Source organism: Dolichospermum sp. FACHB-1091 (assembly GCF_014697585.1).
Lineage (GTDB): Bacteria > Cyanobacteriota > Cyanobacteriia > Cyanobacteriales > Nostocaceae > Dolichospermum.
Genome location: NZ_JACJSB010000015.1, coordinates 1 through 57,671, shown reverse-complemented (window position 1 = coordinate 57,671; position 57,671 = coordinate 1). Strand labels below are relative to the sequence as shown.

General features: G+C 36.3%; 50 protein-coding genes, 1 other RNA gene, 1 pseudogene and 1 riboswitch (1 of these 53 running past the window's edge). Of the genes and pseudogenes, 22 read left to right on the top strand and 30 right to left on the bottom strand.

Annotation, left to right across the window (positions count from 1 at the left end; translation table 11 throughout):
* Positions 1-913, top strand: the 3' portion of a protein-coding gene (locus H6G25_RS11355; protein WP_190392572.1) for a glutamate--cysteine ligase. The gene continues 194 nt to the left of window position 1, outside the view; 913 of the gene's 1,107 nt are visible here — the last part of the coding sequence; the start codon falls outside the window, past its left edge; it ends in the stop codon at positions 911-913.
* 11 nt (positions 914-924) lie between these two features.
* Here H6G25_RS11355 and H6G25_RS11350 read toward each other — a convergent pair whose 3' ends face one another.
* Together H6G25_RS11350 and H6G25_RS21515 are read right to left on the bottom strand one after the other, a co-directional pair.
* Entirely contained in the window at positions 925-2,760 is a 1,836-nt protein-coding gene (locus tag H6G25_RS11350; RefSeq protein WP_190392571.1) for a penicillin-binding protein 2, read from the bottom strand.
* Positions 2,761-2,769: 9 nt separating this feature from the next.
* Positions 2,770-2,898: a hypothetical protein gene (locus tag H6G25_RS21515; protein ID WP_277881749.1), complete on the bottom strand. Its 129-nt coding sequence runs from the start codon at positions 2,896-2,898 to the stop codon at positions 2,770-2,772.
* A gap of 386 nt (positions 2,899-3,284) precedes the next feature.
* On the opposite strand from H6G25_RS21515, the pseudogene H6G25_RS21175 reads away from it, so the two are divergent.
* Positions 3,285-3,456: pseudogene (locus H6G25_RS21175) on the top strand (element excision factor XisI family protein); the annotation flags it as partial.
* A gap of 47 nt (positions 3,457-3,503) precedes the next feature.
* Here the strand turns inward: H6G25_RS21175 and dcm are convergent.
* The 6 genes from dcm to H6G25_RS11320 all read right to left on the bottom strand — a co-directional run bounded on the left by dcm (position 3,504) and on the right by H6G25_RS11320 (position 7,124).
* Positions 3,504-4,631 carry a DNA (cytosine-5-)-methyltransferase gene (gene dcm, locus H6G25_RS11345; protein WP_190392570.1) on the bottom strand — a complete coding sequence of 376 codons (1,128 nt, stop codon included), beginning with the start codon at positions 4,629-4,631 and terminating at the stop codon, positions 3,504-3,506.
* Positions 4,600-5,574 (bottom strand): hypothetical protein, encoded by a 975-nt coding sequence (locus H6G25_RS11340; RefSeq protein ID WP_190392569.1) that lies wholly within the window; start codon positions 5,572-5,574, stop codon positions 4,600-4,602. Before H6G25_RS11340 ends, dcm begins: the two co-directional genes overlap by 32 nt.
* 358 nt (positions 5,575-5,932) lie before the next feature.
* Positions 5,933-6,124 carry a putative toxin-antitoxin system toxin component, PIN family gene (locus H6G25_RS11335; protein WP_190392568.1) on the bottom strand — a complete coding sequence of 64 codons (192 nt, stop codon included), beginning with the start codon at positions 6,122-6,124 and terminating at the stop codon, positions 5,933-5,935.
* On the bottom strand, positions 6,121-6,360 hold the full coding sequence (locus H6G25_RS11330) for a hypothetical protein (RefSeq protein WP_028088656.1): 240 nt from the start codon (positions 6,358-6,360) through the stop codon (positions 6,121-6,123). The genes H6G25_RS11335 and H6G25_RS11330 overlap by 4 nt, the downstream gene beginning before the upstream one ends.
* Before the next feature lie 252 nt (positions 6,361-6,612).
* Complete coding sequence (locus tag H6G25_RS11325; protein WP_168644001.1) at positions 6,613-6,837, bottom strand: type II toxin-antitoxin system MqsA family antitoxin; 225 nt, start codon at positions 6,835-6,837, stop codon at positions 6,613-6,615.
* Positions 6,837-7,124 (bottom strand): DUF4258 domain-containing protein, encoded by a 288-nt coding sequence (locus H6G25_RS11320; RefSeq protein ID WP_190392567.1) that lies wholly within the window; start codon positions 7,122-7,124, stop codon positions 6,837-6,839. The genes H6G25_RS11325 and H6G25_RS11320 overlap by 1 nt, the downstream gene beginning before the upstream one ends.
* 201 nt (positions 7,125-7,325) lie before the next feature.
* Between H6G25_RS11320 and H6G25_RS11315 the strand changes: the two genes are divergently transcribed.
* Together H6G25_RS11315 and H6G25_RS11310 are read left to right on the top strand one after the other, a co-directional pair.
* Complete coding sequence (locus H6G25_RS11315) at positions 7,326-7,556, top strand: hypothetical protein (RefSeq protein WP_190392566.1); 231 nt, start codon at positions 7,326-7,328, stop codon at positions 7,554-7,556.
* Between the two features lie 71 nt (positions 7,557-7,627).
* Positions 7,628-7,891 carry a hypothetical protein gene (locus H6G25_RS11310; RefSeq protein ID WP_168634010.1) on the top strand — a complete coding sequence of 88 codons (264 nt, stop codon included), beginning with the start codon at positions 7,628-7,630 and terminating at the stop codon, positions 7,889-7,891.
* A 129-nt stretch (positions 7,892-8,020) separates the two neighbouring features.
* Here H6G25_RS11310 and H6G25_RS11305 read toward each other — a convergent pair whose 3' ends face one another.
* The 4 genes from H6G25_RS11305 to H6G25_RS11290 all read right to left on the bottom strand — a co-directional run bounded on the left by H6G25_RS11305 (position 8,021) and on the right by H6G25_RS11290 (position 12,843).
* The gene (locus H6G25_RS11305; protein ID WP_190392565.1) at positions 8,021-8,710 is read right to left on the bottom strand and encodes a serine/threonine-protein kinase; all 690 of its coding nucleotides are present in this window, start codon (positions 8,708-8,710) and stop codon (positions 8,021-8,023) included.
* A 193-nt stretch (positions 8,711-8,903) separates the two neighbouring features.
* Complete coding sequence (locus tag H6G25_RS11300) at positions 8,904-10,988, bottom strand: NAD(P)H-quinone oxidoreductase subunit 5 (RefSeq protein WP_190392564.1); 2,085 nt, start codon at positions 10,986-10,988, stop codon at positions 8,904-8,906.
* A gap of 302 nt (positions 10,989-11,290) precedes the next feature.
* Positions 11,291-11,677, bottom strand: a complete 387-nt coding sequence (locus H6G25_RS11295; RefSeq protein ID WP_190392563.1) for a thioredoxin family protein — start codon at positions 11,675-11,677, stop codon at positions 11,291-11,293.
* A 449-nt stretch (positions 11,678-12,126) separates the two neighbouring features.
* Positions 12,127-12,843 (bottom strand): NnrU family protein, encoded by a 717-nt coding sequence (locus H6G25_RS11290; protein WP_190392615.1) that lies wholly within the window; start codon positions 12,841-12,843, stop codon positions 12,127-12,129.
* Between the two features lie 232 nt (positions 12,844-13,075).
* On the opposite strand from H6G25_RS11290, the gene H6G25_RS11285 reads away from it, so the two are divergent.
* The 4 genes from H6G25_RS11285 (at position 13,076) to H6G25_RS11270 (ending at position 18,433) form a co-directional block, all read left to right on the top strand.
* Entirely contained in the window at positions 13,076-14,089 is a 1,014-nt protein-coding gene (locus H6G25_RS11285) for a LysR family transcriptional regulator (protein WP_190392562.1), read from the top strand.
* 361 nt (positions 14,090-14,450) lie between these two features.
* On the top strand, positions 14,451-15,830 hold the full coding sequence (locus tag H6G25_RS11280) for a serine/threonine-protein kinase (protein WP_190392561.1): 1,380 nt from the start codon (positions 14,451-14,453) through the stop codon (positions 15,828-15,830).
* Between the two features lie 33 nt (positions 15,831-15,863).
* Positions 15,864-16,907 carry a PstS family phosphate ABC transporter substrate-binding protein gene (locus H6G25_RS11275; RefSeq protein WP_190392560.1) on the top strand — a complete coding sequence of 348 codons (1,044 nt, stop codon included), beginning with the start codon at positions 15,864-15,866 and terminating at the stop codon, positions 16,905-16,907.
* A 98-nt stretch (positions 16,908-17,005) separates the two neighbouring features.
* Positions 17,006-18,433 (top strand): ABC transporter substrate-binding protein, encoded by a 1,428-nt coding sequence (locus tag H6G25_RS11270; RefSeq protein WP_190392559.1) that lies wholly within the window; start codon positions 17,006-17,008, stop codon positions 18,431-18,433.
* Between the two features lie 245 nt (positions 18,434-18,678).
* Here H6G25_RS11270 and H6G25_RS11265 read toward each other — a convergent pair whose 3' ends face one another.
* Positions 18,679-19,407, bottom strand: a complete 729-nt coding sequence (locus tag H6G25_RS11265) for a Crp/Fnr family transcriptional regulator (RefSeq protein ID WP_028082691.1) — start codon at positions 19,405-19,407, stop codon at positions 18,679-18,681.
* 312 nt (positions 19,408-19,719) lie between these two features.
* Here H6G25_RS11265 and H6G25_RS11260 point away from each other — a divergent pair, with 312 nt between their 5' ends.
* Positions 19,720-20,598 carry a DALR anticodon-binding domain-containing protein gene (locus H6G25_RS11260; protein ID WP_190392558.1) on the top strand — a complete coding sequence of 293 codons (879 nt, stop codon included), beginning with the start codon at positions 19,720-19,722 and terminating at the stop codon, positions 20,596-20,598.
* 192 nt (positions 20,599-20,790) lie between these two features.
* Here H6G25_RS11260 and H6G25_RS11255 read toward each other — a convergent pair whose 3' ends face one another.
* The 4 genes from H6G25_RS11255 to H6G25_RS11240 all read right to left on the bottom strand — a co-directional run bounded on the left by H6G25_RS11255 (position 20,791) and on the right by H6G25_RS11240 (position 24,590).
* Entirely contained in the window at positions 20,791-21,651 is an 861-nt protein-coding gene (locus H6G25_RS11255; RefSeq protein ID WP_242034940.1) for an HAD family hydrolase, read from the bottom strand.
* A gap of 222 nt (positions 21,652-21,873) precedes the next feature.
* On the bottom strand, positions 21,874-22,536 hold the full coding sequence (gene nblB, locus H6G25_RS11250) for a phycobilisome degradation protein NblB (protein ID WP_190392556.1): 663 nt from the start codon (positions 22,534-22,536) through the stop codon (positions 21,874-21,876).
* A 77-nt stretch (positions 22,537-22,613) separates the two neighbouring features.
* Positions 22,614-23,072, bottom strand: coding sequence for a CBS domain-containing protein (locus tag H6G25_RS11245; protein WP_190392555.1), 459 nt, complete (start codon positions 23,070-23,072; stop codon positions 22,614-22,616).
* A gap of 387 nt (positions 23,073-23,459) precedes the next feature.
* Positions 23,460-24,590: an FAD-dependent oxidoreductase gene (locus H6G25_RS11240; protein ID WP_190392554.1), complete on the bottom strand. Its 1,131-nt coding sequence runs from the start codon at positions 24,588-24,590 to the stop codon at positions 23,460-23,462.
* A gap of 360 nt (positions 24,591-24,950) precedes the next feature.
* Here H6G25_RS11240 and H6G25_RS11235 point away from each other — a divergent pair, with 360 nt between their 5' ends.
* The 5 genes from H6G25_RS11235 (at position 24,951) to cobJ (ending at position 31,216) form a co-directional block, all read left to right on the top strand.
* Positions 24,951-25,673 (top strand): IS1634 family transposase, encoded by a 723-nt coding sequence (locus H6G25_RS11235; protein ID WP_347239171.1) that lies wholly within the window; start codon positions 24,951-24,953, stop codon positions 25,671-25,673.
* A gap of 712 nt (positions 25,674-26,385) precedes the next feature.
* A riboswitch (cobalamin riboswitch) is annotated at positions 26,386-26,544 on the top strand.
* Positions 26,545-26,585: 41 nt separating this feature from the next.
* Entirely contained in the window at positions 26,586-28,040 is a 1,455-nt protein-coding gene (gene cobG, locus H6G25_RS11230) for a precorrin-3B synthase (RefSeq protein WP_190392553.1), read from the top strand.
* On the top strand, positions 28,033-28,659 hold the full coding sequence (locus H6G25_RS11225) for a precorrin-8X methylmutase (RefSeq protein WP_028091528.1): 627 nt from the start codon (positions 28,033-28,035) through the stop codon (positions 28,657-28,659). Before cobG ends, H6G25_RS11225 begins: the two co-directional genes overlap by 8 nt.
* Entirely contained in the window at positions 28,659-29,366 is a 708-nt protein-coding gene (locus tag H6G25_RS11220) for a precorrin-2 C(20)-methyltransferase (protein ID WP_190392552.1), read from the top strand. Before H6G25_RS11225 ends, H6G25_RS11220 begins: the two co-directional genes overlap by 1 nt.
* 140 nt (positions 29,367-29,506) lie before the next feature.
* The gene (gene cobJ, locus H6G25_RS11215) at positions 29,507-31,216 is read left to right on the top strand and encodes a precorrin-3B C(17)-methyltransferase (RefSeq protein WP_190392551.1); all 1,710 of its coding nucleotides are present in this window, start codon (positions 29,507-29,509) and stop codon (positions 31,214-31,216) included.
* A gap of 327 nt (positions 31,217-31,543) precedes the next feature.
* Here cobJ and H6G25_RS11210 read toward each other — a convergent pair whose 3' ends face one another.
* Positions 31,544-31,807 carry a glutaredoxin family protein gene (locus tag H6G25_RS11210; protein WP_190392550.1) on the bottom strand — a complete coding sequence of 88 codons (264 nt, stop codon included), beginning with the start codon at positions 31,805-31,807 and terminating at the stop codon, positions 31,544-31,546.
* 141 nt (positions 31,808-31,948) lie between these two features.
* Here H6G25_RS11210 and H6G25_RS11205 point away from each other — a divergent pair, with 141 nt between their 5' ends.
* The 3 genes from H6G25_RS11205 (at position 31,949) to H6G25_RS11195 (ending at position 39,398) form a co-directional block, all read left to right on the top strand.
* Positions 31,949-33,229: an ATP-binding protein gene (locus tag H6G25_RS11205; RefSeq protein ID WP_190392549.1), complete on the top strand. Its 1,281-nt coding sequence runs from the start codon at positions 31,949-31,951 to the stop codon at positions 33,227-33,229.
* 334 nt (positions 33,230-33,563) lie between these two features.
* Positions 33,564-36,683 (top strand): ABC transporter substrate-binding protein, encoded by a 3,120-nt coding sequence (locus H6G25_RS11200; protein ID WP_190392548.1) that lies wholly within the window; start codon positions 33,564-33,566, stop codon positions 36,681-36,683.
* 33 nt (positions 36,684-36,716) lie between these two features.
* Positions 36,717-39,398 carry an ABC transporter substrate-binding protein gene (locus H6G25_RS11195; protein WP_190392547.1) on the top strand — a complete coding sequence of 894 codons (2,682 nt, stop codon included), beginning with the start codon at positions 36,717-36,719 and terminating at the stop codon, positions 39,396-39,398.
* A 247-nt stretch (positions 39,399-39,645) separates the two neighbouring features.
* On the opposite strand, the gene H6G25_RS11190 is transcribed toward H6G25_RS11195, so the two are convergent.
* The 5 genes from H6G25_RS11190 to H6G25_RS11170 form a co-directional block, all read right to left on the bottom strand.
* Positions 39,646-41,151: a TolC family protein gene (locus H6G25_RS11190; protein WP_199319733.1), complete on the bottom strand. Its 1,506-nt coding sequence runs from the start codon at positions 41,149-41,151 to the stop codon at positions 39,646-39,648.
* Positions 41,152-41,231: 80 nt separating this feature from the next.
* A complete protein-coding gene (locus H6G25_RS11185) occupies positions 41,232-42,413 on the bottom strand; it encodes an ABC transporter permease (protein ID WP_190392546.1) in 1,182 nt (393 codons plus the stop codon).
* Between the two features lie 73 nt (positions 42,414-42,486).
* Positions 42,487-44,007 (bottom strand): HlyD family efflux transporter periplasmic adaptor subunit, encoded by a 1,521-nt coding sequence (locus H6G25_RS11180; RefSeq protein ID WP_190392545.1) that lies wholly within the window; start codon positions 44,005-44,007, stop codon positions 42,487-42,489.
* Positions 44,008-44,199: 192 nt separating this feature from the next.
* A complete protein-coding gene (locus H6G25_RS11175) occupies positions 44,200-45,069 on the bottom strand; it encodes a hypothetical protein (protein WP_190392613.1) in 870 nt (289 codons plus the stop codon).
* A 139-nt stretch (positions 45,070-45,208) separates the two neighbouring features.
* Positions 45,209-45,799, bottom strand: coding sequence for a DUF1517 domain-containing protein (locus H6G25_RS11170; RefSeq protein WP_190392544.1), 591 nt, complete (start codon positions 45,797-45,799; stop codon positions 45,209-45,211).
* 263 nt (positions 45,800-46,062) lie between these two features.
* On the opposite strand from H6G25_RS11170, the gene H6G25_RS11165 reads away from it, so the two are divergent.
* The 3 genes from H6G25_RS11165 to H6G25_RS11155 all read left to right on the top strand — a co-directional run bounded on the left by H6G25_RS11165 (position 46,063) and on the right by H6G25_RS11155 (position 48,220).
* Positions 46,063-46,902, top strand: a complete 840-nt coding sequence (locus tag H6G25_RS11165) for a prephenate/arogenate dehydrogenase (RefSeq protein ID WP_190392543.1) — start codon at positions 46,063-46,065, stop codon at positions 46,900-46,902.
* An 85-nt stretch (positions 46,903-46,987) separates the two neighbouring features.
* The gene (locus tag H6G25_RS11160) at positions 46,988-47,785 is read left to right on the top strand and encodes a hypothetical protein (RefSeq protein ID WP_190392542.1); all 798 of its coding nucleotides are present in this window, start codon (positions 46,988-46,990) and stop codon (positions 47,783-47,785) included.
* 12 nt (positions 47,786-47,797) lie between these two features.
* On the top strand, positions 47,798-48,220 hold the full coding sequence (locus H6G25_RS11155; RefSeq protein WP_190392541.1) for a DUF488 domain-containing protein: 423 nt from the start codon (positions 47,798-47,800) through the stop codon (positions 48,218-48,220).
* A gap of 44 nt (positions 48,221-48,264) precedes the next feature.
* Here the strand turns inward: H6G25_RS11155 and ychF are convergent, their stop codons facing one another.
* From ychF to H6G25_RS11130, 5 genes are all read right to left on the bottom strand, one after another.
* Positions 48,265-49,356, bottom strand: coding sequence for a redox-regulated ATPase YchF (ychF, locus tag H6G25_RS11150; protein WP_190392540.1), 1,092 nt, complete (start codon positions 49,354-49,356; stop codon positions 48,265-48,267).
* An 85-nt stretch (positions 49,357-49,441) separates the two neighbouring features.
* Positions 49,442-49,750: a hypothetical protein gene (locus H6G25_RS11145; RefSeq protein WP_190392539.1), complete on the bottom strand. Its 309-nt coding sequence runs from the start codon at positions 49,748-49,750 to the stop codon at positions 49,442-49,444.
* A gap of 36 nt (positions 49,751-49,786) precedes the next feature.
* Entirely contained in the window at positions 49,787-50,425 is a 639-nt protein-coding gene (locus tag H6G25_RS11140; protein ID WP_190392538.1) for a HEPN domain-containing protein, read from the bottom strand.
* Between the two features lie 14 nt (positions 50,426-50,439).
* Positions 50,440-51,666 carry a DUF262 domain-containing protein gene (locus H6G25_RS11135; RefSeq protein WP_190392537.1) on the bottom strand — a complete coding sequence of 409 codons (1,227 nt, stop codon included), beginning with the start codon at positions 51,664-51,666 and terminating at the stop codon, positions 50,440-50,442.
* A 163-nt stretch (positions 51,667-51,829) separates the two neighbouring features.
* Entirely contained in the window at positions 51,830-52,624 is a 795-nt protein-coding gene (locus tag H6G25_RS11130; protein ID WP_190392536.1) for a hypothetical protein, read from the bottom strand.
* Positions 52,625-52,781: 157 nt separating this feature from the next.
* Here H6G25_RS11130 and cobU point away from each other — a divergent pair, with 157 nt between their 5' ends.
* Both cobU and ssrA read left to right on the top strand, forming a co-directional pair.
* Positions 52,782-53,330 (top strand): bifunctional adenosylcobinamide kinase/adenosylcobinamide-phosphate guanylyltransferase, encoded by a 549-nt coding sequence (gene cobU / locus H6G25_RS11125; protein ID WP_190392535.1) that lies wholly within the window; start codon positions 52,782-52,784, stop codon positions 53,328-53,330.
* A 104-nt stretch (positions 53,331-53,434) separates the two neighbouring features.
* Positions 53,435-53,826: a transfer-messenger RNA gene (gene ssrA, locus H6G25_RS11120) on the top strand.
* A 336-nt stretch (positions 53,827-54,162) separates the two neighbouring features.
* Here the strand turns inward: ssrA and H6G25_RS11115 are convergent.
* Both H6G25_RS11115 and H6G25_RS11110 read right to left on the bottom strand, forming a co-directional pair.
* Positions 54,163-54,876 carry a GDYXXLXY domain-containing protein gene (locus H6G25_RS11115; protein WP_190392534.1) on the bottom strand — a complete coding sequence of 238 codons (714 nt, stop codon included), beginning with the start codon at positions 54,874-54,876 and terminating at the stop codon, positions 54,163-54,165.
* A gap of 126 nt (positions 54,877-55,002) precedes the next feature.
* On the bottom strand, positions 55,003-56,439 hold the full coding sequence (locus tag H6G25_RS11110) for a DUF2157 domain-containing protein (RefSeq protein ID WP_190392533.1): 1,437 nt from the start codon (positions 56,437-56,439) through the stop codon (positions 55,003-55,005).
* Positions 56,440-57,671 lie beyond the last annotated feature (1,232 nt).

The window sequence follows — 57,671 nt, the reverse complement described above, 5'->3', positions numbered from 1 at the left end:
AAGATTTAGCGACTCTGAAGAAGTAATTGACTGTTTAGCCAAAGGTATCGAAATTAGAACAACTATCCATTCTACCATTCAAGGAGCAATTACTGAATTAACAGAAAGTTTTTGTCTATTGCGTGAAGTAGCTTCTACTTTTAATTTTACACCTGTTTTAGTCAGTTTTAACCCCTATACTTGTGTATTTAATCCCCAACCACCATTAAATGATTATGAAATTAGACAATTACAAGCTTATCCAGATGAACAAACTGCTCATATTTACATGGTTTCCTATGGACCAGATTTGAATATTTCCTGGGAAAATTTGTCTACTGAAAAGCTAATTGATATTGGTAAAAAGTTGACGTATTACAGTCCTTATATCATCCCTTTTACTTATAGTTCTCCTTTTTATAATGCTGATTTGTGGTCAGGTTTATCAGTCAGAACATTTATCAGAACAGGAAAAAGACCAGCAGTATTAGTTTTTGTGGAAAAGTCAGAGGACTTAATCAAAAGTGTTCCCTCATTAACAAAAATTGCCCGCATTCCTTCAGAAGTAGGACGGATAGAATTTAAAGCCTGTGATAGTTGTGATGATTTTACAATTTATGCAGGTTTATTAGCTTTATTAAAAGGTTTAGTATTAGATGAAACTTTATCAGGTAGAGCGATAATACCCGACGCTGAGTTGCACCAAATTTCAGCAAAATATGGTTTTGAAAATGAAGATATTTTTGCGAATACTAGCAAAATTTTACAAGTTGCAGAAATTGCCCTTAAAGATGATCCTGATGTTGAATTTTTAACACCGCTAAAAGTTATTTTATCAGAGCAAAAAACAAAATCTCATAAATTAATTAAGTTATTCCAAAATTTAGGTTCAATTGAATCTACTTTCAAAGAAGGTTATAGCAGTTTTAGATGATAAGTCCTATGTCAATTATCTTCCCTCTTTTCCTTATCTTCATGAGGGGGGATTTGTGCAATGGGAATTAATGTTTCCATGACAGTTTTAACAATTGGTGCGGCGACCGTAGAACCATAGGCATTTTCTCCCTTTGGTTCATCTACAACTGCAAAAACCACATAACGAGGAGATTCCACTGGTAAAATAGCAATAAAGCTGGTAATTCTCGCACCTTTAATATATCCACCATTAGGACTAGCTTTTTGGGCTGTTCCCGTTTTCCCACCAATACGATATCCCGAAATTTTCGCTGCTTTACCAGTACCTTCATTAATTACTGTTTCCATCATTTCTACAACACGATGGGTAATTGTTGGTGAGAAAATTTGTCTCTGTTCTGGGAGAGTAACTGAATAGTGTATGCGTCCTTTACTATCAATTAGTCCTCGAACTACATGAGGTGTAACTAATTTACCGCCATTAGCTAATGCTCCGTGCATTTGCACCAATTGTAATGGAGTTAGAGAAAAGCCTTGTCCAAAAGATGTAGTTGCAGGTTCAATGGCTGAAGAGGTAAATTTTTCTTGACTTTTTAATTGACCACTAACTTCAAAAGGTAAATCTGTTTTAAATTTTTGTCCTAATCCCAGACGTTCTAGCCAATTGTAGTATATGGATGGTTTTAATCGTTGCATCATTCTCACCATACCAATATTACTAGAAGTTTGTAAAATTTGAGGAATAGTCAGTTGGCGATAACCAGTTTTTTCGGCATTTTTGATAGTATGCGTACCGATCTGGATAGAACCAGGATCTTCAAATTTATCCTCTGGTTTAATGATACCATTTTCTAAAGCGATCGCCACATTTACAGGTTTAAATGTTGATCCCGGTTCATAAAGATCAGCTACAGTCCAGTTTTTAAATAAGGAAATATCAGACTTAGCATACTTATTGGGATTATAAGTGGGCTGAGAAACCAAAGCCAACAAAGAACCATCAACCGCATCCATGACAATCACTGCGCCTCGTTTAGCATTAAACTTGGTCATCTGTTCCTTTAAAGCCGTACGGGCTACCCGTTGTATACGACCATCAATAGTCAATTGCAGCTTCAAATCATCAAAATGCAGCAGCCCCTGGGTGGCGTAATCTGGCATTAATGACCCATTGCCAGTTTTACTCATTCGCACAGTTTGTCCAGAGCGTTCTAGTAGTTTTTCCTGACTGTATTCTACACCAGCTTGGCCACGACGGTCAAGATTTACATAGCCTACCACATCTGCCGCCAAATCATCTTGAGGATAAAATCGGGAGTATTTTTGAATAAACTCAAACCCATTCAAGCGTAATGATATCAATTTATCAGCAATATCTTCTGATACACCAGAAACTAATAAAATCCCACTACTTTTACTTTGGAATATTTTTACGAGTTCAGCCCTGTCTTTGCCCAGAATCAGACCAATTTTCTCAGCAATTTCCGACTGGGAATGATCAAATAATCTGGGATGGGCATATAAATTATATACAGGACGGTCAATAGCTAACACATTATTACCTCGATCTACCACCGGACGACGAGGGATATAAAGGCGTAAGTTCACCGTTTGCTGGTTTCGCGCCTTCTGAGTCAATTTTTTGCCCTGAACAATTTGTAGCTGATATAAGTTGAATGCTAACCCTAATATAGCCATCATTAACACACCCCATACAGCTAACAGTCGTAATTTAGTATTGGGGAATCTTTCTGATATTTTCGGAGTAATATTTCCCCGTTGCTCTTGTCTAGATAACTTTCCTTCGCGTCTGAATTGTAAATTACGTAAATTTCCGAATTTTGTTTTACTTGACAGCTTTCCCATGGTAATAAATTATCTTTGTCGTTTAATGATTTTTTTAGATTCTTTAACTTTATCTAGAATTCGTCCAGGTTGATGATTTAATTCAGTAGCTGTAACCAACTCATCTGAGAACGCATTGCTAAAAATTGTCATTGACATGATACCTGCGTTTTCCTCCAAACGCTGATTTAATCTAAATATGATATTACGTAATATTATACCTAACCAGTATCATTTGTCAAGAGGTAATATTGCCAAAGTCTTTATTCAGCTTCATTAATAACTTGTTGAGGAAAAGATTTAGAAATAGATGACACTATACATAATTTATTTTGTCATAATCAGGATGCTCAGGATTAGATGATTTACAGGATTTTTTATGAATATTTATCTGGGAATATTTCTGGTTTTAAAGATGAGTTTTTTTCTTCATCCTGTACATCCTTAAATCCTGGAAATCCTGATTCAGACAGTAAGGTGTGTAAGCGTTGCGTAACGCACCAAAATTGATTAAATTAATCTCATGAATTAATGTGAGTTAAGTTTATGGGACAATTATTCATGTGGATATTAGAGATGGAAAAATTTGGATTTAGAGAGATTTTACAGAGGAAGGGGTAGCTAGTGAGTTGGTAGAATTGGGAGTACCAAACGGATATTGTTTTAGGTTTTAAGCCACCTTATATGAGACAATTTACTGGTTTTGCATCGGTTTAGATTTTTTGAGTTCTTGCTTTAAAACCTTGGCGCAAAATCAAAAATATTCATCTACAACGAATAAATTCTGCTTCTGGTAAATTAGCAAATGCTTCTTGTACCGTTAAATAAGGTAATAATCCAAATAATTCAAATTTAGGACTATGAGTAGGTAACGGTAAATTAATACTACCCATATCTTTTTTACAACCAATAAAAAACAATCTCTTTCTTAATTGAGGAGTCCCAAAGTCAGCCGCTAAAAGTACACCATATGAAACATTATAACCTAAATTAATCATATTATTACAAATTTCTTGGTATAGCTTTCCACCTCCTAAACCCTTTAAATTAGAGACATTTTCCATTACGAAAAAAGCAGGTTGTAAACATTCAATAAACCTTAAAAACTCATAAATCATCCCACCACTTTTATCTTGCAAACCTCTTTGTTTACCAGCTTGACTAAACGCCTGACAAGGTGGTCCACCAAATATAATATCAGGTTTATTGATTTCACCAGAAATATTTTGCCAGAAACTTAACGGATCTGTGATATGAGAAATATCTTGTTCTATAACTTGAATGCAATTGCCAAAATAACCCCTTAAAGTTGCACAAGCATCACCCCAATTATCAACAGCTACTTTAGTTTTTATCCCTGCTATATCAGCACCAATATCCATACCTCCTGCACCACTAAATAAACTCAGTCCAGTCAAAGAACGATTTTCAAATCCTAATAAATTAGCTTGTTTAACTAATTGTTGAAATACAGCTTTAGCAAGTGGAACTGGAACAGCATTACCAACCTGAAGTTGACTACTGGTTAAAGTTCCCTGCAACTGTAAATCATCAGGTAATCCTTGTAAACGAGCCGCTTCACGTACAGTAATAAATCTGTCTTGATAGGGATGAACAAACTTGTTAAAAATATAACCTGTAACTGTTAATGAAGGTTTATCAGGATCAAGACGAATCATTCTTAAATTTGGTCCACCTTGTCGGTTAGGATCATGTTTTACATAGAATTTAAAACTTTCGTGCCAAAGTTCTTCAGGTAAATCTTGCATTTTTTGCCCTATTTTCAGAGCATTAATTCTTTTTTGAACATCCTCTCCTACTCGTCTTGCAATGTGATTTGAAATCACTTCTAAAGAAATATTAAAATCTAAATTTTTGGTTAATCCATTCATCTCTTATATGACTTTCCGTAAAGGTTATTATACCATCAAAGAGATTAAAAATTTCTTTTTCTGGTGGTAAATCGGCAACTATTTTTGCTTGTCTTGTTTCATCTATTGTCCATACAATATCTTGAAGTTCAAGCAAATAATCATTATAGTGACGTACAGCATGAATATTAGAGAGCAGAGCAGTTTTCACTGTTATTTTACTATGCTTTGGCTTTTGCGAAGCAGCAATTTTTAAAACTTGATAAATTCCTTTTTTAATATCATCAGTTCTATCCATACCCACACTAGATTTACTATCAGAAATAGATTCGTACCCTTCACCACTTTTTCTTTGAGGCCAATTTACTGGTCTAGGAATAGGTTGTCCGCAAGCATTAGTTAACCAATAGACAGATTCTGGTAAATTTCCCTTACCCCTAGCAGCTTTATTATATGCAGAATAAGCAATACTCCAAAACTGGAAATAACGAGAGAAGAGTTGATTATCTTTATTAAAAGCTGCTCCCATTTGCTCATATATCCATACTGAGGAATTATTATTTCCCCTAATTCCTAAATTTATAAGTTCATATTTATATACCTGATCTTTCAACTGAGGAAGAATAATATGCAAATTAGATGAACTAAGAAAAGAATTATCTGTAGATGAATGTGAACGAGATAATAATTCACCTTCCTCTCCCAATTCAGTTTGTATTTCAACAGGTACTGCTAAAGGCAAAGTAGTAAGTGGAGCAGCTTTAACTTCTGAAAATAAGACTATATTCTCTTTTTCGTCATAAATTATGACATCAATAGGTTCAATACCATGATAGATTTTTAAATCTTGGGAATTGATTTTAAATAATAGCTTTAAAAATACACATAATAACCGACTTGTTGTTTTGCCAATTGTTCCAGATGGAGGCTTATTTGCATGATGAAAAGAAAACCTTCCTTCCAAAATACATCTTGGACAAGCATTAGTATATGGATAAATTAAAAGGGAAGAATTATCATTTGGACAGTACAGCCATCCTTTATTAGCAAGTTTTCCATAGTATTCAGCAGCGACAATTAAATCAAATGCAGCCGCTAGTGATAGTCCAGGTGCAGTAGAAGTTAGTTTTGCATTATCGAGAGCTTGCTGAATAAGAATTGTTGCTAATACTTCTTCGTGAGGATAGACTTCTAGGGGTTTAAACTCTTGCTAAAAGGTTGGCTATTTCATCAACCTTAACAGAATCATCCTGATTATGTTCCATTGGTCTTCAAATAAATAATTTACTAATTATTATATAATGAATATTCATGTTTTTTACCTATTCTTGTCTGATTTCAGCAGTCAACTTAAACTTCTTCCGACTTAATACATCCTGATACTCTGCTAAAATTTCGTCAGAAACAACCCACTCACAATTAGGACTATCTACAACAAATTGAATTACATCCCTTGGTTCTCTCCCCTTGAGAACAGCAGAAACTAAAACATTAGTATCAATAATAACTTTCATTCCCCACGCCGATAAGCTTCAATTTCTGCCGCTATTTCCTCATCTGTAACCTGTTCCACACCAGGAATAGCCTGAGTTTTATCAAATAAATTCCGCAATTTATTACTAATTGTATCCTGCGGGTTATCTTCAGCTAAAACAATAATCTCCACACGCTGTCCAACCTGAAAAGGTAAATCAGATAAAACCACCTGCTTAGGGTTTTCAATGGTGATATAAGTCTTGTACGCATTCATAATTTATTCTGCTATTTATCCTATATATATTTTATGATACTTTTCTTACTTTGCGTCTACTCTTCGGGATCTCTAAGAGAGATTGCGGTAAATAAAAAAACCAAAAAATATCTATCATTAATCATTAGGCAAGATTTAATAATTCCTCAATCGTTAATTCTTGCATAGTTATTAATTCCCCTTGTAATTCCTCAAGGTGCATAATCAACAGCAGGAGGAACATTAATTTGAGTAGTCATATATTTTAGAAATTTAAGCTGCATATCTAATAATTTCTAATTCTACTCCTTTAGTAATTGCTAATTCTGCTTTGTCTAAAACTTGTTCGGTAACTGCATCACTTAAATAATATTCACCACAGTTATCACAAATTTCTGCGGGAACTTTTTTCAAGACAATAATACATTCATCTCTTTCTAAGGTGACGGTGACTAAACCGGGTTTAGTTTCTCCATGTTTACAAATTACGCATTTCATTATTTTTGTCTCCTAGTTGTAAAACCATCTAACCAAATATTAGCATCAGGAACATAAGCTGTTACCACATATCCTGTATCTGTAGCTTCATCATAGGAAAATACAACATGAATCGGTTTACCTTCTACAAAATCTAATATTAAATAACTGGGGTATGGTGTATCATCAGGATTTTCTTCTATTATTTGTCCATAAGCAATTAAAGTTTCTACTTCTTTTTTACTAATGCGACGATAAAACATTTGTTGGATAGCATGACGGGAGAAGTTTATATTTTGACAATACATGAATTATTTTGTAATCTTAATTAATGATAACTTATTTTGTCTGAATCAGGGTGTGTAAGCGTTGCGTAACGCACCGAAATTAATTAATTTTAATCTCATGAATTAATGTGAGTTACGTCGCGCTCCTAACGCACACTAAGAACTTAAGATTGAGTTATTATTAGTATAATAAACTGGTGAAGTCCAAAAGGAAATTAGATTATGTCATCTCCAGCAATTACTACTGTAGTTAAAATGATGGAATCTTTATCTGAAGATGTACAAGACAGAGTTGCAGAACATCTTAGAGAATATTTGGCAGATTTGCAAGATGAACTTAAATGGGATAATTCGTTTAAGAAAACTCAAGAAAAATTGATTGCATCTGCTCAACGTGCTAAAAGAGAGATTGCAGAAGGACTTGCAAAACCAATGGACTATGACAAATTATAAATTCAGGATTTTGATCTGGCTTCAGAAAAATATACATTTGGTGTATATACAGTTAGAGGTTATAAACACCTATGAAGTCAGCAACCCTTCCTTCTTTTTGGGATGAATATCAGTCTCTTGACAAGCAAGTTCGACAGAGTGCGAGGAAAGCTTATCGCTTATGGAGAGAAAATCCTTTTTATCCGTCTTTGCATTTCAAATGTATAAATAACCAGGAAAATATTTGGTCTGTGAGGATAAATCTCAATTATCGAGCAATTGGCGTTTTGGATAGTGATACAGTTACATGGTTCTGGATTGGTAGTCATGACGATTATGAGAGTTTTTTTTCATAGTTAAAATCAGCATGATCAGGATTAGAGGATTAAGAGGATTTGAGTGGTAATTTTATTTTTTCAGATTGGGAATTTTTAAGATTAGTGGTTTTTCTTCATCCTAAAAATACTATATCCTGATTATGAAGGTTATATCTTAAAGGTTACAAGTCTCGACGCGAGAGAAGAACCAAGCCCATAAACCCATACCAAAGTCAATAAATAATAAAGTGTTGTCGCTAAAGCATAAACATCCGTATAAAAACCTAACTGTTCACCAGGAGTATACTGTTCTGGTGGTGCATAACCAGGGGTGCGTCCATCCCTAGTTGTGAATTTATCAATATTACAAGCTAAACCAAAATCAACTAAAACCGCTTCCTTTTTGCCGCGACGTAAGACCATATTATGGGGTTTGATATCCCGATGAATCATCCCATCTTGTTGGTGAATATATTCCAAAGCTTGTCCGATTTGGTCAATATATAATAGTGCATCATCTTCCGATAATTGACCATTTTCATCCACATAATCATTCAAATCTACACCATCAATAAATTCCATCACCATTCCCCAAAGTCCATCTTCCTGAATCATCTTATAGACTTTGACAATATGAAGATGAGAAAAAGCGCGGAGATTAAAAGCCTCATTAACAAATCTTTCTTGTTGCTTAGGAAAATCCTTAGCCCTTTGTCGCTTCCCGTTCAAAGTTTTGATAGCAACTATTTCCCCGGTACTTGTTTCTCTGGCGCTATAGGTAATCCCAAAACCACCTTCACCCAAAACATTTTGAATAATATATTTACCGTCATTAATAGATTGATGGGGTGTCCACATAGTAGATAAAAGTAGATGTTTTTATACCTTATACAGCAATCTTAACTTAAATAAACCTATATGCAACATTATCTAAATTCCTTCCTTCTTCCTTCGCTTACTTCGCTCCTTCGTGGTTCATTAACTCCGCGTCCTCTGCGCCTCTGCGGTTCGTAAAAACAATCCAGGGGCGGACAAACCGCCCCCATTAAAATCAGGTAACACCAAAGAAAATCACCAAGCCCAAAACAGCCCCAAAAACGATCAGAGCATAGAATTGAACCCGACCACTTTCCAAGTATTTCAAACCTTCACCACTGACAAGAGTAAAGAAACCCGTGAGATTAACAGCGCCGTCAACAACGCGGAAATCAACTTCCATAACTTGTCTAGCCACACGACGCAAACCGAGAACAAAGACACGATGATAAATATCATCAAAGTACCATTTATTCAAGGATAAATCATAGAGTGGTTGAATTTTAGAAGCGATCGCACTAGGATCAATTTTGCGAGCCAAATACATCAGCACCGCGAAAGTAATCCCAATCACAGAAACCGCCACAGAACTACCAGCCATCACATAAAACTCATGGGGGTCAAATTCCGCAGCCTTTTCCATAACTTCAGCTAAAGTTTCGCTAGGAGGAAAGATAAACTGCTCAAAATAATTGGCGTAGGGAGTACCCACCAAACCAATTAACATAGAAGGAACAGCCAAGACCACCAAGGGTAAACTCATAGTCCAAGGAGACTCATGGGGAGAATGGCTGTGTGCGTGGGAGTCATGGGAATGACTATCTAATTCTCCCTTTTTCATCGCTCCAGGACCGAAATTAGGAGCTAATTCTGCTGTCCCTGACTTCTGTGCTAAAGCAGCAGCGGCATTTTTGAGTTTTACCTTGATTTTCTCGTCATTACCCCGGAATTTACCCTCAAATGTTGAGAAATACATTCTAAACATATAAAAAGCTGTAATTCCTGCTGTCACCCAACCAATAAACCACAGGAAGGGGTTAGCAGCAAAGGCCGCGCCCAAAATTTCATCTTTTGACCAGAAACCGGCAAAGGGAGGAATCCCGGCAATAGCCAAGCAACCAATCAAAAATGTGAAACCGGTCACGGGCATATATTTCCGCAGTCCGCCCATTAAGCGCATATCTTGCGCTAGTACAGGGTCATGACCAACAACTGCTTCCATACCATGAATTACTGAACCAGAACCCAAGAATAACATCGCTTTAAAATAAGCGTGGGTCATGAGGTGGAATAAACCGGCGCTGTAAGCACCCACACCCATGGCCATGACCATGTAACCGAGTTGGGAAATGGTGGAATAAGCCAAACCCTTTTTAATGTCATTTTGGGTAATGGCGATAGTTGCCCCTAAAAACGCCGTCAATGCGCCAGTAAAAGCAATTACGTTCATTGCTGCTGGCACATTTTCAAATACTGGATACATCCGGGCAATCAGGAATACACCCGCTGCTACCATTGTCGCTGCGTGGATGAGGGCAGAAATCGGTGTAGGACCTTCCATTGCGTCTGGTAGCCAGACATGGAGTGGGAATTGGGCAGATTTAGCCACAGGTCCAAGGAAGACTAAAATCGCCAACACAATGGCGAGGAAATTGCTAATAGAGCCAGTTTCTACTAGGTTTGATAGGCGATCGCCCATCACCATAAAATCAAAGCTTCCTGTCGCCCAGAACAGCCCCAAAATGCCTAATAATAAACCGAAGTCACCGACCCGGTTTGTAACAAATGCTTTTTGGCAGGCCTCCGCTGCGGCTTTGCGGTCATACCAAAAGCCCACTAGGAGGTAGGAACACATTCCCACCAGTTCCCAGAAAATGTAAACTTGTACCAGGTTGGGGCTGACCACCAAACCTAACATGGAAGAGCCAAATAAGCTGAGATAGGCATAAAAACGCACATAACCGGGGTCATGAGCCATGTAGCCATCGGTGTAAATCATCACCAAAACTGCTACTGTGGTGACAATGACCAGCATTAAGGCTGTAAGGTGGTCAATAGTGTAGCCCATAGTCAGGTGAAAATTTCCTGCTGCTGCCCATTCCAGGGTGCGGAGGTAAGGTGCATGGCCTTGAATTTGACTCCACAGCAAGGCCGACGACAGAACCATAGAAGCTCCCATGAGGGAGATAATGACTACAGCATTTAATTGTCGCAGGCGGTTTGTCACCTGATTGATCGAGATTAGCCCTAGACCGACTAGCATTGCTCCCAAGAGAGGTAATACTGGAATCAGCCAGGCATACTGATAGATTAATTCCATCACTAACGCCTACTTTTAGAATTCTGTACAAATAAAGGGTGAGTTAACTGAAGAATCAGAACTGTTAGTAATTGTGACACAGACCCTTGAGGATAAAATACCCCACCCGATACCCTTTGAGTGGGGTGTTAAGCATGGTTTTAGATTTGGGACTCACCAAGCACCAAATTAATTAAAATAGCTGACTGAGCCTACTGTACTGCTTACGCTTCTAAAATAGCCTAACAGTCAGCCTTGGGGCTATAAAATTTCTAAAAACTTCTGCTTTTTGTCTTTTGTTACTTACCCTTAGTCATATTTAATTATACATTGTTGTATTCTAGTTCGGCTGTTTTTATGCCAGTGTCAGTTTTATTAGTGATGTTGTAAGTAAATTGAATTGCTTCTAAGGCTTGACGTAAATCGTCTCTACCACAAAAACCCTCTAAGCGTTGCTTGACTATTCCTTTTTCAATTAGCAGTAAAGTCGGTAGGGATTTGAGGCGATAGGTATTAGACAACTTGAAATTTTGATCAGCGTTGACTCCGGCTAACTTAATTTCATCACCACATTGGGCTTGAAATTGCAATAAAAGCGGGTGAATAACGCGACATAAAGCACACCAGGGCGCTTCAAAGTAAACTAAAACGGGAACTGGAGATGCCAAAACTTCTTGATTAAATGTCCGTTCACTGACCGAAAACACCATGATGCCTCTTGGAATATAAGGTTTTTATATGAAAACAAAAACAATGGTCAGTAGCAGCAATTGGTAAGTCATGAAAAGAACATCTGATTTTTAGATTTTTCTGTGGAGAAATAAACCACCGTCAATGTCACGCTGGCTGTTCTCAATGTTCAAATCTTGATTGCTATTGACTACTACTGCCCTATAAAACTTTGACAATGCTGATAGCGTATATTGCTGTAGTTCATACATTGCTGTTTATTTCCCGTTTTTACTAAGGTAGAAAGCTACTTATTGTTTACGGGGATAAATTCTGTCTGAGACTGGGGAGCAAATCCTTTTTCCCACCTTAGTGAAAAACAATCTCATGATAGATGCTAAAGTTTATCCTACATTGTTTTGGTAGCAAGTGATGATCACAAACTTTTATTAAATTTATATTTTTTGTTGATCTTAGGGATCAGACGAAACTACCACATTATCCTACTTGTTGCCACGAATAACAAGGGGTGAGACCACCATAATAAACCAGTAAAAATGGCAACTCCTAAATAAGCAGGACGCAGAAATTCTTGCCAGTTTAAGGATTGACGGCCATCAATAATTGCTTGAAAGGGAATAATAGAAGTCCGCTGCTTGAGAAGTGCAAAGGCTTCTCCATAGCGTTGACTTAAACGGTGATCTCCATGCCATACTCCAAAGAGGTGATGTAGTATCAGGCCTATTGAGGTAACCAGGGTGAAGCTAGTACCTAACCAAAGAGTATGGGCTACACACCAAATTACCTGTCCCACCATTTGCGGGTGACGGGTAATACGGATAATTCCTGTTTCATAAAGATGAACTTGGGGCTTTTGAATAGCGGCAATTTCTAGTAAATTGAAGGTAGCAGGATATAAAAACAAAAAAGATATAGCAGATAATACCCAAACTAATGTTCTTACCCCTGGAATATCTTGCACTTGCCAAAGTTGCCATCCATCATAACGGTGATTAAAAAAGTAAACAATTAATATCACTGCCAAAGGGAGGCTGATTAATGCAAAGATAATGCGATAAAGCCGCGGTCCAATGTATTTTTCTGCCCAAGGACGCATAGCAGCACCTCCGCTATGGGCAATTGCAAAAGCTAATTGTAACCCCAGTATGACAAAATGACTGGGAGTAAACCAAGAATTGGGCATGATAGATAAAACTCAATTTAACATTCTCAAAAACGAAAGAAGTTACTATTTATGGGTAAACATCTTGAATTTTAACAGATTATACACGAAAGTATTTCTGTCAATATGTTGTGGTAAGTGTTTTAGTTAGTTCTTTAAATGTTAAATACTCCCTAAATTATGCCTAGTCACACAGCTACTCACCCCGATATATTTTTCCAGCTACTCATGCATCCAAATTTCTGGGTTAAGCCTTATGTCTGACCTTCCTTTTACATTAGATCAGTTGCGTATTCTCAAAGCGATCGCCCAAGAAGGGAGTTTTAAGCGGGCTGCTGATAGTCTTTACGTCTCCCAACCCGCTGTCAGTTTGCAAGTTCAAAATCTGGAAAGACAACTGGATGTACCCCTATTTGACAGGGGAGGCCGTCGCGCTCAACTAACGGAAGCGGGACATCTACTCCTCAGCTATGGTGAAAAAATCCTCAGTTTATGTCAGGAAACCTGTCGCGCTATTGAGGACTTACAAAATCTTCAAGGTGGTACATTAATTGTCGGCGCGTCCCAAACCACTGGCACTTATCTTTTACCGAAAATGATCGGCTTATTCAGACAAAAATATCCAGATGTGGCTGTGCAATTGCACGTCCATTCTACCAGGCGCACGGCGTGGAGTGTTGCCAATGGCCAGATTGATTTGGCGATCATTGGTGGGGAAATTCCCGCTGAATTGGGGGAATCTTTAAAAACTATTCCCTATGCTGAGGATGAATTGGCACTCATTTTACCCACGTCCCATCCCTTTGCTAAATTAGAAACAATCCAAAAAGAAGACCTATATAAACTACAATTCATTGCTCTCGACTCCCAATCAACCATCCGCAAAGTTATTGACCAGGTGCTGGCACGTTGTAATATTGACACCAGGCGGTTTAAGTTGGAAATGGAACTTAATTCCATAGAAGCGATTAAAAATGCTGTCCAGTCTGGTTTAGGTGCTGCCTTTGTCTCTACTTCTGCCATTGCTAAAGAATTACAAATGGGTGTTCTCCATCACGCACCTATTCAGGATGTTGTGGTAAAGCGCACACTTTGGTTAATATTTAACCCCAGTCGTTATAGATCCAAAGCAGCAGAGGCCTTTAGTCAGGAGATATTACCTCAATTTGCTAACCCGGTTTGGATTCATGATATGTTAAAGTTAACACAAATGGATCTAGTAGTAAATACGTTAGATCTAGCAGCACCCAACCCTACTGATGGCAGTTAAACCATTCCAGTGTCATTAGATTAATTGCTAATGACTACTGGACTGAATCGCACTTAATTTATCAATTTGATAATGCATAAATACCTAACTTACAGGACTTATCTAGGGCTTGCTGAATAAACATAAAACCATTTATTAACAAAGGGTTTTGCGGATTTTTACCACAAAAAAGTGCAAGGTTTTGGCTAATGGTGTCTCAAAATAGGTGCATTTTTCTTTGTCGGATTTGGAAAATTAAGGATATCCAGACAGTTAAAACTGTTCCCAGTTAAGAGTTCCCTGCCTTCACAGACAACTTTTTCAGCAAGCCCTATCTAGTTTAAATGCGTAACAGCTTAATCACCACTCACTAAATAGTAATATGCAAGTCCACTGCACTCGTCCCCACTGTCAACGTCCCGAAAATCACTTTGCTGATTTAGATGATATTCAAACTTTAAAAACAGTACAGCAGAAATATTGTATTACCTGCGGTATGCCTCTGATTTTACGTGACCGATATTTGCCAATTAAACTTTTAGGTCAGGGGGGTTTTGGTGCGGCTTTTTTAGCAATTGACCGCGATACTCCCAGTTTGCGTCAATGTGTGATTAAACAATTTCAGCCCAGCAGTAATTTAACAGAAGAAGCCTTAGAAAAAGCCAAAATTCTCTTTGCACAAGAAGCAGAAGTTTTAGAAAAAATAGGTAATGAACATCCGCAAATACCTAATTTATTTGCTTTTTTTACGATTACAGTTCCTAGTTTACAACCCTTACAAATAAATAAACCGGAGCAGTTTTTTTATTTAGTTCAGGAGTATATTCATGGGCAAACTTTAGAGGAAGAATTAATTCAACAGGGCAATTTTTCTGAACAAAAAGTGCTGGAAATACTCAAAGAAATTCTCCCAGTTCTCCAGTTTATTCATGACAGAAATATTATCCACAGAGATATTAAACCTTCCAATATTATGCGTCGTTATGATGGTAAGCTCTTTTTGTTGGACTTCGGTGCAGTTAAATTAATTGCTAATGCGTCCCCTAGTTCTACAGGCATTTATTCTTTAGGATTTGCACCTCCAGAACAAATGAAAAGTAGTCAAGTATTTCCATCTACGGATTTATATGCTTTAGCTGTTACTATACTGACATTGCTGACAGGACAAGAAAGCACTAAGCTATTTAATGCCTATACAAATCAATGGCAATGGCGGGCGCAAATCACCCTGAAACCGCGACTGGCAGATATTTTAGATAAAATGCTCCTACCTGCTGCTAGTGAGCGTTTTCAGTCAGCACAGGCGGTGCTAGAGGCTCTTTTTCCTCCCTCTGTCACCCGAACAACATCATCACAATTCCCAACTCAACCACCTAACCCACAACCAATTCAGCCCCAAGTATCAAATCAACCAACTTTTACTATTTGGGAATTATTATCTGGGGCTGCTTTTAGTGGATTTGAAGGGGCATTAATTGCGATCGCTTTTTTCGGTTTATCCAAAAATATTCCCATCACTTTCATAATTTCTGTTGTGATTTTAAGTGGTTTAATTTTTGCTCAAACTAGACGCTGGCTGGAAAAATTTGATTTGCTAATTATCCCGTCCATTAGTTTGACAATTATATTTTTTATTCCTTATTTACGAGGAGGTATTGGTATTGAGCAAATAATTATTTTAGCTGTGGCTGCGGCGTTAATTTCGATGATATCAACAACCTTATTTAAGCTCATTTATAAATTATTATCTTCCCTGCTTTAGAAAAAATATCCTTAACCCCAAAACCACAAACTTATGTCTCCCAAAAAAGAAACTCTCCCACTTTTTTTATCTCTGATTGCTACCATTAGTTTAATATTCGGTGGTTCGTGGTTTTTAATGGAACGTTGGGCAAAAATTAGTTCAAATATGACATCTAATTCTAGTAGTAATAATTCCCAAAACTTATTTTCTAATTCAGTAACTAGTTGCAACGTCCCTAATCTTCCCCAAGGGATTTTTAGTTATGGTGGTAGTACCACCTGGGCTACTTTTCGTAAGGACGTAGATTCTGTACTACAAAGAATTTGTCCTCAGTTTGTTTTACGTTACATACAACCACTTTCTAATGACCCAGGTTCGGGTACTGGGATTAAAATGTTGATAGATAATCAACTCGCTTTTACTCAATCTTCCCGCTCTATTAAATCAGAAGAAACCAGCCAAGCGCAACAAAAAGGAATCCGGTTAAAAGAAATTCCCATAGCAATTGATGGTATTGCGATCGCAGTTAATCATAACTTAAATATCCCCGGATTAACCACTGCCCAGATTAAAGATATTTACACTGGTAAAGTTACTAACTGGCAAAAATTAGGTGGTGCAAATTTACCTATTATTCCCTTATCTCGCAGTCAAGAAGCTGGTGGTACAGTGGATTTTTTTATTGAATATGTTCTCAACAAAGACAAATTTGGCAAGAATGTTAGTTACATTGGTACAACCACAGAAGCAATCAGAAAAATAGCCAATACTCCGGGGGGAATTTATTATGGTTCCGCTCCTGAAATAGTTCCTCAATGTACTGTTAAATCCCTACCAATTGGACGAACAAAGGAGCAATTTGTCACACCTTATCAACAACCAGAAATAGCTCAGTCTCAATGTCCAAATCAGCGTAACCAGTTGAACACCGAGGATTTTCGCAATGGAAATTACCCAATCACCCGCAACTTATTTGTAATCATCAAACAAAATGGTCAATCAGATCAACAAGCTGGAGAAGCTTATGCAAATTGGTTATTAACACCTCAAGGTCAAGAACTGATTGAAAAAGCTGGGTTTGTGAGAATCAAATGAGCTTTATACCTGACCCTAAATCTTGTGGTGCGGGCATCTTGCCCGCTATAATTATACAAATTAAATGCAGTACAGTTGACAACCATCAGAAAAAACTTATGAAATGGAAAGGCAAAATACTCCCTATTATTTTCATACCCCTACTTTTGGGGTTTGGTTATTGGTGTTTTTTCATTATTGTTACTAATCCTAATCCGAAATCCTCTGATAATTTAGCAATAAATAGTGAAAATAAGCTAAATTCTCATCAATGGAAGGACGGAAATCAATCAATTGCACAACGAATTAGTTTTGGAGAAAAAATTTTAATTTCTGATGATGTTTCCCCAGGCAAAAAAGATGCTGCTAAGGATATTTTGGACAAAAATTATCAGCAAGCAATCACCAATTTAGAATCATCTCTAAAAATCAAACCCAATGACCCAGAAGCACTTATTTATCTGAATAATGCCCGCATTCGCTCTGGTAAAAGCTATACCATTGTTGTCTCTACACCTATTGGTAATGACCCGAATACGGCATTAGAAATATTACGTGGTGTTGCACAAGCTCAAAATGAGATTAATACTACTGGGGGAGTGAAGGGAGTGCCGTTAAAAGTAGGTATAGCTAATGATGACAATGATCAGAAAATATGTCAACAGGTAGCCGCAGCTTTGGTAGAAAACCCCGAAGTTTTAGGAGTAATTGGACATTATAGCAGTGACGCAACATTGGCCGCCGGGAAGGTTTATAATGATGGCAAACTAGTCGCTATTTCTCCTACTAGTAGTTCTGTAAAAATTTCCAATTTTAGTCCCTACGTTTTTCGCACATTAACTAGTGATTTTGTCGCGGCCAGAGCTTTAGCTAATTATATGGTGAAAACTTTGGGGAAAAAAAATGCAGCAGTTTTTTATAATGCTCAAAGCAACTACAGCCAGTCATTAAAATCTGAGTTTGTTTCCTCTGTTTCTTTGGAGGGTGGAGAAATATCAGGTGAGTTTGATTTATCTAAAGCTGATTTTAGCCCTTCATCTAGCATCGAAAAAGCATTTAAACAAGGTGCGGAAGTTTTAATGTTAGCTCCTAATGGTGAAACCCTAGATAAAGCATTACAAGTAGTGCAAGTAAATCAAAAACGTCTGATTTTACTCGGTGGTGATGCTGTCTATAGCCTCAAAACTTTAGAAATTGCCAGAGAACAAGCATTAGCCATGGTAGTGGCTGTTTCTTGGCATATTAATGGCAATCCTAATTCCCCATTTCCAGCCCAATCTAGAAAGTTATGGGGTAGTGATGTAAATTGGCGTGCAGCAACCGCCTATGATGCTACAAAAGCCTTTATTGCCGCCTTAGCAACTCATCCCAGTCGTTCTGGAATTCAAAAAACACTACTTTCATCAGACTTTTCCACCAGTGGTGCTGCCGGTTCCATTCGTTTTTTACCGTCGGGAGATCGAAATACCCCAGTCCAATTGGTGAAAATTGTCCCTGGTAAGCGCTCTCGGACTGGGTACGACTTTGAGCCGGTTCTGGAAAAATAGAAACACCGGGGAAAAACTCATTAGCAGCTATTGAGCATTTAAACTTAGGACTAGTTCTATAGGAATACTTGGCCAATTTTTAGCTGATCAATTTCAGCGCAGATTGGTGAAAATGAGGAGCAGGTTCAGGAACTAATTACCCAAAGTGGGTTTATCAAAATCCGCTGATACCTGCTATTGGTGTGTCCGAGAGTGGCAAGCTCTCAGGTAACATTGATCAATTTACTGCTCTTTCGAGATTTGAACTACCCATTATTCGCTGGTCTATTGATAGCATCTGCGGGTAAGCAAATTAAATTATCCCCTTGGGCCAGAATTAAGCCGCGTTGACGTAATTTACCCATTAAACGAGTGACAGTTACACGGGTTGAACCAATGGCGCTGCCAATTTGGGCATGAGTGAGGGGAAAGGGTAAGCAATAACCACGAATTACATCAGGATCAGTTTCGCTCATGGAAGGCTCGCCATATTCCTCAATCAGTAAGGTGAGAAATCCTAAGAGACGGTCAATTGTACGTCTTTGCCCTAAAGCACTTAACCAGAGTAACTTGCGCTGATGCTGATATCTAAAAGCATCCATAACTTCACGACGGAAGTGAGGCCAGTTGTCTAGATCATGCCAGTACATCCACAGTACCGCGGTTTGGTCAACGTGGGCAAAGGACTGGAGTGTAAATGGGGACTGAGCAACAATTTCAAAGGGTTGTCCTGCCCCTACAAAGCCCAAGAAGGCTTCTTCTGGAGTTCTGTTAATTCTTCTAGATGTTAACTGACTGGCGGTAGCACCTACTTGGGCAGTTCCTACCATGCGGATAGCGCCCCTTTGGACTAAATAGAGCAAACCAGGTCTGGCTGGAATGCGCTCATCTTTACTGAAGGTGCGGCAGCGGTAGTGTTCTTGGGCCCAGTCAAGAATGCGTTGCCAAGTCAAGAAGGGACGTGAAGCTTCGGAAAAGGAGGATTGAGATTGCATAAGTAACACAGAGCGTATGGCTAAAAAACAAAGACGTGATCAGAACAGTGCAAGGAGTGTCTTTGTCTGAATGGGGTAGAGTTAACGCTTAATAGCGCTAGTCCTCCGATAAGATAGAAAGCAATTTAGCTCCCTATTTTTTCTTATACTTCCTACTGTACAACGAGAGTACTAAACTTTACCCATCTTTTATACATTAATTCATCAAATTTTATCCTACTCTTATTTTTATGTACATAGAGTAAACTTCTATCTGAAGGTAGATGGAACAGGATAAAATGATGCACCTCATAAATTTTTTACAAGGAATACGTGTATTATCAACTACTTTTTAGTAAAAGCAAAGCTATTAAGCAGCTAATAAGCGGTTATTTAGCCTCTTGCTTCAGTGTTTTTACCAATGATAGGGGAATTACAGGCATAGAAAGTAGAAAAGTTCCTCTCTATCAGGGAGGATATAATCAAAAAATTCTATATATCTCTGGCATGGCCATGGGGATATCAAAATCTCAGAATTTACCCGTGATGGAAATTGCTCAGGCTATGGCCGGGCATTTATCCCAAAATAGTGATAGTTTATTTAGCGTTAAGGTAATTCCTCCCGGTTGGATTTATATAGAACTCATTGACTCTACCTTAGCAGCTTGGTTACAAAATTTGATAGTTTTTCCCGAAAATGGATACTTGGTAAATAATTTTCTGGATTACCAATTACCAGTCACTAATGATCAATCACAAATTTCATTACATTCATTAACAATTTTTAAAATTCAATACGCCCATTCCCGCTGTTGTTCTTTATTGCGCTTAGGGCAGAAAGATGGATTAATTGAGCTTGATAAAACAGGTACTAAAAGTTATTTTTCTGTGAAACCGATACCTTTACTTAATGGTGATCAAAAACTTCTGCTTAATCACGCTGATGAAATGTTACTGATGCACCAATTAGTAAAATTAGTGGACGATTTAGTTTGTCCTGACAGTAGTAGTTCTATTAACTGGGAAAAAGCGGCTGAGAACTTGAGTCAAGCTTTTGAGAAATTCTGGGGTAGTTGTCGCATTTGGGGAGAAGTAAAAATTAAGACTCCAGAATTGTCCCAAGCTAGGTTAGGACTACTGATAGCAACTCAGTTGATTTTAAGGTCTGTGTTAGAAAACAAATTGAGGTTAGTTGCACTGGTAGAACTTTAATTTATATTAACAAAAACTTCTCGAAAATCTATTGACAAAATACATATCTCTAGCTATAATTCTAATCGTGTGAGGAGAAAACCAAAAAGGACACCGAGACGAAACACGGCCAGTCGTCGGTGTCCTTTTTGTGTGTATAGTCTGTGTTGTTGGTTAATGAAAGTATGAACAAAGACCGATGATTTTACCTTTCTAGGAAAGCAAGAATTTTTCTATTGCTACTGCAGCGCCATCTAATTCTACACTAGGCGCTACCCAATTAGCCATCGCTTGCACTTGGGCTGGTGCGTCACCCATGGCCACACTAATACCGGCATAACTGAGCATTTCTACATCATTGAAATTATCACCGATAGTCATGACATGATGACTTTCTAAACCTAGCATTTCTTCTGCTAGATAACGGACAGCATTACCTTTATTAACATGAGTATTCGCTGCTTCTAAGAAAGTGGGGACGGATGTTGTCATATATAAATCTGTGGGTTTGTATCTAAGGCGTAAATCAGCTAAAAGTTGTTGAGTTAAATTTGCGTCCTCAGACAAAGCTAATATCTTAGTGGGTTCATGATCTAATAATTGACGTAAATCACCGACGGGAATAGCAGTCACACCACAACGCTGTTGATAATTATCCGTTTCTTTGGTGATTTCTCGCACATAAAGTTGATCATTGATGTAAAAATGGACTGACAGAAGCGATCGCAAATCCGGCTGTTCAAAGTATTCTAGTAGTTGTTGGGTAATTTCTCTAGATACGGGTAAATGACGATGAATTTTATGATTACTTGGATCTTGAATCCAAGCACCTTGATAGGCGATTAATGGCAGTGTAGAGCCAATTTCCTGATGAAATCGCAAGGCTGAACAATACATTCTTCCGGTAGCAATAGCGACTTTAATTCCTTTTTCTTGCACCTTGGATATAACTTCTTTGACGGTAACGCTGAGATTATTAGAATGTCCGGTAATTGTCCCATCTATATCTAAAACTAATAGTTTAATATTCTTTTCACCTTGAGTCCGATTTGATGTTAAATAATTATTGTACATTGTATCCATTAACTCCCCATTTTTTAGTGTCGTTTAAATTGTATGACACTCCCCGTTCTAGAGAGAAAAACTATATCCTGTGCGGTTAGTTTTCACTAAGTGTATAAGTCATATCTGTAATCATAAAAAATACGGAGGCAATTTTTAATAACTATAAAATTGATCATAACCTGTGCCAACTTATTAGTAGTTGCGCTTCATCGAATAAACGCAACTACCAAGTTAAACTAACTGTAAAGCTTCTCTTGCTTCTTTGGCGATAACTTCTACATCATCATTTACTAAAGTTGCTAAAGTTGCTTTAGCAGCATCATCGTCTAAACGAGACAAAGCTTGTACAACTCTATAACGTACTTGCCAGTCTGGATTAGTGCTGTACGATACTAGTATGGGAACTGCTTGTACATCTCCCAATTCACCAAAAGAACTGATGGCCGCAGTTTGAATTAAGCCATTATCAGAAGAAATTGCTTGCTTAAGTAGTTCAAATCCCCTTGGATCTCCTAATTCCCCCAATGCGGCAATAATACTAAACTGTACTAGCCATTCTGGGCTTTCTTGGTAAAGTTTTTTTAAGTCTTCAAAAGCATCATGTAATTTTAGCGCACCTAAACAGTCTGCCGCGGCGGCTTGGACATCTGCTTCAGGATCATTCAGTAAAACCCGTAATATTGTCAAGGATAATTGTAAATCCTGGGTTCCCAGGGTATCCATTTGACTGACAGCAGCATAACGTACCCTCGCACTGCTATCACCTATAGCTATTTGTACTAATTCTAAACCAATATGTGGTTTTAGCGACCGGATTTGATTAACCGCCCGCAAACGATCACCTAAATTTTCAGAACTCAGTAATTCCTTGACACTATCAGCAGAAATAGTCATTTAATTATCCTCATGTTGAGTGTAGTAGATGGTAATTGGGAAAACTCCGATTGTTAGTCTTCCCAGCAACCTGTGACTTAATCAGCAGCCATAGCGCGAATAATATCACCACGAGTGAGAATCCCAATTACCTTACCTCCATTGTCAAGGACTGGGAGACGGTGAACCCTATGTTCTTGTATTAATTGCGCTGCTTCCTTTAATGATTTATCAGGAGAAATAGTTAGAGGGTTCTTACTCATAACTTCGCCTACAGTCTGCCCTAAAGCCTTATGTAAGTCTCGTTCATAAGTACCGGGATTTTGTAAATAAATAACACTATCCAAAATCATAATATATGCGGGTGGAGTTACACCAGTTTCTTGCCACATCAAGTCTGTTTCTGATATAATTCCCACCAATTTACCTGTATTATCAATTACAGGTAAACCGCTAATTCGTTTTTCTGCTAAAATCTGAATAGCTTCTTTTAAGGTAGTCTGAGGATGAACGAGGATAGGATCACGACTCATCACATCAATAACCGTTTTAGACATTTTTTACCTACACCTTTTATCAAGATCCTATTAACTATTGTAGAAAATAATCGCTAATAACAATACCTTCGCCAACACCCTAAAACCCTACTGATATGGTAACGATTTTATTGGGTTTGGGATTGATTTTGGGAAAATTAGCATAAGTGTTGTAACAAATAAATACTATATAACCCACTTGGTATCTTTTTGAGACAGCGACCACTCAAAAATGTGCATAATTACGTAACATGGTTGTATTACAGCAGATTATTGGTAAATGGTGTACAAACATAAACAATTAAACCCTTGTGGTGCGGGCATCTTGCCCGATACAGGTGTACCTTACTCAAACGAAATTCTCTGTATTAGTATTCTTACCAGAAAATGAAGTGGGAAATCTGGGTTTTATCGAAACTGTGCCATAAAACAGCTATCAATATAGTTTTTCCAGTACCATAATAATTGGTGGGGTGGTAAAGTGAAATTTCCTCTCGTAGCTAATGCTTTTCTATCTCCTGTAGTAATTAAACTCAAATATGCTTTTTGTGGTTGATAGAGTTTTAGCGACTTACCCAAGATCGTTCTTTTTAAATTCTCATACAAGGGTTTACCTTGACGCACCGCAAACACACCCGCTTTTGGCAAGAGAAGATCAATTATAGTCGCAATATCACCTGCTGCAAAAATATGGGAGTGAGTAACAGATTGCAAATTATTATTAACCAAAATAAAACCCCTTTCATCTGTAGCAATTCCTGAATCCTTTACCCAATCTGCGGCTGATGCTTGTGTCACCCAAAAAACTTGATCACATTCAACTTCTAATCCAGATTCACATTTAATTTCTAAGTTTTGATTTTTTGGTGAAACTTGAACCACCGTTTCTCCCAAATGCAATTTTACACCTTTATTAATTAGAACTTTCTCCATAATTACCCGCACCGATAAATTGTAATTTGGCATTAATTCATGACTTCTTTGCCATAAATGCACCTGTAGATTATCTATTCCCAAATTTTCCAACCCTGCTTGCATTGATAAAGCTAATTCCACACCACCAGCGCCACCTCCAACAATACCAATACTTAATTTTTTTTGCGGATTTATAACTAAATTTTCTCGTAATTTATTCCAGTGTTCTAAAAGTTGTGCCACTGGTTTAGCTGCAACTGTATATTCTGCCGCCCCTGATACGGACAATTTTTCAGGAGTGCTGCCAATATCAATAGAGAGAATATCAAAATCTACTATAGATTGGTTCGCACAAAGCACCTTATTATTTTTTAAATCCAGCCCAATTACTCGTTCGATGTATAATTTTGCACGAGCTAATTTACATAAATTTTCCAAATCAATATGGCATTCAGTATAATTATAAAATCCGGCAATATGTCCTGGTAACATTCCTGAATATGGTGTATATTTATCTGGGGTGATTAAAATTAATTTCACTCCTAATAGTGGATAAATACCAAAAAGTTTTAATACAATAGCATGACTATGACCACCACCAACTAGAACTATATTTTTCATCATAATTTTTTTCACAACTCAATTAAAACTTGCTGTTAATTTATCCCACATTCCGCACCCTGAACTGGCACAGATCAAAAAAGCCCTTAAAGTAGTACATAAAAACTAAAAATAAATTAAACAGAAAGAGTCTTAATGAGAAGAAGTAGCATTAAAAGGAGGGTGATGTGAGAAAGTAAAGTTTCCTAAAGATGCCGAAAGAAAAAGAAAATTCAAGATGATTAAAAAATTTATTATTCAGAAAGCAAGAAATGAGAGAATCATAATAGACAAGTAGAGAAAACTGTTGTGAAATTAAAACCCCAAAAAATAGAAATTCAGAACATAGACCATCTAGGGATAGTAGCAGGAATCATAGATTAAATCGGAATAATAGAAATAATAAATGAATCAATAGGAGTCGAAAAAGACGAAAAAGTAAATGCAGGTCAAGTAGTAAGAGCCATGATAATAAACGGGTTAGGATTTGTCTCTAAACCGTTATCAAAATTATCAAAACAATTAAAATATCACCAAATTAAGGAAATTTTGGTTACTCAAGTCAAATCTAAGACAAAAGATTCTCCAGAAGAAACATCTTACCAAATATCAGCCACAGTCTCCCAGGATGAAAGTAAAATTAATACGGAAATGCTGAGTGCAGGGCGTTTTATTATTGCCACTAATGTTTTAGATTCAAATGAACTTAGCAATAATTCCATGTTGATTGAATATAAAGCCCAACAATCCTGTGAAAGAGGGTTTGCTTTTCTCAAAGACCCATTATTTTTTGCTGACAGTATTTTCCTCAAAAGTCCTGAAAGAATAGAGTCTCTGGGAATGATTATGGGTTTATGTCTACTAGTTTATACTTTGGCTCAACGTCAAATTAGAAATGCTCTCTTCAATTCTAAATCAACAATTAAAAATCAATTAGGTAAAGCAACAGACCGCCCTACTTTGCGCTGGATTTTTCAATGCTTTCAGTGTGTTCATTTAGTTATACTCAATCAGGAAGAACATATTTCTAATTGGAATAAGGACAGAGATTTTATCTTGAGTCTTTTACCAGATGATTGTTTACGTTACTATCAATTAGTCACCTAATTATTATCTCTATCAATTTAATTTCTCTTGTAAAGATGAGCTAATTTCTTTGATTTATAGCTCTATTTTACTATGTTTATAATTTCGTTTTTTACTTTAATTGATTAGGCTAACTTATGATTTGTCTTTTGAATCTCTTATTTTATTTATTTGTTGTCCTCTCCAGGTGGTGTGCATTGTTATTGCTTTTTATTGAGAATAGGTTTTGATGCCATTTTTGGTGATTTACTGTTTCTCAAATGCCTTTTTTCACTTTATATGTTTGTTTTGATTCTCTCTTTAATTTTTCTCTACGTAATTTACCCCGGTGACAGTTTGGGGTGCGGAATGTGGGATCTATACCTTAAAACAATATCGGTACAGCAGGTTTCAGCCTATTCACCAAAAGTCGAACAGTAAACAGTAATTAGTAATGGGTCATTGGATTAGGACTTACACAAGAAGATATCACCAAAAGCCTTATTGTTGCTTAGGGGTGATTTTAGGGGTGATTCATGAATTACTTTCCTTCAGTTTTGCCTAAGTCCTGACCAAAAGTCTAGTAACAGCCAAAATTAAGTTACACTTTTGGCTAATTTTGATTGTCATTTTGACTATTTTGAAATTGGTGAAACTAAAAAAGCGGCAAGAACACTATAATCTAGGACTTATGCAAGTGTCACACCAAAAACCTATAATCCTGAATATCGTGATCCTGATTGAGACAATTAATCAAAAAATACTATTTTGTGGTACAATGCTAAAACTTAGGGTTGGGAAACTTCGGTGTAATTCCGGGACTGTGCCGCAACTGTAAAGCAATTTTGGATTTGACTAAAGATCTCAAGTCTAAAGTTGGGTAAGTCAGAATGCCAATTCTAGGGTATCTATTCAATTTCTGTCTCTGCGTCACACAGAGAAGGAGTCACGATTTTGCAATTTCCATTGACTGCTTGTCCAGGGTTATTTTACAATACATTGGCCCAAGATGGTTTTCTCTGTCGTCTGAGAATACCAGGGGGAATGATTAATTCTCAACAATTTGAGGCCATAGCGGATATTTCTGATCATTATGGTGGGGGCTATATTGATATTACTAACCGCGCTAATATCCAAATTAGAGAAATTAAACAAGAGATAAATATTCAAGTTCTGGAAAAATTACAAGCACTAGGTTTAGCTTCTAGTAATGCTAGTGTAGACCATATCCGCAATATTATGACCAGTCCTACAGCGGGTATTGATACTCAAGAACTAATAGATACTCGTCCCCTAGTTAAAGCTTGGGAAAAATATATTACAGCACATTCTCATCTTTCCCAATTATCAGCGAAATTTAGTGTGTGTTTTGATGGTGGAGGCAAAATTTCGGTAAAAGACCGCCCTAATGATATCATCTTAGCAGCAGAAATCACTAACAGCAATATCCATTGGCGATTATATCTCAGTTATGGAAAAAAAGGAGAACCAGCCAAAGACACGGGAATTTTACTTAAACCAGTAGAGACAATAGCAGTTTTAGCAGCATTAGCAGAAACTTACCTCAAACACATAGACATTAAAAACAGTCGTAAACCACGTTTACGAGAAATCATCAATCACATCACCATCGAAAAATATCTGCACCAAGTCAAAGAAGAATTAGAGCCAAACACATTTAATCTTGAAGAAAATATTAGCCGCGAATCTGCGTCTCTGCGAGAAAAAAATCTTATAGGCATTCATAGCCAAAAACAAAGCGGGTTATATTACATTGGTATTGTTTTACCTCTAGGAAGACTAGAAACCTATCAAATTCGAGGTTTAGCTAATCTTGCGAAAAGATATGGTGATGATAATATCAGGTTAACACCTTGGCAAAACTTAATATTAAGCGATATTCCCCAAAATCAAATCATAGAAGTCGAGAAAGAAATTACCAACTTGGGTTTAAACTATTCACCAACGGACATCAAAAGTTTTTTAGTAGCTTGTTCTGGGAAACGAGGTTGTGCTGCTGCGGCCACAGAAACGAAAGATGATGCTTTAGACTTGGCAAAATACCTAGAAAATCTTATGATTTTAGATTGTTCGGTTAATATCCATTTTAGTGGGTGCTGTAAATCTTGCGCTCAACATACCCAAGCTGATATTACCTTACTTGGTGTTGCCGGTGAAAATTTTCCGGGTTATCAAATTTATGTTCTTGGTCATTTGCTCTATGAATATGTGACTTTGGCTAAAGTTCCAATTCTAATTCAGCAAATATTAGAAGTGTATCAGCAACAACGTCTAAGTTTACAGGAATCCTTCAGGCAGTTTATTGACCGTCAAAAACACCAATTAAACCAATTATTTAGCAAATCCAGTCCAAATTCAACAGTTACAGTTTTAAAATACCATGTTTGATTACATCCGTGATGCTAACGAAATATACACTAAATCCTTTGAAATTATTCGCTCAGAGTCCAATCTCCATGTGTTGCCAGACGATGTAGCTAAAATTACGGTTCGTCTGATTCATGCCTGTGGAATGACGGATATTGTCAAAGACTTAGGATATTCTTCTACAGCGGTAGAAGCCGGGAGAAAAGCCTTAATTGACGGCGCACCGATTTTGTGCGATTCTCACATGGTAGCCGAGGGGATAACAAGAAAAAGACTACCCAAAAATAATAGGGTGATCTGTACCCTAAATGATCCAGAAGTACCACAACTGGCTAAAAGATTAAAAAATACAAGATCAGCATCTGCCTTAGAATTATGGCGCTTTCATATAGAAGGGGCAATAGTGGTAATTGGAAATGCACCTACAGCACTATTTAGGCTATTGGAAATGCTAGACGAGGGAGTTCCTAAACCGGCGTTAATATTGGGTTTTCCCGTCGGTTTTGTGGGTGCGGTTGAGTCAAAAGCCGCATTGTCCGCAGATAGCCGCAATGTACCATTCTTAACTTTACATGGAAGACGGGGCGGAAGTGCGATCGCTGCGGCTGCTGTTAACGCTTTAGCAAGTGAGGAAGAGTAATGGCTAACTCTGGAGGTCGTCTTTATGGAATTGGTGTCGGACCTGGAGACCCAGAACTTATTACCTTAAAAGCCTTACGTATCCTCCGTTCTGTCCCCGTTGTCGCTTATCAGTCAGCGGTAGATAAAGAAAGTATCGCCAGAAAGATTGTTTCCCCCTACCTGGATAATCATCAGATTGAGGTATTATTTCATCTCCCTCGCGCCTTAGAACCAGAAAAGGCCAAATTTATCTACGACCAAGAAATTCAACCCATTGCTGACCATTTAGCCGCAGGTCGAGACGTGGTGGTTCTCTGTGAAGGAGATCCGTTTTTTTACGGTTCATTTATGTATTTATTTACTCGATTAGCTGATAAATACAAAACAGAAGTTGTTCCCGGAGTTTCCTCACTTATGGCTTGTCCTGTGGCTTTAGGTTTGCCATTTACCTATTATAATGATGTTCTTACCGTTTTACCTGCGCCATTACCAATAGAAATACTAACTAGCCAACTTCTAGCAACTGACGCGGCGGCCATTATGAAACTTGGTCGTCATTTTCCTAAAATTAGGAATCTTCTCCACGAACTAGGACTAGCTTCACGGGCTAGATACATTGAACGCGCTACGACAACGCAACAACGTATATTACCTTTAGATGAAGTTAACCCCTTGGAAGTACCCTATTTTTCCATGATTATCATCCCTACCAAAAATAAATTGTAGGAAATTGGGAATTGATAACTCTTAATCACTAATGATTATAACATTTCCTACCCCACTAGCGTATTTATCTGCCTTCATCTGCGGTTAATTCCCCATTTCTATCCGGTCTAAATTCTCAATAGCTTAGTTTCGTCAAATACATGAATACAAGAGTAGTCCCTGCGGTTGTAGTTTTAAGTCAAAATAGCGTTATTGTGGGGCGGAAAATTACTAATATCTTTGCAACTGCGAAATTATACGGTTTGGCTAGTCGTACTCATGATACTGATATTAGTTTTACCGACTTTGGCGAAACTGTGCGGAAATTGTTCGCTGCTGGTACGCCAGTAATTGGTGTTTGTGCGGCTGGGATTCTCATTAGAACAATTTCACCTATTTTAAATGATAAAGGACAAGAACCACCTCTTTTAGCTGTCGCTGAAGATGGAAGTGCTGTAGTACCGCTTTTAGGTGGACTGAGTGGTGTAAATGATTTGGCGCGTCAAATTGGAGAAGTGCTGAATATTAAACCAGCAATTACCACCACGGGGGATATCCGGTTTCATACCGCTTTGTTGTCTCCTCCCTGGGGATATCATTTAGCTAACCCAGAACAGGGGAAAAAATTTATTGCTGACCTATTGGCCGGGGAAAAAGTCAAGTTAGTGGGAACAGCGCCTTGGTTGAAGGAGAGTAATTTACCTATTGATGAAAACGGCGAGTTAAAGATTAAAATTACCGAATATTTGGGTAATTATGACTCTGATTGTTTAGTTTATCATCCTGCGACCATAGCGATCGCTCTCACCAACCCAGAAACAGATACAATTACTCAAATTCAGCAAATACTCACAGAATCTAACTTAGCATCTGTTGCCGTCGCTGGCATATTTGCACCTCTTCACCTGGCCAATAATTCCCAACTCCATGCTACAGCTAAGGCTTTAAACGTTCCTGTCCGGTTTTTTCGGGAAAACCAACTCTCCTCCGCTTCAGCCCTAGCCTTAGCCGCCACAGGTACAGATGGTCGAATTATATCATCTCCATCTTCTTCTATTGCCGTGGCCATTTCCAGCCAAATTATCAACCCCGCCACAACAGGACAAGCCCAGGGAAAATTAGCTATTATTGGTACTGGTCCTGGTGCATTTCAATGGATGTCACCACAAGTAAGGGAAATTTTGCATTTAGCTACGGATTTAGTAGGTTATAAAACTTATATTAATTTAATTGCGTCCCTGGCTGTTGGGAAGCGCGTCCATGAATCAGATAATCGAGTAGAAGCAGAAAGGGCTTATCAGGCGCTAGACCTAGCCGCAGCGGGAAAATATGTAGCGGTTGTCTCTTCTGGCGACCCCGGTATTTACGCAATGGCGGCGGCGGTTTTTGAGGTTTTAGACCAATATAATAAACCAGAATGGCGCACAATTGATATTCAAGTCGCCCCTGGTATTTCTGCTATGCAAGCCGCAGCCGCCCGTATTGGTGCGCCTTTAGGACATGACTTTTGCGTAATTTCCCTATCTGATATTTTAAAGCCTTGGGAAATTATCGCCGAAAGAATCACCGCTGCGGCTGCTAGTGATTTTGTGATTGCTTTCTATAACCCTGTATCAAAAGAACGCAATTGGCAACTAGCGGCCGCGAAAAAGATTTTATTAGCACACAGAAAACCTCATACACCAGTAGTATTAGGAAGAAATCTGGGGAGAAAGGGAGAAGAGGTTAAAGTTATTACTCTAGAAGAGTTAGAACCAACATTAGCAGATATGGGAACTGTAATTATTATTGGTTCTTCCCATACTCAACAAATTCAACGAGATAATAATATTTGGGTTTATACTTCACGCCGCTATAATTCTGAGGAATGATGTTTTTTATATAGCAGGGAATAGTCTCCACTAAAGTACAAATTTATCTGCGTTTGTCTGCGGTTAATTCATTATTCCTGCACCTGACAGCAGAAGGGAAATGCTATATCTTTCAAGATATAATTCACTTAATTATGTCTAATTTATATCTGAAAAAGACTTGATTTTTTGATTCTGATCATCAACAATAAAAACATCATGTTCCAGACATGATTGTAGCCAATAAAAGTGACAGAAGCCCTAAAAGTGTCCGCTTTTGCGGACATTTTACTTTTTTTAAATAATGTAAATATACTCAAATCTCAGTATCGCCCCGAATATACTGTTTTAAGTTTTCACATACTTAGCTAAAAATTTTTCCAGTCCTTCGACACTGAGACGAGGAGAGGGACGAGGTATGGCTTGTTCCTTACCTTCATTAGTGACAAAATAGAGTACAGGTATTTCATATTGATACAATGCAAACCAATTATCATCAGTGGTAATGTCCCGAATTTCTAGCTCAAAACTCAGAGTTTTGATTTGGGCTAATTTTTCCTGCAATCCTTCACAAAGGTGACAACCGGGCTTGCTGTAGAGAATTAATCGCATAAAATCATACTTAGAGAACTATTTAACATTCACTCAGATCCCCGAATTTTTTAATCAGTCAGGAATCTCAAGGAGATAACCTGTATTATGACTATTATGGACTATTATGGCTAATAACATCAGAATTAGGATCTCCGAAATATGGCTAATCCTTTCTTCGCCAATATACCAGTTCCTCCAGAATATTTTATCGGTCGCACATCTGAAATCACAGCCGCTTTTGACACAATTCATGCTCGCAGTCATTTAGCTATTTGGGGTGGTCCAGGAATGGGGAAAACTTCTTACTTAGACAAAGTTGCTTGTCCCCAAACCTGGAAAGAATATGGACTAGATTCATCTCCCGCTGTAATTGTATTATTCAGTTGTCAGAGTTTATACCCCTTTACTCCTGGTAAGTTTTGGGCAGAAATTTTGACGATTATGGATGATAAATTAAAAAATGAGCCAGAACTACAAACAGAAATTAGAAACTTAAGAGGGAATAATATTACAAATGATACTCTACGTCAAGCTATAACAAAGTTAGGTAGAAAAAATAAATTCCTGGTTTTGTTGGTAGATGACTTTGACGCAGCCTTAGAAACCAATGGGGAATATACGGAATCTGATAGAGAAACATTTTTAGCTCAATGTCGTAGTTTAGCCGTTCATGGTGCTAACAAAAAACTTACCATGATTGTCACCTCACTTCAGCGCCTCAATGAAATTGGTCCACCACTCAAGCCAAATGCTTCTCCTTGGTATAATCACTATATGTATCAATCTTTGAAAAAATTTGATTACCAGGAAACAGAGCAATTATTATCAGTATTTCCACCAGAATTAAGAAATGGAATTAGAAATATTACTGGTAGTCACCCGACTTTAATACAAATTGCCGGTTTTTTACTATACATAGCAAGACAACAAGGAGAAGAAGTTGATATCAATAAATTTAATAGTGATTTTGAAAGGGATTTTGAAAGGGATACTAAACAGATTTTTGAAACAATTTGGAAAAGATGTAATGACCAACAAAAAACCTTATTAATGCTCATTGTTTTGTTATATCTAGACGGTCATTTAGAGCAGAAAGACTTTGATTTAAAAGGTATTGGTCGCATTTTGAACCAAAATGAACGCAGTTTAACTGAATTAGAAGAACAGGGGGTAATTGTTTCGGAAATCAGGCCAAAACCAAAGTTACCAAAAGAAAAAGAAAAGATATATTTATTCACTTCTTCAATTATGAAAAAGTGGGTAATTCAGGAGATTTGGAATACAAAACCTAGTGAAATCAGAAAACGCGAGAAAGTATTTCTTAATCTGATGAGTCATGGACAAGTTGAGGAGATGAAAAAAGCAATTACTTGGTCAGGTCAGCATCAAGATACGGTTGTATCCCTCCTTAAACTTGGTCGTGACATATTATTTGGATAGGACTTACAGGGGTTTCCGCTTTTATGAGGTACATCTTAAGCCCCCTCCTCGCTTGCGGGGAGGGGGTTGGGGGTGGGGTTCTTGTACCTCATAACATCAGGAAGTGCTGTATCTAAATCTCAAAAATCTCAGGTGCGTTACGCTGACGCTAACACACCCTACTGCTGTAAAATATATAGTAGGGGTAATTCATGAATTACCCCTACACAAAAATAAACAAAAATAAACAAAAATTTTTAGTAAGATATTGCGTAAATTCTACAGAGAATGTATAGTATCAATATTCCATTTTTATTTAAAGCCAAGTGTATAATAGATGAGGAGTACAAATAATATGATTAATCCTTACAATATAGGTTCTGTTATTGATGAACCAGACCAATTTTTTGGTAGACAAAGTTTATTTGAGTTTATTAAAGATACTTTAGAACAAAATACTCCACTAATTCTCTTATATGGTCAAAGACGGATTGGTAAATCTTCTGTACTCAAACAAATTCCTCAAAAGATAAGTTATAGTGAGGATCAATTTATTTTTATTGATTTTGATATCCAGGTTTTTGTCAATAGTGATCATACTCCCATCAATCAAATTCTACATTATCTAGCACAGAGAATTGGAGAAGAAATAGAAAATAGTCTTACGACTATTCCTATTACTATTCCTACAGCAGAAGATATAGAAGATGATCCTACAATTTTCCATGAGAATTTTTTAACTCAAATATACAATATATTAGGTGAAAGAAAGCTGGTTTTATTGTTAGATGAGTTCGATGTTTTAAGTGAAGCAAATAACGAAGGTAATGTAGAATTTTTCAGATTAATCAATAAATGGTTTTCAAAATGGCCAGAACGATTATTTATTATTCCCGTAGTGGGACGACATCTTAAAGAACTACCAAATCTACTTTCTTTGCTGAGAGAATCACCCTATAAGGAAATCAGTTTTCTGGACAAAGATAGTGCTGTAATGCTGATTACCAGACCTGTTCGAGGAGTTGTTACCTATCAGCAAAATGCAATAGAAGAGATATTCAGTTTATCAGCAGGTCATCCTTATTTCACTCAAGTAATTTGCTATCAGCTTTTCAATTTAGCGCGGGAACGTCAGATATGGATATGGACAATAAATGCAGAAGATGTTAAAACTATCATAGATAAAGCAATTCAAACAGGAGAAGCTGGTTTAGCTTGGTTTTGGGATGGTTTATATCCTCAAGCACAAGTTGTTTTTTCAGCAGCAGCAGAAGCTCAACATAGAGAAGAGCAAGACGACCGAGTTTCCTATAACCCCAAACTACTACTAGAAGAGTATGGCATATTAACAGATTCCTTAACTCAGGTAGCCAAAGAAATGGCTGACTATGGTTTTTTACATGAGTCAAAAAGAGTCAAAATTGAGTTAGTCCGGCGTTGGTTATTGCAGAAACATCAGCTAAAAGATGAGATTAGTAAATTAGCAGAAGTTAATCAGCAAGACGTTGAGTATCTCTGTTCGGTAGCACAAAATCAACCGCAAATAGCATTACAACTTTATGAAGAAGCATTAGGAATTAATCCTAATAATTTTCAAACTGTAACCTCTCTGGCGAAAGAATATTTAAAGGTAGAAAAATTCGACCAAGCTTTTGAACTTTACAGTCGGGCTTACAAATTTTACTCTATTAATGATCAACAGGAAAGGGTCTTACAGCCTGTATTTGATCTAGTTACAGAATATTCCCAAGCAAACAATTTAGATAAAGCTTTAGAACTGTATGCACAAGCCTATAAAATTGCTCCAGAAGAGAGCAAAAACGGTTTTATAGAAACATTAGAACAATACGCACATAACCTGACCATTAATGAAGACTTTGCTCGCGCCAGAAAACAGTATGAACGAGTTTTACAAATTGATCCCAATAGACAATTATCTCAGCATAAATTGGCAGCAATTGGAGCTTTTGAATCTAAGTTAAAAGGTGTAGAAAACCTAAGCTCACAACCACAAATCATAGCAAATCAAACTACAGTAAAACCGAACCCATTCAGACAAATCATGAAAAGACCTGTTACATTTGTTGCTTTAACTACGGTTGTATCTGTTTTCGGTTTTGGTATTTATCAGCAGCTTTCTAGAACCTGTCCACCAGGTGAAAAGAAAGAATTAGGTGTTTTTTGTGTGGTAGATAATAGCAAAATTAGCCGAGGTGAAAGAACCTTATTTCCTAATAATAATAATCCCTCTCGTGACCAAGGTATTGCAGCTTTCAAAAATGGTAATTATCAAGAAGCGGCTAAGTTATTTCAACAGGCCATAAAAGCAAATCAAAATGATCCAGAAGTAGTAATTTACTATAATAATGCCCGCGCTCGTCAACAGGGTTCTCCCTTTATATTGGCTGTCGTTGTACCCATAGGTACTAACCCAAATGACGCTCAAGAAATCTTACGTGGTGTAGCACAAGCCCAAAACCAATTTAACGATAATAAAGGTTTAAATAATAGGTTTCTTGAAATTGTCATTGCTAACGATGATAACACCAAATCAGCGCAACAAGTAGCACAACAATTAGTTAAAGATAATTCCATATTAGGTGTAATTGGACATAATTCTAGTGATGCTACACAAGAAGCATTACCAGAATATGAAAAAGCTAGTTTAGCAATTATTTCTCCCACTGCGGCTAGTATTTTACTCAAAAGTTCTGTTTTTTTTAGAGCAGTTTATTCTGATCAAGTCACGGGAACCAAACTAGCAGAATACACTTTCAATAATTTGAAATTAAAAAGAGCAGTCATTTTTGCTAATCCTAACAGCCCTTATAGCAATAGTATCAGAGAAGTATTTACTAATCGCTTTGAAAAATTAGGCGGTGAGGTGGTTCGTAAACCCCTAATTGATTTAACTGATATCAATTTTGATGCGAGGGGCGAAATTTCCGCCACTGTCTATAGTAGAGATAAATTTGCACAAGCAGCTATATTGTTTCCAGATACACAAAGCACTGATACTGCCATCAAGATTGCTACAGAAATTACCCGTAGAAATGCCAGACTCAAGGATGATCCCCAAAGCGGACGAGTAAAAGAGTTAAAAATGTTAGGTGGAGGCAGTCTTTATGGGAACGAAACCTTAGACAAGGGTGGTAATAATGTAGAGGGTTTAATTGTTGCTATACCCTGGTTTAGAGAAACTCCACAAGCAAAGGATTTTGCTCAAAAATCTGAAAAAAAATGGGGCGGAGGTATTAGTTGGCGTACTGCAACTAGCTTTGATGCTACCCAGGCATTTATCAAAGCTCTATCTAACAATGCCACACGAACTAATTTGTTAGAAAAATTACCAAGTATCAAGCTTGACAGCAATGAAACATCAGGCTATCAACTCAAGTTTACAGAAGAAAGAGAACGCGAAGGGCAATCTATTCTTGTTGAAGTTAAAGATGGTAAATTTGTTCCAATTGAATGAGTTACAATGGGAGATTGGATGTATGATTAGAGCATGATTACTACTTCCAACCTTCACAGAAACCCATACATTATCGGTCGTCCCATTGGCTACCGAGAGTCCCTGTTTGGCCGAGAAAGTATATTTAAGCTTGTTCAAGAGAATCTTCAACAGTCTCAACAATTACTATTGTTATACGGACAAAGACGTATTGGTAAATCATCTATCATCCTTAGTATTCCCCAGCAATTGGCGGAATTGGCGGAAGTGAATGCGTTTGTTTTTGTTACCTTTGATTTATCATTTTACAGTCAGCAGCCCTGGAGTAGTATTTTAGCAGCACTAGCTCAAGCAATCGTAGATAATTTAGAGCTAGAAACTAGCATATCACCACCCACAACCACAGAATTAGAATTAGAAATTAATATCTTTGAACGTCAATTCTTACCGCAAGTTTATCAACAATTGGAAAACAAAAATTTAGTTTTACTGTTGGATGAATTTGATGCTTTAATTAGTCAAGATTTAGAATCATCGGCCATAGAATTAACAAAAAAGATTTTCCGCAGATTATCTGATATCACTAAAAGAAATAATAAATTATTTATAGTTATATCCATAGGAGAACATTTAGCAAGTACACTTAATATCCTGAAAATATTTGAAGATGTGCCTAAGATAGAAATTGGGTTATTAGATAAAGATAGTACGAAGGAATTAATTACGAAACCAGCCCAAGGTGTACTTGAATATGAAGAAGAAGCTATCAAAGCGATTTTCAATCTATCCGCAGGACATCCATATTGTACACAAATAATATGCTTTGCTATTTTCAGTAGAGCGCGAGAACAGAATAGTTTTAAAATTACTAGTGCAGACGTAGAAAAAATTGTAGATACAGCAATTGAAATCGGTGAAGCTGGTTTATCCTGGTTTTGGGCTGTTTTTTCTATTCCCGAACAAGTCGTTTTTTCCGCAATTGCACAAGCTCAAGAAACTGGACAAAACTACTTAAAATTACTAGAAATTCAGGGAATTGACGCAAAAAATCAACTGATTAATCAAGCCCGAAAACAACTGGTAGACAATGGTTTTTTAGATGCAACCGGAGAGAAAATCAAAGTAGAATTGGTGCGTCGCTGGATTATAAAACGTTATCCTCTGCAAGATCAAATCGGTCAATTCCGTGAATTTGAGGAAAAAAAAATTCCTAACCAGAAAGAGATTATTCAATTACCAGAAATAGTTGATAATAATCACATAAGCAACATTATAACAAATCCTAGCAATAGTCATACTAATATTTCTACAAAACGCCCATTAATGATTTTAACAGCAGTTGCAACTACCATGACAATTGCGGCTAGTATTTTGGTTGCTAGTTATACTAATCTCTCTCTACCAGATTCAAAAAGGGAATTAAAAATTTCTTCTTCTCCCACACCAGATTATGCACCGGATAATAATACAATTAGTCGAGGTGATAAAACATTATTTTCTAATATTAATAATCGCTTTCGTGACCAGGGTATTGAAGCTTTTAAAAATGGTAATTATCAAGAAGCAGTTAATTTATTTCAACAAGCTGTCAAAGCAAATCCTGGCGACCCAGAAGTATTAATTTACTACAACAACGCTCGCGCTAGTCAAAATAGTTCTTCCGTGAGTTTAGCACTGGTTGTACCTATAGACAGCAAAACTAATAATGATAATGCTCAAGAAATATTACGTGGTGTAGCTCAAGCACAAGACCAATTTAATAATAATCAAATTAAAAATAATCTCAATAATCAAGGCTCAAACGGTTTATTATTAAAAGTTGTCATTGCTAATGATAGTAATAACCCAGAGGAAGCAAAACAAGTAGTCCAGGAAATAGTCAAAGATAATTCTATATTAGGAGTAATTGGACATAATTCTAGCGATGTTACTAAAGCTGTAATACCAGAATATGAAAAAGCTGGTTTAGCGATTATTTCCTCTACTGCTACTAGTAATTTTTTAAAAAGCTCAGTTTTCTTTAGAGTAGTTGATTCTGATGAAATTGCTGGAAAAAAATTAGCTCAATATACTAATAGTCTAGGGTTTAAAAAAGTCGTGATTTTTAATAATCCTAACAGCCCCTATAGCAAGAGTATCACAGAGGCATTTACAGATGAATTTAAAAAAATGGAAGGTAAGGTAGTTCATACAATTGATTTAAGTGACAAAGAATTTGATCCAAGAGAAGAAGTTAGTATCAGTATCAATGAATTTCAAGCGGAAGCTGCTATCTTATTTCCAGATACAGAACACACTAATACTACAATTGAGATTGCTAAAGCGAACAAAGATGATAATTCACCTTTAAGTTTATTAGGTGGACACACTCTTTATAGCAATGATACCTTAGTCAAAGGTGGAAAGGCTGTAGAGGGAATGATTTTATCCGTTCCTTGGTTTAGAGAAACTTCACAAGCAAGGGCTTTTGCTGAAAAATCTGGAAAAAAATGGGGCGGAGGTATTAGTTGGCGGACTGCAACTAGTTTTGATGCGACCCAGGCTTTTATTCAAGCTTTATCAAAAGATAATACTCAAGATAATACCCGAAATAACGTATTAGAAAGATTAAAAAAGGTTGAGCTTAACAATAATCAAACCTCAGGTTATCCACTCCAGTTTACCAAAGAAAGAGAGCGTCAAGGACAGTCTGTACTTGTAGAGGTTAAGAACGGGAAATTTACTATGATTCCATAATTCCATTATCACAAAAATTACAATAAGGATGTACAGGATGAAGACGGGGATTTTATGATTATGTAAATTATTTAAAATGGTGGGTTATACAGGGGTTTCCGCTCTTATGAGGTACTTCATTTGCCCCCTCCTCGCACCCCCTCAACCCCCCGCAGCGGAGGGAAGAAAAGGATAAACTTTTGATATTGGAGGGGGTTGGGGGTGGGGTTCTTGTGCCTCATAACGTCGGGAAGTGCTGTACATATCATTATTTGACCCATTTACCCAAAGTAATTCCTAAAAACTGTTCTAGTTGAGTAATGCTATTCAAATGGTTAATAATAGCATTAAGTTCTTGATTTTGAGCATCAACTAAACTTTTTTCAAAATTAATAATATCAGTCATTGAAATATTACTGCTTAACCTCATTCTTTCTTTAGCATTAATAATCTTCGCTTCTGCTAATTTTCGTGCTTGTTGCGCTAATTCAACTTGTTTAAAAGTATCTTTAACATTACGGATTTTATTTTTCAATTCCTCATTCAAATTATCCTGAGTTTTTGCTAAAGTATAATTAGCGTTTTGTAAGCTAATCTCACTTTTAACTAAAATATTATTTTGACTGAGATTACCAAATTCACGATTTAATATTAAAGAAGAACTTAAATTATTTGTATCTTGAGTATTAGAAGCACTATTAAAACCATAACTCACATTTAATTTTAAATCTAATTGTTGTTGGTTTTTAGCTTCTGTGATCCCAAATTTAGCATTTTCCACAGCATTAACAGCAGCAAGATAACCAGTATTATTAGCTTTAGCTAATTCTAGCATTTCTGTAAAAGCTGGTAGATTTAAACTTTTTGGAGGTTCAGGAGTTTCAATAGCAATTAGTTTTTTTGTTATGGGTAAATCTATAGTTTTAGTTAATTCAGAAATTGCTTGTTCTAAACTTGATTGTGTATTCAGTAAATTTACTTCTTGTTGAGCAATATCAGCTTGACGCTCAACCAGATCATTTTTAGGAATTCTCCCAAATTCAAATAATGCTTGTAATCTTTCTAAATCTTTTTTAGCATTAGTAAAAGACAATTGTTCAATTTTCAATCTTTCCTGAGCTAACAATAGATTTCTATAGCTCAATATAGTATTTGTGATTGTTTGAGAAATAGTATTTTTCAGATTTAAAATATTTGCATTTTCTGTCAAGCTTGCTCTTTTAATACTCAGAGTATTTAATTCTCTACCAAAATCCTTTAATAAAGGTTGACTAAAATTAAGGTTGACACTTTGACTTAGAGTATTTGTATCTGAAGAAGTATCTAACGAGCTAGTACGAGATAAAAGATTTTGTCCTTGCCATGTTAAACTTAAATTACCACCGGTAGGAATTTTTAAATTAAAATTAGCACCTAAAGCCGTAGTTATATCATTATTGGTATTATTACCAGCTTGATTATTATTAAAATTCAACGATAGTTGTGGGTTAAAAGTAGGACTGAATTGAGATTCAGTTTCAGCTAATTGTTTTTGATCTAAAATACGTTGAAGATCAGCTATTTTTAAATCTCGATTATTTTGTAAAGCTAAATAAACAGCATCATCTAATCTTAAAAATAACTCATGACTAGAGTTATTTAATATTAATTGTCTATCAAAATTAGATTTTTGTAAATTTGTTTGATTGGGGATAGTTTGAGATTTTCCTAAACCGGGAAATAGAAAAATTAATAGTAGAGATAAAGATGATATTGGTAATAAAAAACGATTCATAGTAAAAATAAAAAATTAGGTAGATTAGGTAGGTTGGGTTGACAGAAAAAAACTCAATATTAACATTATTATAACCTTACTTATTGAGAACGTAAAGCCTCAACAGGATCTAATTTACTAGCTCTCAAAGCAGGTAAGAAGCTAGAAATAATACCTACCATAATCGCAGAACCGAGAGAAACTAAGGGAGTTTGATAACTGAATTGATATGGTAAATTAAATAAAATTAGAGTTATCATAGTAATTCCTTGTACAGTAGCTATTGCGATTATTCCTCCTGTTATACTAATAAAAGTTGCTTCTAGCAAAAACTGAATTAAAATATCCTTTTGAGTAGCACCAACAGCGCGTCTTAAACCAATTTCTGAAGTCCGTTCTAAAACTGATGCTATAGTAATATTAGCAATTCCTACACCTCCAACAAATAAAGAGATACTTCCGATAAGTAATAAAATAATAGTTACATTATTTAATAATTTTTCTAAACTTTTTATTTGATCAACATTACTAGAAGCAAGAATATCTATATTAGAAAATCTTCTTCTTAAAATGCTAATTGCTTGATTTTGGAGTTGTTCTATATTTTCTGGATTCTGGGGAGTAATGGTGATTTTCTCAAAAAAGGGACTAGATTTTAGAGATTGATAAACCGATAAAGGAATTAATATCAATCCTTGATTATCGCTCCAGGAATTACTTGTTTTACTTTGAATAACACCTTGAATATAATAAGACTTATTTTGGAAATAAATCATTTTTTTCAAAGGATTTTTACCTTTAAATAGTTTTTGCGCGAGTAATTGATCAATGATAACAACTGAGCGATTTTGCTGTAAATCATTAATAGTAAAAAACTTACCAGCAATTAATTTTCTTCCTGAAATCGCTAAAAAATCTGGTGTTACTGCTTGACTTTCCACATCGATTTTTTGATTTCCCAGTAAAATAGTATCACTACCACCATTTTGTAAAGGAGCAATATATTTCCAACCAGATAACTTTGTTTTTAACCAAACTAAATCTTCATTTTGATATTTTTTTGGTTGAGATGTTAATGAATTATAAGGAGACTGAATATAAATTTGAGGAGATTCCATGTTTTGTAATTGTGTTTTTAAATATATTTTCCCGATATCGCTAACTTGTAATGTTCCACTGACAGCAAATACACCCATAAATACACCCAAACTGCTCAGAAATGAGCGCGAGGGATTACTGCGTAAAGAGTTAAATGTTAAAGATAATAAATCATTGATGTTCATGAGAGTAAATATTTTCAAATATTTTCAAAAAAATTAGTTTATTTAGTTATTTTTAATCATTATGATCACATAACTACATTTTTACAAAAACATTATCTCCCTCGTTTAAGGGAGTTTCTAGGGAGGGAATTAATACTTCATCTCCTGGTTTTAAACCTGATTTAACTTCAATATTATCTAATCCTTGTAAACCAGTTTTAACAATTCTTTTAAAAGCCTTACTTTTTTGATCTTTGATCCAAACAAAATTTTCTGATTCATTTTGTTGAATAACTTCACTGGGAACAACTGTCACATGATCACGTTGAGAAATAATTAAAGCGACTGTAACCGGAGTTCCTGGAACAATATTTGTATTAACTTGATCTAAACGAACAATAGTTGTGATTTTGACATTATCTGTACCTTGATTATTATTTTGATTATCTCCAGCTAATAAAGCTATTTGTTGAACTTTACCAGTTAATTTTTGTGACTCAAAACCAACAATACTAATTTCAGCTTGTTGTCTGATTTTAACCTTAGTTGCGTCTAAAGGAGATAACTTTAATTCAACAATTTGTTGATTAGGATCACCAATAAGTAAAATATCTCCTTTGGCTTCGATAATATCACCTACTTTAACTTGTGAATTGAGAATAACACCATTTATAGGAGAGGTAATTACTGTTTTTCGTAATTCTTCAGCAATTTTCTGACGTTGTATTTTCAGTTTATCTAATTCTCTAATAACTTGATTTAATGCTAATTTAGTTTGGTTGACTTCTTGCTGTGCTTGTTCAATTTTAGATTGAGTTTCTTTCAATTTTTGCTGTGGTTCAGATTTGTTATTTTTGACATCCTGGATAAAATTTTGCAAATCTAAGTTTTGTTTATCCAAATCTAAATTACTTAAATATAATTCATCTTTAGCATTGGTTAATTCGATTTCAGATTGAGTAACTTTCTTTTCTTGTTCTTTTAATTCAGTTTCGGAAATGAAACCTTTAGCCAAAAGTTGTTTATTTTCTTCCAATTTAACTTTTGCTTCCTTTAAATCATTTTCTTTAGTAGTTAAACCCTGCTGTTTTTTAGTAACTTCTAACTTGCGCTTTGCAACTTCCCATAATTTCTCTTGTTTTTTCTTGTCAATATCAGATTGATATGTATTTTCTAGATTTTTATATTCTTGCTGAGTTTCTAATAACTTCTTCTTTGCTCTTTCTAAAGATGATTTTTTATCAATAATTTGTAAATTTTTGTCTTGTAGATCTGATGCAAATTCTTGTAATTTAATTTGTGTTTCTGTATCTCGTATCCGAATTAAAGTTTGACCTTTTTTAACTTTGTCTCCAATTTTAACTAAGACTTTTTCAACTGTTCCGGTTATTGGAGATTTAATACTTCTTTGATTATCTAATTTTAAAATCCCACTTTCCCCAGTAATTTTGTCTTCTACCTTATCTTGAGTAACTGTCACCATGCGAACGGGAATACTTTGAGTTTTGGTGTTCATAAGTAACCCAAAAATTAACCAACCAGCAAAGGTAACAACTGTTAAACTTGCTGAGATCATTAACCATTTAAATCCTGGTTTGAATTTAATAATTTTCATTATTATTTATGAATAAAATTGAAAGTAGAGACGTTTCATGCAACATCTATACAAAAATTTATCACAAATATTGTAGGTTGGGTTGAGCAACAGCGTCACCCAACTTTTAGGTTAGTAAAAGATTGATATTGGGCTGTCGTCAACTATTGATCATGTTGGGTTTCGTTCCTCAACCCAACCTACTTTAATTTCCTATCTTCTTCTGCTACCAAAACCGGAAGAACGACGACTAGAAGAACGACCTCCACTACCAAAACTACTACCAGAATTGCGTTGGGTAGAGCTAGAATTACCAGAAGGTCTGAGGTTACTACCACCAAAACCGGAACCGGAGGCTCTTCCGGTTGGGTTATTATTGGTTGTAGCGCGTCCTGAAGAGGAGTTTCTGATGTTTCCTGTGGTGCGGAAAGTAGTACGATTTCTTACTGCTGCGGGTGGTTCATTGTAGCGAGAACGATAATTAGCAACTGCTGAATCATAACTAGAACCATAACCACCATAACCGGTCATGACCCCACCGGGCTGATAAACGGGGGGAACATAGTATTGAGGTCTAAACAACATACTACCAATAGCTTGACCAGCGACGTTACCAGCTAAAGACGCAGCAAAAGGTGTCCAAAAGTTAGATTCTTGACGAACAATGACGGTTTCCTTTTGTCCGGTTTGGGGATTGGTTTTTGTCTCTGTGACATTATGGACGTACTCAAGTTTAAAGTCTTCTGTCAGGTATAAAGCTGGCTGACCATTTTCTACTTTTAAGTAAGTTTTCTTACCAGCTTTGATTTCTTCGTCAGTTAGTCTGGCCATTTGTAGCTTTTCTGTAGCAAAGCTTGGGGGGTTGTTGTTGAGTAAAAACAGAGTATACTCACCATTAGCATCGTTGTATGTGCCTTGTTGTACTTGATACTGTCCATCATTTAACTTGGTGGGGGTAGCAGTTTGGCTAATATCCGGTTTTGCGGAATTAGTTTGGTTTTCTCCTCCACAGGCTACAGTTGTTAAGCATAAAGTTAGGGCTAAACAAACAACTGTAAATTTACGCAGCATAGTCATAATCACGGTATTCATGTTTTGTGCGGATACTAATTACAGGTTAACAAATATAAGACTTAGGTAAGATGCGACTGACGAATTATTCTTTTGTAGAGTGATGAATTATCCCTACTTTCCTGATCTTTTCCCTAAGTCCTGAAATAATTTACAATGGGATCAATTCGGGGTAATATTCCAATAGCTGATCACTAGAAAGATCATCTCCTAACTGAGCGGGTGAAAAATGCACCTGGATAGCGCGGAGTTTATGTTTGTAGTGTAAATTAATTAAAGCCTTTAAAGCTTCTTTTAAGGCGGGAATGTTAGTCAAGTCTGTTTCTAACTCTGGAATTTCTCCCTCTGTAGCGACTATAATCATAACAATGACGTTACGGGTTGCGGGAAGTGATAAGGGCTGGTTTGAGGAAGTAGAACTAAAATCAAGATTAGCGCCATATCTTTGGGCTGAGTCTGTGAATAGTTCATTGGCGTAATCTCCTGCGTCCCCTTCGTTCCAAAATATATCACCTTCATTAGCAGCAGATAACCAATATTCATCATATTGAAGCAAGGTTTGGCAAAGTTGCGCCAATTCTTCTCCTAAAACTTCTATATCACCATCAGCGTCAATTGCTTCCCTAGCAGCCCGATTCAAAACGCCTAATATCGGTGCTACGTCAGATCCTCCTAAATGCAAAAATAAACGACAGACAACATATCTAGTTTTACCTATCATCCGATTAAATGTATCACGCATTCTTTGTCTCCTGCTAATTTGAGTAGATTAGTAGATTTTGTGAAAGTTCAAAATTATTTCTTTTCTACCAAATAACCAATATATGAAAATTCTGTGCTATAATCCACAGTCGCATTCACATTAAGCATAAGATATTCTGATGGAATAGATATATGATCATTATCATTAATGAATGTTGTTTAAATATTGTTAACTTTGGGAATTGGAGTCAAGTATCGAAAGTATAAATTAAATTATACATATTTACATATTTACAGGTGACAATGAAAATTGGTATTTTAGGTTTAGGATTGATAGGTGGTTGTTTGGGTTTCGATTTACGTTCTCAAGGACACCATGTTTTAGGTGTGAGTCGTCGTGAATCAACTTGTGTCAGGGCTGTTGAAATCGGTAGCGTGGATCAAGCTTCTTTGCATTTAAGCTTATTAGCATCAGCCGAAGTTGTATTTATTTGCACCCCTATAGGATTAATAGTTCCCCAAATTAAAGAGTTAATTGGTTATTTACCTCAAACTACTATTATAACTGATGTTGGTTCAGTAAAAACACCTATAGTAAAGGCAATTTCCCCTTTGTGGGAGAATTTTATTGGTGGTCATCCTATGGCGGGAAAGACAGATTCAGGTATAGAATCAGCACAGCGGAATTTATTTGTCAATCGTCCTTATGTATTAACACCCATAGAGACTACAGCTAGTCATATTGTTAGGATTATAGAGGAAATTGTGCGATCGCTTGGTTCGGTTATCTACCATTGTCAACCAGAACAACATGATCAGGCTGTAAGTTGGATTTCCCATTTACCCGTAATAGTAAGTGCATCCTTGATAGCAGCTTGTTTAAATGAAACAGATCCAGAAATCGCCAAATTAGCCCAAAATTTTGCTAGTTCAGGGTTTCGGGATACGAGTAGGGTGGGGGGTGGAAATCCAGAATTAGGGGTCATGATGGCGCAATATAACCGCCAAGCATTATTAAATTCACTATATCAATACCGGGAAAATTTGGACGAATTTATTCATATAATTGAGGGGGACAAATGGGAATTGTTAGCAGAAAAGCTGAAATTAAATCAACAAGCGCGTCTTAATTTTGTAGAATGAAAACTTGGTGCTTTATGAATAATATAAAGCACCTCTGCAATCTGTAAAACAGTTGATAAGTTGTCAAGAATTAAGCGGACTAGAAATGGAAAGACGAAAAATTTTAATTGTTACTAAAACCTACCCATCAATTAGCAGAAAATACAAAGAAACAGTTTGTACAGCAGGAGTCTTGTTAGATGATAATGAAAACCCAGTACAGTGGATTCGCATTTATCCTATACGATTTCGCTATTTAGATACCGAGCAACGCTATCCCCGATGGTCTATCATTAGTGCGGAGATAGAGAAAAATTCAAAAGATTATAGAAAAGAAAGTTTTCGGATTAATGATCAATCCCTAAAGATTATCAGAAAAATTGGCACTGATGATCATTGGGCTGAGAGGAAGTCATTTATTTTTCCATTACAGTCTCATTCTATAAGTGAAATTAAAATTCAAAGTCAATCATTAGGAATTATTAAACCTCGCACAATTAACAAGTATTTCTATAAGAATACTGAACGTAAATGGAGTGATAGACAGCAGGCTGTTCAAGACCAACTTGATTTATTTGAATCTTCAGTAGAACTAGAAAAAATACCCTACCAATTTTGTTATGATTTTCTTGCTCAAGATGGTAAACGTCATAGATACTCTATAAATGACTGGGAGATAATGCAATTATATAGAAATTGTCGGGATAAGTCTCAAGCATCTAGTTTAGAATCAAGGGAGAAAGAAGCTCTAGATAAAGTTGAACAAAAGTTGGTTGATGAATTTTTGACAAAAAAGGATTTATACTTTATTGTGGGGAATTTAAAAAACCATAAAAATACATTTATGATTATTGGGATATTTTATCCCCCAAAAGTTAATTCTGAGCAACTGAGTCTTTTCTAAGAAATCAATATTATGTATAATTGCGAAAATCCTAAAAATCAGTACATTCTGACATTCGGCTATGGTAATCGTCAAGACTATCAAACCTTCATAGAATACCTTGATCAATTTGAGGTATCTTATGTTATTGATGTCAGATTTACTCCTCGTGCGTGGAGTCGTAAATGGTACGGTAATCAAATTGAAAAACTTTGTAGATCTAAAGGTATTAACTACATTTCTAAAATCTATTTGGGTAATACATCTGGAAATGCAAATTGGATTCCACCAGATCAAAAAGAGGCTAATAAATCATTAGCAGAAGTCGCAGAAATCACTAGTAAAGGTACGGTTTTATTACTATGTGCTGAAAAAGACTGGCATCAATGTCATCGGGTAGAAGTTGCTAATGAATTGGAAAAGCTAGTAAGAGTTCCTGTAAAACATCTAGTATAACTTTCAAGTGCGTTATCCTGGGACTAACGCACCTGATTCACTTGCTACACATTAAATCGGAATAACATCACATCACCTTCTTGGACAATATACTCTTTTCCTTCACTTCTAACTAATCCTTTTTCTTTGGCTGCATTCATCGAACCATAAGTTACTAAATCATTATAAGCCACAGTTTCTGCTCGAATAAATCCCCGTTCAAAATCAGAGTGAATGACTCCTGCTGCTTGGGGTGCAGACATTCCGGCGTTAATTGTCCAAGCGCGGGTTTCTTTTGGTCCACAGGTGAAATAAGTCCGCAAACCTAAAAGGGTATAAGTTGCACGAATTAAGGATTTTAAACCACCTTCTTTCACACCTAAAGATTCCAGAAAGTCAGCTTTATCGGCTTCTGGTAATTCGACTAATTCCGCTTCTACTTGTGCGGATACTATCACAACTTGAGCATTTTCACCAGCAGCGACTTCTCGAACTTTTTCCACAAAATCATTACCCGTTGCTAAGTCTTCTTCAGACACATTAGCAGCGTAAATAATTGGTTTATTGGTAAGTAATCCTAACCCTTTAATAATTTCAGATTCTTCGGTATTTAAACTTACTTGACGGACAGATTTACCTTCATTTAAAGCAGCGGCTAATTTTTCTAAGATTGTCACTTCAAATTGTGCATCTTTACTAGTGCGTGCGGCTTTGCGAGTTCTATCAATGCGTTTTTCAATTTGGGATAAATCTGATAAACCAAGTTCTAAATTAATGATTTCAATATCTCTGGCTGGGTCAACAGAACCGGCTACATGAATGATATCATCATTTTCAAAACAACGAACCACATGAACTATGGCATCAACTTCTCGAATGTGGGATAAAAATTGATTACCGAGTCCTTCTCCTTGACTCGCACCTTTGACCAAACCGGCAATGTCCACAAATTCGACACGGGCGGGGACAATTTGTACTGAGGTAGCAATTTTTGCTAAAACGTTTAACCGGTCATCGGGGACTGAGACCATGCCAACATTGGGTTCAATGGTGCAAAATGGGAAATTAGCGGCTTCAGCTTTAGCGTTAGCGACTACAGCGTTAAATAAGGTTGATTTTCCGACGTTGGGAAGTCCGACAATTCCGGCTCTTAGCATTGTAGATTTTAAATTTTGGTGTCAAGTGTCAAGTATAAGGATAATTCAAACCGGTGGAGATGGCAGAGAAACTGGGGATAATATTTTAGGTATCCTGATTTTCCCACAATTCTAACAGACCAACTGTACCTACAAAAAATGTATAAATTGCATATTTAATTGTTGTCTGATTGCGTGTTGGGGCATAATAAGCGGCAATTAATGCTTCCATAAAATGAGCAGATAGGGCAATATGGGCAATGATTAAAGCTGGGGTTAAGATACTGGGTAGTTGATTATTGGTTATGGATGTTTGCATATTCCATAATTCTAACCCCATGGCGCTGGTGATGAGTGCGGTGGAGATGATTTTGATAATGGGGAATAGTTTTTGTTTGATATCTTTTAAGTTCATGTTGTTTGATGTTACTAGACAAGAATATTCTAAGTTTTATTCTATCAAATTATTGATTAATTCATCTATTCTTAAAAGTTCATCAGTAATTTGTGTTACAGTATTTAATTCATTTGCCGGATCTGGAGTTTGAATAGTCATGTATGATGTAGCTGATTTATGGGCTACAAGACCTCGTTTTTCTCCAAATGTATTCATGGTAGCAAGCCAAGCAGGATCTAAATCATCACTATCTATCCCTATGGGTAAAAGTAAGGACAAAATATGATCTTCTTTGACTCCATGATTTTGACTAATAACTCTTTTAAAACTTTCCACAGCTAAATCTATTTTTTTTGATATCTTGATTTTTTCTTCTTTAACTGTTTTACTTCCCTTTTGTGGTGTAAGTGTATCTGGTGGTTTATCCATAGTTAAACCAGAAAACCCAAGTAGACAGATTAAACTACGAGTTGTTTTACCTTTAGTCCAAAGAGTTTTAGCATTTTGAACAACTTCCCAAGCTCTTTCTTCAAGATAAGATTCAATTTCAGCATGAGCTAAAACTCTATATGCAGCAGTTCTAGATAATTGACTCTCAGAATATAGACCCGTTGGGCTAATTTCAGGAATAAATTCGTTTTTTAACCTGTTTAGCTGGGTTCTTAAAGTAATAAATTTATCAGATTCTGGCATATCTTATTAAGAACCTACCTTAAACCATTAAAAATAATCCGATTATCAACGAATTGAGGTAAATTAAATTCTACATCTAAAACCTCTAGTAGAGTTTCACCCCATAATCTAAAACGATTGTAAGTTTGAATAATGTTTTTGGTTGTTCCTTCAACACCTTCTTTAAAGTCGTTATTTGATGAACATAATTTTTCAAAAGCTTCTTTAACTTTGTCTTGATTTTTTTCAGCAGATTGTCTGATAATGTCATCTGAAAAATAAAATACCATCACATCTAAAATTGCTCTATTAAATCGTCTTCTATATTTTTGATCATTGCTTAACCACATACGAAAAAAGTTCTTGTCTCTAAATATATTAATAGTTGTTTGTACTGCTTCCTCAAATTGGTTAACTACATTTTCAATATCATTATGTTTGTTATTCCAATCTTTATTAAGTTCTGTGCAGGTCATGTCAAGAAAAGATTTAAGGTTTCCACTATATTTGGATAAGAAATAATGAAATCCTACATAACGTAACAATAATTCGACATCTCTCATCCGAAAATCAGGATGTGGTGATTTGAATATTTTTTTAAGAGCTTGACTTTTAATTGATTGATCATCTAAAAAATTGATAAATGAACCATGATGTAATGCCTGTCGAAGTTCTTGGGCTGATAATGGTGTACTTTGTACATTCAAACGTAGAAAAATTTTATAAAGGAAATTTTCGTCTTTTATATTCCGCAGAACCATAGTGCGAATAGTTTGATTATCAAGATTGTCAATATCTCTACTCAAAAATAAATCACTTCTTATATCTTCGTATGTTTTGCCAATTAAATCACGTCTGAACTCTAGATTTCTTAAAGCAAAGGCATTGTTTTGTATGTTTTTATCACTCCTGCCATAAAATTGCAGAATTGTTAACAAGCGTTGCTTACCATCAAGAACAATAAACTTACCTTTTTCTTGAGTAGCTGCTAATACTATTTGTGGTACTGGAAACCCAAGTATAAGTGATTCGATAAATCTACTTTTGAGTGTTATATCCCAAGCATCTCGTCTTTGAAATCTTGGAGTTAATTGGATATTATTGCGAATAAGCTGATCAAGTATTGTTGCTGTTGTCCAGTCACTACCAGAAACAACAATTTCTCGAATTTGCTTTAATTCAGGAATTAACTCACTCAGCGGTTCAGACTCAATTTCTTGCTCTTCCTCTTCCTCAAACAAGATTTCTTCTTCGTTAGTCATAGTTTCGGTCTACATGAGGGTTTGAATTTAAAATATATCATATCATATAGGAGTCCGGCTTGATTCTTAAAAAGATACATGGGGTGCGTTACGAATACAGCTAACACACCTCTCAAGGACGTACACCAAGACAGTTTTACTCGTGAATTATGCTGTAATTTTTTCAACTTTGTTGAATATGACTATGTAACATTACCAAAGTCTCCGCTAATTGACTCAAGCGATTTTCTAAATCTTGTTGACGTACTAATAGTTGACGTAATCTTTTATGACGAGCGATCGCTATACTAACACTAGGCACTTGGTCCACTGGACAAGGACGTGACCAAACCTGACCCGCTGTATCTACTCCACAGAGGCGATAGTCAGTATACACTGGCTTATAAGATTTTTTCTCACCATTAGCGCAGATATCCTCTACATAGTCCATGAGTTGATCCAATTCAGCATGACGCAGGGTAGCCGTTCCACCTGTTTCCGGTTGTTGGGGATTAGATTCTAACCAACCATTAATAATTGGACCTTCTAAATAAATATCCTGAATTTGTTGTACAATTGTTTGCAGTTCTATTTGCCAACTAGCAACTTTTTCTTGAATTGCTTGGAGCATATTCATAGCCAGCGCTGGGTTAGCCCCGTGACGATGATTACTAAAAGACGGAGTTTTAAATTTAGGGAGAGTTGGTGTTTTTTCTCCAGTCTCTTGGGCTGGAAAAACTGGTACAGAATCATGATGAGGAAATACATCCTCTGGACTTCCATGATTAAGGTCTGTATCTAATTTGGTATTATGAGTTTCCCCTGTAGCGGTAGAAGTATCGGTAGATTCATTATGTCCAATACTAATCCGAAAGGAGAAAGAGCGTTTTTTTTGATCACCCGTTTCTGTAGTGACATCATCATGGCGCGTTTTCAAATCATGTAGCGTTGCCTCGATGCGTTTTAACCCTGGTTTCATAAAAATATCCTAAAATTTATGGTCTTGATCAAAAAAGAATTCAGGAGGACAAAATAAATTTCTGCTCAGATTGGTAAATTTAGACGGCTTTCCTCTAGGGACACTTTATTTCACTCGTGGATTTTTTCCCTTCAAGTATTATATAATGAAATGGGTCATGAATAAATTGATTTTGGTGACGGGCGCTGCCCGGTCGGGCAAAAGCGAATGGGCGGAAAATTTGGCAGAAAATTCAGGAAAAACAGTTGTATATATCGCCACAGCCATACAAGATGCAAATGATCAAGAGTGGCAACAACGGATTGAAAAACACCAACAACGACGACCTCAAGATTGGTTGACTCTCTGTGTACCAGTGGAACTTACGGCTACTTTAGCTCAATCCCAGCCCCATACTTGCTTGTTAGTTGATTCTTTAGGAACTTGGGTAGCTAATTTTCTAGAAATAGAAGATGTAATCTGGGAAAATACTGTAAAAGAGTTGCTAGAAACCTTACCCTTAGTTGCAGCTAATGTCATATTTGTGGCGGAAGAAACAGGTTGGGGTGTAGTTCCAGCTTATCCTGTGGGGCGCAAATTCCGCGATCGCCTCGGTATGTTAGTCCGGCAATTAGGTAATATTTGTGAACCTGTTTACTTGGTTGCAGGTGGTCATGTTCTCAACTTAAGTTTACTAGGCGTACCGTTACCATCACCTAAATTTTAATTTAATTGATGCCAATTATGCCAAAAATTCAGAAAAATTAAATAGCAATAATTTTATTTGCCAACTGACAAAATTCCATACTATAATAGAAATGTGAAGTGTATGGGGCTTTAACGGTTTCGACAGGTTGGCGAAAGCTACTCTGTGATTCAGGTCGAGAGCGAGTCATCTCTCGGAAATCAAAGACTCGAAAAAAAAGTAAATGCGAACAATATCGTAAAATTTGCTCGTCGGGAAGCTCTAGTAGCTGCCTAAAACACCTCTTATAGGTTCGAGCGTCTTTAATTTGACTCCGTTAAGGATTAAAGACCTAACCCCCAACGGATGCTCCAACAAACGTTCTCTGGTTGGTTTGGTGGCTAAGATTAAATCAGAGCATCCTACGTTCGGGATAATGAACGATTCCCGCCTTGAGGGTCAGAAAGGCTAAACCTGTGAACGAGTGGAGGGTTAATACCCAATTTGGACATGGGTTCGACTCCCATAAGCTCCATTTTCAATGTTCAATAATTATTTAAGTTAAGTCCGCTAAAATATAAAACGTTTTAGCGGAATTTTTAATTTTTATATGTATGGATTGCTAAAAAAGTTACCTGTGAGGACAGGGAAGGGGTAAGGGTATCTGTTGGGAAAAATTTTCCCATAGTCATCGAGCAAACCCTACATCTACATCTACATCTACATATACATAGGGTTTGTTGCGTAAGTCCTGACCTATACGAAATCCACTGTGTATGGGAATCCAACTTGATTCATGCAGGGGTTTAGAAGTTTAGAAATTCCAAAATCCCATTAGCTTTAGCTAATGGGATTTTCAATGCAGCCTATTTACTTACTGAAAAGGATAATTGCGATTTCTGATGAATAAACCCAGTGGAACAGCGTTACCTTGAGGATCTACTTTTACCCGAACTAATATTGGTTCTTCGCTACTATCTCTAGTTTCCTGAATTTGTGCAAGATCATTATTAATTTGCTGTCTCTGTTCATCAGAAATGGAATAGTTTTCCAAGCCATAATTAATGAAGCCGTCTTGATAATTCCCCTTTAAAGCTACTTGATTATTAACTAGAGAACCAGGACGACTACTGGTTACTTGTACAGGTTTCCAGAACTGAAGTTGATTAGGATTAAAAGATTGTTGTTCTTGCAAAATTAGATACAAGGTACTTCCCTGGATAATTTGTCCATTTCTGCGGGAATTTTTCCGCACCCATTCCCTCCAACCTGATACTTTTCGCAACATTTCGGGACGGGAGATATCATAATCTAAGTTTAATGAAGAACCCCTAAATAGATTATCAGGATTTGCAGATACAGTTTGCAAAATTACTGTCTTCCCAGCCATATCTGTATACATTGCTTGAACAGGTACAGCCAAAATTAAACCGACTTGAAACAATAAAGGGGCAATTAATCGCCAAATTGGTAAAGGTTTATTAGCCTTTTGTTCTGTAGCAATTAGATAATCCCGAAAAGTCAATTTTTCAGAAAATTCCATTTCGGGAGTTAAGGTTTTTTTTGATTCAGGAGAGTCACTTTTCATGAGATTAATGTAGTAATTGGTAATAGATAATAGGAAAAAATATTTTTCCTATTACTTCTAAATTTTCGATAGAAATTTATTCGCAGAGATCTATGAATATGCTTTTATGCTAATAGAAAAATTATTCTATTTCTGGTTATTACCACTTTTAGATGTAGTAAAATGACGTTCAAACCAAAGTCCGGCAGCAATGAGGGAATAACCACAAGAGGCAAATACTAAAGCCCGGAAAAGGACATCAGTATTATACTCCAAAACCCTGCTGATAATTTGCAGAGTAAATAATAGCATACCACACCAAAAAGCAGTTCTGTTGCGTAAGTTAAAACCTTCTTGAATTAATCCCCAGGCTAATATTGCCAAGAGAATATTGAAGATAAAAATACCTAGTTCCGTAATTCTAGTGATAGCTTGATGCCAAAAAGGAGTAATGAGAATGAAGGACAAAAAAGTAGTAATGATGACGATTTTAAAAAACACTTCTCGTCGGAGTGGACTATTTCTGTGACGAACTAAAAACAACCATTGCAATACAGCTAAACCACTAAGAATCCCCAAGTCAATAATTGGTAACGACTGGAATACATTTGATAAATTATTAGGTTGATCATAACTCAAGTTTACAGCTTGCCATTGCCAACGGAAAGACAAAAGATAAAAAACTACACCAAAACATATCAATCCAAAATTACGGGCTAGGGGTTGAAATAACCTATAATTAACAGTAGGAAAAAGTAGATCATCATAACTCCAAAGTAAAGCAGGAGGTAGGGCTAAAGCAAAAGAAGCTGTCCAAGGAATAACATCAGAAAATGTCAGCAGTGGTAAAGGGTTGAGATTGTATTGTAAAGAGAGAATAAATGCCAAAACTCCTATACCAAAAATCCACCGAGACCGACAAATATAAGCTAGAGGAAGAAATAGCAACCAGGACAATAGAGGCATATGACGCACAGCTATCCGCGCCCAATTCACTTCTCCAGACACAGACCATAGATCACCAATTCCTATCCAATAACCAATTTGAATGAGGATAATGGCCATAATTCCCAAAGAATTGAGGGAAAGACTATAAGCCATAACTAATACCCCAAAACCCCAAGCTAAAAATAACTCAGAAGCTGAACTACTAATATTGAATATTTGCCCCATTGACATTAAGGTTGCCCCTAAAATGAAAGCACTGAGAATTAACAATGCTTCTCCCAATATCCGTTTACTTTGTTGAGATTTTTTACTTTGATTTGTGGTGAGTGTAGGTTCTCTCCATGTCAAAAAACCAGTAATAGCAGTGGAGAGAAACAAACTCATTAACAAAATAAACTTGACTTCTCGTGACCAACCCTGCCAATTTGCGCCCACAAGTGTCATTAAACCCAAGCCTAAAAGTAAGCCCCCTACGGTAATAGCAATGATGCTAAAACCATCACGGGTAGATTCTTCTAGGTTATTAAGTTGATAACGCTTGGCTATTTGTTCATGCTGGGAAGAACTAATAATTCCTTCGTCTCGCCAAAGTTGGGCTTCTTGGCGCAGTTTTCGCTGAAAATTGTTAAATATCATGACCTCTCCCGTGCATAAGTGTGATACCAAATCTAAAATCCTAATTTGGTATGAGTTTGGTAAGTTTCAACGCAGGCTAAGTTGTTACGCAGCTAAATTGTACAATCCTAATATGGCTAGATATTGTGGTGCGGGCATCCTGCCCGCTATAATTATACAAATTAAATGCAGTACAGCTTATCAATTCCAGATTTTGATTTTGGACAGGTTAGCTTTTATCCTGTGGACAAAATTCATAGCGGGGGTGCTTGACAAAGAAAATCTCAAATATTGGTAATTGTATTTTCAGTATGCAGCTAAAGATGTTGATTGCATTGTTCTCATGTAACACTTTCTTTTCTGACTTAATTTTATAAAAATTAATATACAAAGATGCTCTAATTTATTGCTTATTTGTTGCTTAAAGTTACCCGTTGTTTATTTAGAAATGTAGATAAACAAACAAATTTTATAAACACTTTAGTTTATCTATAACCTTTTGCATCTTATATTATTTTGTGTTAATATAAACCAGATATTTTGCCTTTTAAGGTAGAAGTTTTTAGAGTAGTTTCCTTAGTCCTGATAAATAGAATAAGATCTAATCTAACTAAGATATGCTTTCATTAAATTAAACAGATGTGTATTTAAATAACTAAGTCACAAAATACATAAAGTTATTTGGGACGATAAATGACCGAGAAGATTGATTTTAGCCTTTTATTTGCTAATAGGTTACAAAATATTAAGATTTACCTGTTAAGTAGGAGTAACTGATGAATTGTGCCTACGGTAAATCAAGGCGTTCATGCCATTTCTGCGTAGTTAATGTATATTTTAGTATAAAATAACTAAAAAATAAACTTTTTATACTGTGGTGATATGAGTGTAAATCATTTTATATTGATTTCGTGACAGTTAATTGTTCTACAAATATCTTGTCAAGTATTTGAATCTTAAAAATTCCGACAAAATCTACCCTGATATGGGTTTAATTAGTGTCAATATTCTCATTTTATTGATTTAAAGAGATTGATATCTGATTTTTGTGGAAACAATACCGAATAGTTGAGGTGTGCTGAGGATAAGCATTGTCGGTCAGCATTCCCTACCCTATACGAATTGACATTTTCATAAATGATTTAGGAGTGCATTATGTTTGATAATTCTGAAAAGTCTTTTGATTCCTCTTTACCAGGATTGGGTAATTTCTCAACTTACCTGGATAAAGGTCCTTTAAATCCTAATCCAAC

Excerpts from the sequence above, each read along its gene's own strand:
- H6G25_RS11155 (WP_190392541.1), top strand. The coding sequence starts at position 47,798 with ATGTATAATTGCGAAAATCCTAAAAATCAGTACATTCTGACATTCGGC.
- H6G25_RS11110 (WP_190392533.1), bottom strand. The coding sequence starts at position 56,439 with ATGATATTTAACAATTTTCAGCGAAAACTGCGCCAAGAAGCCCAACTT.
- H6G25_RS11220 (WP_190392552.1), top strand. The coding sequence starts at position 28,659 with ATGGCTAACTCTGGAGGTCGTCTTTATGGAATTGGTGTCGGACCTGGA.
- H6G25_RS11140 (WP_190392538.1), bottom strand. The coding sequence starts at position 50,425 with ATGCCAGAATCTGATAAATTTATTACTTTAAGAACCCAGCTAAACAGG.
- H6G25_RS11335 (WP_190392568.1), bottom strand. The coding sequence starts at position 6,124 with ATGAAAGTTATTATTGATACTAATGTTTTAGTTTCTGCTGTTCTCAAG.
- H6G25_RS11350 (WP_190392571.1), bottom strand. The coding sequence starts at position 2,760 with ATGGGAAAGCTGTCAAGTAAAACAAAATTCGGAAATTTACGTAATTTA.
- H6G25_RS11330 (WP_028088656.1), bottom strand. The coding sequence starts at position 6,360 with ATGAATGCGTACAAGACTTATATCACCATTGAAAACCCTAAGCAGGTG.
- H6G25_RS11210 (WP_190392550.1), bottom strand. The coding sequence starts at position 31,807 with ATGCGATTAATTCTCTACAGCAAGCCCGGTTGTCACCTTTGTGAAGGA.
- H6G25_RS11160 (WP_190392542.1), top strand. The coding sequence starts at position 46,988 with ATGGAAAGACGAAAAATTTTAATTGTTACTAAAACCTACCCATCAATT.
- cobU (WP_190392535.1), top strand. The coding sequence starts at position 52,782 with ATGAATAAATTGATTTTGGTGACGGGCGCTGCCCGGTCGGGCAAAAGC.
- nblB (WP_190392556.1), bottom strand. The coding sequence starts at position 22,536 with ATGACTATTTCTGCTGATAGTGTCAAGGAATTACTGAGTTCTGAAAAT.
- H6G25_RS11275 (WP_190392560.1), top strand. The coding sequence starts at position 15,864 with ATGTCTCCCAAAAAAGAAACTCTCCCACTTTTTTTATCTCTGATTGCT.
- H6G25_RS11200 (WP_190392548.1), top strand. The coding sequence starts at position 33,564 with ATGATTAATCCTTACAATATAGGTTCTGTTATTGATGAACCAGACCAA.
- H6G25_RS11265 (WP_028082691.1), bottom strand. The coding sequence starts at position 19,407 with ATGCAATCTCAATCCTCCTTTTCCGAAGCTTCACGTCCCTTCTTGACT.
- H6G25_RS11130 (WP_190392536.1), bottom strand. The coding sequence starts at position 52,624 with ATGAAACCAGGGTTAAAACGCATCGAGGCAACGCTACATGATTTGAAA.
- H6G25_RS11115 (WP_190392534.1), bottom strand. The coding sequence starts at position 54,876 with ATGAAAAGTGACTCTCCTGAATCAAAAAAAACCTTAACTCCCGAAATG.
- H6G25_RS11165 (WP_190392543.1), top strand. The coding sequence starts at position 46,063 with ATGAAAATTGGTATTTTAGGTTTAGGATTGATAGGTGGTTGTTTGGGT.
- H6G25_RS21515 (WP_277881749.1), bottom strand. The coding sequence starts at position 2,898 with ATGTCAATGACAATTTTTAGCAATGCGTTCTCAGATGAGTTGGTTACA.
- H6G25_RS11315 (WP_190392566.1), top strand. The coding sequence starts at position 7,326 with ATGTCATCTCCAGCAATTACTACTGTAGTTAAAATGATGGAATCTTTA.
- H6G25_RS11225 (WP_028091528.1), top strand. The coding sequence starts at position 28,033 with ATGTTTGATTACATCCGTGATGCTAACGAAATATACACTAAATCCTTT.
- ychF (WP_190392540.1), bottom strand. The coding sequence starts at position 49,356 with ATGCTAAGAGCCGGAATTGTCGGACTTCCCAACGTCGGAAAATCAACC.
- H6G25_RS11205 (WP_190392549.1), top strand. The coding sequence starts at position 31,949 with ATGGCTAATCCTTTCTTCGCCAATATACCAGTTCCTCCAGAATATTTT.
- H6G25_RS11295 (WP_190392563.1), bottom strand. The coding sequence starts at position 11,677 with ATGGTGTTTTCGGTCAGTGAACGGACATTTAATCAAGAAGTTTTGGCA.
- dcm (WP_190392570.1), bottom strand. The coding sequence starts at position 4,631 with ATGAATGGATTAACCAAAAATTTAGATTTTAATATTTCTTTAGAAGTG.
- H6G25_RS11170 (WP_190392544.1), bottom strand. The coding sequence starts at position 45,799 with ATGCGTGATACATTTAATCGGATGATAGGTAAAACTAGATATGTTGTC.
- H6G25_RS11280 (WP_190392561.1), top strand. The coding sequence starts at position 14,451 with ATGCAAGTCCACTGCACTCGTCCCCACTGTCAACGTCCCGAAAATCAC.
- H6G25_RS11180 (WP_190392545.1), bottom strand. The coding sequence starts at position 44,007 with ATGAAAATTATTAAATTCAAACCAGGATTTAAATGGTTAATGATCTCA.
- H6G25_RS11190 (WP_199319733.1), bottom strand. The coding sequence starts at position 41,151 with ATGAATCGTTTTTTATTACCAATATCATCTTTATCTCTACTATTAATT.
- H6G25_RS11325 (WP_168644001.1), bottom strand. The coding sequence starts at position 6,837 with ATGAAATGCGTAATTTGTAAACATGGAGAAACTAAACCCGGTTTAGTC.
- H6G25_RS11285 (WP_190392562.1), top strand. The coding sequence starts at position 13,076 with ATGTCTGACCTTCCTTTTACATTAGATCAGTTGCGTATTCTCAAAGCG.
- H6G25_RS11240 (WP_190392554.1), bottom strand. The coding sequence starts at position 24,590 with ATGATGAAAAATATAGTTCTAGTTGGTGGTGGTCATAGTCATGCTATT.
- H6G25_RS11255 (WP_242034940.1), bottom strand. The coding sequence starts at position 21,651 with ATGTACAATAATTATTTAACATCAAATCGGACTCAAGGTGAAAAGAAT.
- H6G25_RS11310 (WP_168634010.1), top strand. The coding sequence starts at position 7,628 with ATGAAGTCAGCAACCCTTCCTTCTTTTTGGGATGAATATCAGTCTCTT.
- H6G25_RS11145 (WP_190392539.1), bottom strand. The coding sequence starts at position 49,750 with ATGAACTTAAAAGATATCAAACAAAAACTATTCCCCATTATCAAAATC.
- H6G25_RS11135 (WP_190392537.1), bottom strand. The coding sequence starts at position 51,666 with ATGACTAACGAAGAAGAAATCTTGTTTGAGGAAGAGGAAGAGCAAGAA.
- H6G25_RS11305 (WP_190392565.1), bottom strand. The coding sequence starts at position 8,710 with ATGTGGACACCCCATCAATCTATTAATGACGGTAAATATATTATTCAA.
- H6G25_RS11320 (WP_190392567.1), bottom strand. The coding sequence starts at position 7,124 with ATGTATTGTCAAAATATAAACTTCTCCCGTCATGCTATCCAACAAATG.
- H6G25_RS11185 (WP_190392546.1), bottom strand. The coding sequence starts at position 42,413 with ATGAACATCAATGATTTATTATCTTTAACATTTAACTCTTTACGCAGT.
- H6G25_RS11300 (WP_190392564.1), bottom strand. The coding sequence starts at position 10,988 with ATGGAATTAATCTATCAGTATGCCTGGCTGATTCCAGTATTACCTCTC.
- H6G25_RS11245 (WP_190392555.1), bottom strand. The coding sequence starts at position 23,072 with ATGTCTAAAACGGTTATTGATGTGATGAGTCGTGATCCTATCCTCGTT.
- H6G25_RS11270 (WP_190392559.1), top strand. The coding sequence starts at position 17,006 with ATGAAATGGAAAGGCAAAATACTCCCTATTATTTTCATACCCCTACTT.
- cobJ (WP_190392551.1), top strand. The coding sequence starts at position 29,507 with ATGAATACAAGAGTAGTCCCTGCGGTTGTAGTTTTAAGTCAAAATAGC.
- H6G25_RS11195 (WP_190392547.1), top strand. The coding sequence starts at position 36,717 with ATGATTACTACTTCCAACCTTCACAGAAACCCATACATTATCGGTCGT.